This is a genomic window from Brevibacillus sp. HD3.3A, from assembly GCF_013284375.2.
Lineage (GTDB): Bacteria > Bacillota > Bacilli > Brevibacillales > Brevibacillaceae > Brevibacillus > Brevibacillus parabrevis.
In genome coordinates this window covers 2,941,746-2,999,416 of sequence record NZ_CP085874.1, presented here as the reverse complement: position 1 = coordinate 2,999,416, position 57,671 = coordinate 2,941,746, and the positions used below count along the sequence as shown (strand labels likewise).

At 56.5% G+C, this 57,671-nt stretch carries 9 protein-coding genes and 2 pseudogenes (2 of these 11 cut by a window edge); all 11 read right to left on the bottom strand.

The genetic code is table 11. From position 1 onward, the window contains the following. Positions 1-7,159, bottom strand: the 5' portion of a protein-coding gene (locus HP435_RS14470; RefSeq protein ID WP_229049913.1) for an Ig-like domain-containing protein. Its footprint begins 4,712 nt before the window's first position; 7,159 of the gene's 11,871 nt are visible here — the first part of the coding sequence; its start codon is at positions 7,157-7,159; its stop codon lies beyond the left edge, outside the window. Between the two features lie 341 nt (positions 7,160-7,500). Then, the gene (locus HP435_RS14465) at positions 7,501-7,725 is read right to left on the bottom strand and encodes a hypothetical protein (RefSeq protein WP_063230999.1); all 225 of its coding nucleotides are present in this window, start codon (positions 7,723-7,725) and stop codon (positions 7,501-7,503) included. A 3-nt stretch (positions 7,726-7,728) separates the two neighbouring features. Next, positions 7,729-8,046 (bottom strand): heavy metal-binding domain-containing protein, encoded by a 318-nt coding sequence (locus HP435_RS14460; protein WP_122963277.1) that lies wholly within the window; start codon positions 8,044-8,046, stop codon positions 7,729-7,731. 8 nt (positions 8,047-8,054) lie between these two features. Continuing rightward, positions 8,055-8,819 (bottom strand): CPBP family intramembrane glutamic endopeptidase, encoded by a 765-nt coding sequence (locus HP435_RS14455; RefSeq protein ID WP_173598777.1) that lies wholly within the window; start codon positions 8,817-8,819, stop codon positions 8,055-8,057. Positions 8,820-8,834: 15 nt separating this feature from the next. Then, positions 8,835-9,620 (bottom strand): ABC transporter permease, encoded by a 786-nt coding sequence (locus tag HP435_RS14450; protein WP_173598776.1) that lies wholly within the window; start codon positions 9,618-9,620, stop codon positions 8,835-8,837. Then, positions 9,617-10,537: an ABC transporter ATP-binding protein gene (locus HP435_RS14445; protein ID WP_122963280.1), complete on the bottom strand. Its 921-nt coding sequence runs from the start codon at positions 10,535-10,537 to the stop codon at positions 9,617-9,619. Before HP435_RS14445 ends, HP435_RS14450 begins: the two co-directional genes overlap by 4 nt. 30 nt (positions 10,538-10,567) lie before the next feature. Continuing rightward, entirely contained in the window at positions 10,568-10,762 is a 195-nt protein-coding gene (locus HP435_RS14440; RefSeq protein ID WP_063231004.1) for a PLD nuclease N-terminal domain-containing protein, read from the bottom strand. A gap of 102 nt (positions 10,763-10,864) precedes the next feature. Continuing rightward, positions 10,865-26,122 (bottom strand): linear gramicidin non-ribosomal peptide synthetase LgrD, encoded by a 15,258-nt coding sequence (lgrD, locus tag HP435_RS14435; RefSeq protein ID WP_173598775.1) that lies wholly within the window; start codon positions 26,120-26,122, stop codon positions 10,865-10,867. Positions 26,123-26,293: 171 nt separating this feature from the next. Continuing rightward, a pseudogene (locus tag HP435_RS29070) lies at positions 26,294-47,986 on the bottom strand (non-ribosomal peptide synthase/polyketide synthase); the annotation flags it as partial. Between the two features lie 39 nt (positions 47,987-48,025). After that, positions 48,026-49,408: pseudogene (locus HP435_RS29270) on the bottom strand (condensation domain-containing protein); the annotation flags it as partial. A gap of 31 nt (positions 49,409-49,439) precedes the next feature. Continuing rightward, positions 49,440-57,671: the 3' portion of a non-ribosomal peptide synthetase gene (locus HP435_RS29065; RefSeq protein WP_304502710.1), read on the bottom strand. It continues 7,257 nt past the right edge of the window; only the last 8,232 of its 15,489 coding nucleotides appear in the window; the start codon falls outside the window, past its right edge; it ends in the stop codon at positions 49,440-49,442.

Here is a 57,671-nt window from a genome sequence, read left to right as displayed (position 1 = left end):
TGGACAGCTCGACCGATTGCCCGGCTGGAATCGTGAGTTCCTTGGCCTGGTTGAACACAATCGCTTCTCCGCTCGCCTTGGCCAGGAGCGTCGCGTACAAGGAGCTGCGGGACTGGACGGACAGATAGTACGTTTTGCCTGCGACCAGTGCCGCGCTGACACTCCCGTTTTCACCGGAAGCGATTTGGTCCGGCGTTTGCAGAGACGCACTGCGGAACACCGCGATTTTCCCTGCGGCGAGGGAACTGGAATCGTTGGTCAACGTAAACTGGTACGTGCCGCTCGTCTTGGCGGTGAGCTTGAAATATTTCGCTTGATCCGCCGGGTAGTACATGCGAATCGGGCTGTTTTCCTGCAACAACGTGAAGTTTTCCTCCGCAGGCAGCGTCTCGACGGAGATCGAAGCCGGGTAGCTGCTGATTCCGGATGGGCTGTAGGCCCACAGCATGATCGTATAGGCGCGGCCTGGCTGGAGGCCGGAGAACGTGTAGCTAGTGACGTTCCCTACATCTCGCGCCAGAGGATGGTTATCCAGGCGGATCTGGTAGGTGCTGGCGCCAGGACTTGGGTTCCAGTACACCGTGATGGCGTTCTTGGTCGGCTCGGTCTTGACAATGACCGGCGCTCCCGGTTTCCGTTCGACGACCAGGACTCCGCTGTAAGAAGCGGCTCGACCGCTTGCGCTGCGTACATCCGTATTCGTATACGTACCTTCACCCAGCTCCTGGCCCAGCCAGCTCATACTCCAATAACCAGCTGAGCCAGTCGTGGTCGTCGTTTTCCTGGCATACGTCGCCGGGTAAATCGTTCCTGTGAGCGTGTCTCCTGCCTGCAAGCGGCTGTACGTGCCGTCCAGGGTAAACGTCTCCTTCAAGTCGATAATGCGCTTCTCTGTAGGGGTGTAGACCGCCAGATAAGGGAGGTGATCCACCAGACGAGCCGAGTAGACTTGCGGCTCCGACCAGGCTCCGCGGTTATCTTGGGCCTGCGCGGTCCAATAGATGGTCCGAAACAGCATGTCTTTGGTGATGGGAAATTGGTAGCGACTCGAGGTTCGCTTGGCCTGATTATCCTCGGGGAGGTTCTCCATTGTCTCTCCCACCTCATTCCCACCCGGCGTCCAGCCGACCCGAAGTTTCCGTGCCACCAGCTTGTCTGTAGCATCCTTTTCCACAATCGAGTAGGTGATAAGTCCGGTGTTTCCTGAGTAAATGACATCAAATTCCGTGCTCTCCATGATGGGCGCCGTATTGCCGTACAAAATCTTGAAATTCCGTTTGATCGTGGAGCCTTCCACGTACGACGGCACACCGCTAATGTTCAAAACGGTACGCAGCCGCGCTTCCACCGTAGCGTTTTTGGTAATCATGGATGTGTCCATCTCATACGAACGGGTTTTGGTAGACAGCTTCTCCTTGATCGTCGGCGTGAGTTGTCCCGATTGCGTAATATAAATCGTCAATTCCTGACTCGTTATTTTGTCCCCATACACACTGAATGGATAGTCTGGCGAGTAATCCCAGGTGAATACGATGCGATCTCCCAAATGAAACTCGGCGTTGTTCGCGGGGCTCTTCCAGGTTGCCTCGATATAGACCGGGTCTTTTTCCTTGGCCTGTGCGCGCATATCCAGGGTGAAGTCCACCTGCTGTACAGGAGACAGGCCCTGCTTCTGATCGGTGGCCCAGACTTTCAGGGAGTATACGTCGTCTGGCTGCAGGTCTTGCACCGGAGCATGGTACAAAAAGGCGGAGGCGTTTTCTGACGCCAGGAACGAAGCGATCTGGTGCACTTCCCCTTCGTCGATTTGATACCAGAGGCTGACGCGATCCCCCAGATTCGGGTCCATGACCCAACCGGAAAGGGGAATCACATCCTGTCCGTTCACCTGATCGATGACTTTTCCCGTAACGGGGGTGGTGACGTACACACGCGGCGCGGCGTTATCCGGGATGTTCGTGGAGAGATAGTCAATCTCCGGGGTCCATTTGAATGAATCCCCCACCTCGGTTTCTTTTGCCTGCGCCTGGAAATACAGCTTGTCTCCCGCCTCGACTTCCAGCTCTTGCGCTAGCTCCACCCCAACCTGATCGTTGAACGCAATGGACTGCCAGCCCGCAGACGGCCAGATTTGGGTATCGTTTTTCAAAAGGCGGAGGTTAACGCCGTCTCCTTCGTTTCCTTCGAGCATGGAAGCCCAGCCGCCGACGTGAATCTTCCCGGAACGCGGCGCTTCCCAGCGAATGACCGGATCGGAGCCGCCGATTTTCATCCACGTATTCCCGATGATCGTCTCGCCTTGCGGGCTTTTCCATTGCTCGCTTTCCTGGTTCCACACCAGTTCGGTGTAGCGCTCTTCCTTGGCCTCCAAATAGGACCAGTTGTGTTTGCCCTGTTCCTTGGAAAATTGCAGCCAGTAGCGATTTTCTTCGGTGATCGCCTCGACAATCGTTACCATTCTCTCCAAGTTGGTCTGTTTTCCGTCTTTTTCGGTAATCCGTACGGTCAGCTTGTGCGTTCCCTTTGGTTGCTCCTCTGCACGCAGCCCGTAGGAAAAGCCTGGCTTCGCGCCTTGGCTGCCCGGGTACGTGCGCAGCACATCGGGGCGCTCGGTGCCGTACAGCGCCTCGCCCAAAACGGTTTCGTCCAGCAGCACCTCGATTTTGTCCAACTCGCCCTCAGGGAGGAACCAACCCGTGACGAGGTAGTTTCCGCTGATGACTTCGTTGTCTGACGGCGTGTCGATTTCTCCACCGTGGCTCGGTCCGTCTCCTTGGACCTGCACCGGATACGTCTGCACGATTCCGGCATACGATACGCGCAGATGCGTGTTTCCTGGCATCAGGCCCGTGATCAAGCCTGTCGACGCCTCGATTTTGGTGAGGGCCGGGTTCTCAAACGCGTACGTCGCTTCGGCGGTGACGTCTTTTGTGCTGTTGTCACGATGGGTGGCGGTCAGTTGGAAGGTCACGGTCTTGTCTTTTTCCAGCGCGATCGAGGTGAGATTGGCGGTCAGTTTGGCAACGGGACCAATGACCACGTCTCTTTCCAGCACAAGGCTTTCCTGTCCCGTCTGATTCGTGGCGCGGATGGTCAGCTTGTGCGTGCCTTCGGCGAACGGAAGCGTGTCCCATTGGTAGCGGAACCCGGCGTTTGCCTGGCGGTAATGCGGATACAGCGCCGCAATATCCGGGCGAGGTTCGCCGTATTCGGCGGTGCCCACAGCTTGTCCATCCACGAGTACCTCGACTTTGGCGATGCCAGACGGGTCGAGCAGCCAGCCTTGGACGGTGGTCACGCCACCGATGACAGCGCGGTCAAATGGCAGCTCTAATTGCCCTTTTGGCTGCGTGGACCCGGCTTCTGTCTCTGTCACGGTGATCGGGATGGTAACGGATTGCCCGCCGTAGCTTGCGACTACGTTGGTCTGGCCGACTTGCAGCCCCGTTACCACACCGAGAGGGCTGATGTGGATGATCTCAGCCTTTTCTGCCGTGTACTGTGCTTCTCCTGTGATCTCTTTGGTCGTTTGCTCCGTCAGTAGCGCGGAGATGGTCAGCTTTTTGCTGGAATCTTTCGGCAAGGTGACGGTTGGCTCTTGTGGCTGCAAACGAAGGATCGGGGGTTGTTTCCCGATGACGAAGCGTTTTTCTGGCAACGGATGCGACTTGCCTTCCGGGTCAATGGCCACCACGGTAACGGTATGCTCCCCGGCTGACAGGTCGGATCCCTCCAGCGTCAGGCTGAAACCGGCGTGGCTGTTTGCATAATCCGGGTGCAGCAAGGCGATATCCGGGCGGGCGATGCCTGCTTTTGCTTCGCCTTTCTTCGTTCCGTCTACGAGAACGTCGTAACGCGTAATAGGAGTCGCTGCTAAAAACCATCCGGCGATCGTGCTTGTGCCCTCGATGACAGCTCCCTGGACGGGCGTCTCGATTTCGCCCATTGCGGACAGTGGTCCGGCTTCCGTAACGGTGATGGGGATAAGGAGGCTCTGCTGTCCGTAGGTAATGGTCAAGTTTGCCGTGCCAGGTGTAATGGCGGTGACGAGGCCATCTGTGTTTACTTTCGCTACTAACGCATTATCCACTATATAGCGAGCTAACTTGGTGACGTCATGCTCACTCTGATCTTCCAAGATCGCCTTGATCACGAGTAGATGCGTTTTTCCCTCTGCGAGGCTCAGTTCAGTGCGGTCTGCCCGCAAGCTTTTCGCTGGCAAAAGCGGAACGACGTGGATCTTTCTTTCTCCAAGCATCGTCTGCGTCCCGTCTTGACCCGTTCCGCGTACGGAAAGCGTATGCGTTCCTTCCTGGAGCTTGCCCGTATCGAGATCGAATTGATAGCCGATATCGTGATTCGGCGAGGAGACATCCGTGATCTCTACTTCTGGACGTGGTATGCCATAGGCGGCTTCTCCTTGGAGGGCACCGTCTACCAGCACTTCCACCTTGGCGACTCCGCCCGAGTGGAAATACCAGCCCGTAATCGGGTACACGCCGCTAATGGTCGCGTTGTCCGGTGGGGTATCGATGCCGCCTTGGATCAAGCCTGCCGCTTCCCGCACCGTTACGGGAACGGTCAGCACATGTTCCTGGTAGTGGACGGTGATGGTCGTTTGTCCGGCTTCTAATCCCGTGACCATTCCGCTTGGCGAAATACTGGCCACATGCGGATGTTCTGCGGTATAGGTCGCTCCTGCTGAGACCTCTTTGGTTGTTTGGTCTGCTAAAACAGCCACAACATGGATTTGCTGCGTTTTCCCGCGAGCCACCTCTACTTTTTCAGGCGCAGCCGAGATGCTTGTCGTTGGCTGTTCTTGTTCAACTAGGATAGCTCGCTCCGCCAGCACATGTTCCGTGCCGTCGTTGCTGACAGCCGTTACTTTCAATACATGCGCTCCTTCTTGCCCAGCGCTTGTCTGGAAAAGGAACTGAAAACCTGCCGCCGGATTGCGGTAGTCCGGGTAAGCTGTTTCGATGTCGCGACGGGCAAGCCCGTACTGCGCATCCCCCAGTCGTGTCCCATCCAGTTGCACTTCGATCTTCGCCACGCCTGCCGGGTCCAGATACCAGCCTTCCACCAGCACTTGACCCGCTACGGTGGCGTTGTTTGCCGGGCGCTCCACTTCCCCGCGCGCAGGGAGCGGCGTTTCTTCCTTGACTTGAACCTGTACCGGGATGACCAGCGTCTTATCTTCGTAGGTAACGGTAAGGTTTGCACTGCCGACTCCAACCGCTTGCACGACTCCCGTCTCACTCACGGTAGCGACTCCCGGGTCAGAGGAAGTATAGGTCGCCTGCTGCGTCACATCTTGGACCGAGCGATCCTCCAAAATGACGGATATCTTCAACGGGTGGCTGTCGCCCGGAGCCAGCTCCAGCTTCTGGACATCCGCCTGCAAGCCCTCCGGCAACGGCGTTTCCCCGACATAAAAAGCTCGGCCCGCGATGGTCGTTTTCTCGCCAGCCGTATTCTCAATCACAACGGCCAGTGTATGCGCTCCGCTCGCTAGTGTTTGCGTGTCCAGTTGGAACGTAAACCCTGCGTTTGGATTGCCATACGCCGGATATTTCGCGGCGATATCCGGGCGTGGCTGACCGTACTGCGCTTCTCCTGCTTCGGCTCCATCGACTAACACATGAATGCTCGCCACTCCCGCAGGGTCAAGATACCACCCTTTTCCATTCAACAGGCCGCTCGTCCATTCGCCATTTTCCGGACTATCCAGCCCTGCCAATGGACGCAGCGGTTCCGGCGGGGTCACCGTAACGGAAATCTCGAAGTGATGTCCTTCCAACTCTCCGGTTACTTTGGTTTCGCCCGGCCCGACGCCGCTTACCACGCCCGCAGCACTTACCTTGGCAATGGCCTCATCCTGCACGGCATAGCTGACCCGCTTGGTCACGTCTTGCTCCGAACCATCTGTGCGCTTGGCTGTGACTTTGAGCGGCTGGCTTTCCCCTTGTGCCAGCTTGAGTTCTGAAACAGAAGGCAAAAACGCTTCGATTTCCGCAGAACTTTCCCCTTGCCCCAGCGCCTTTTCCAAATGCACCAGCCCTTTGCCATAAAAACGGGACTCGCCCAGCGGCGTAGCGCTTTTCGTCAACAGATCGCGCAGCTCAGCGCTAGAAATGTTTCCTTTCGCCGACCAAATCACGGCCGCCGCCCCCGCTACGTGCGGAGCAGCGAGCGAAGTGCCTGATCTCGTCTGAAAATCTCCACCAGGCGCGGTACTCCGGATATCCACCCCTGGCGCCATGAGGTCCAGCTCTTTTCCGACACTGGAAAAATCGGCGCGCTGATCTTCCTGGTCAACCGCACCGACCGAAATCGTTTCCGCATACTGGGCTGGAAACAGCTCGGTTTCTTCGCCCAAGCCCCGGTTGCCCGCCGCCGCAATGACCAAAATACCGTGCTCGTTCGCCCGTTTGATCTGGTCGTGCAAGGCGCGGCTGTTCACATAACCGCCCGCGCTGATCGAGAGGATGTTCATCCGGTTTTGAATCGCCCATTCGATCCCCTGGATCATGCTGGAGTAGGTCCCGTGGCCTTTTTTGTCCAACACTTTAATCGCGTACAATTCCGCTTCCGGCGCGACGCCGACGATACCAAAATCGTTATCCCGGGCGGCGATGACTCCCGCTACAGCCGTACCGTGGCCGTGCTGGTCGCCAAAATCGTCCTCTCCTTCGATGTAGGACACACCGCCCTTGATCTCCAAGTCTGGATGAGCGGAAATTCCCGTATCCAGCACCCCGATTTTGATGCGTTGCCCTTTGTACTGCTGACTGTGCGCAGCGGCGGCACCGATATGCTCGACGCCCCACGGCACTTGCTGGCTTTGGCTCGGCGAGAGACTTGCTTCCGCCAGCTCGGTTTCGCTGTCTTCTTCGATGTAGGCGACATTTTCGTCTTCCAGCATCGCCTGTTTCTCGCTTTCGGTCAGTTCGGCGACCACGATTTGTCCGGTGAGTGGCTCCACCGATGACCGCTGGATCGCTCGGACCTTGGCGCGTTCCTGTTTTTTGAAGCCAATCAGGTACGTCTTGCTGTCCGCACTCGCCGCCGCATGCGCGGGAACGAGCTGCAAAAGCAGGAGCGACACCAGGAGGAACGCTTGGAACATACTGAATAAACGGATGAAGGCCTGGTTCATTCACGTGACTCCTTATCTAGGTTTGGTTTGTTGGTTGCGCTTGTGCATCAGCAGTCCAATGGCTCCCACTCCTTTTCGCCAATAGTTGGTTTAAATTGATAAAAAAGCAAATATAGGAAAATATTCCTGTTGCATTCAGGCGAATTATATTATTTTTAAAAATTTGGTTCAACAGGAATTTACTTAAAAGTCGTTTTTTCGACATTAATAGAATTTTTTCGACAAAAACGACTTGTAGAAAATAACCCATAAAAAAAGAAACCCCGTTTACCCACGGGGTTCCTCAACAAACCAGCCTGCAAAAAGACCGCTCTTTCCAACCGGAAATCTATCCAAACCAATCATTTCTCAATCCGGTAATACCGATCCCCTGTCTTCGGATTGTAGTAGACGCGGCGCTTTTCCTGCGAGACGGGGTCGATATTCACTTCGTTCGTCCACTCAAATCCGGGCGGGATTTCTTCTCCATGGTCTTCGTGCAGCCGCTTGTCCTTGATTTTCGACAAGATCAACAGAACGAGCAGGAGCACGACCTGAAAAATGAGGTAATAGACGAAAAAAATCATCCACTACACCTTTTCAACGACGACCGCTGTGCCGTACGCGACGACTTCGCCCATGTTCCCCATGCTTCCCGAGTCGTAGCGGAACATGACGACAGCGTTTGCTCCCATCGCGTTGGCGTTTTTGATCATGCGATCGAGCGCCTGTTTGCGCGCATCTTCCAACAGAACGGTATATTCCTTGATTTCTCCGCCGACGACAGAACGCAGCCCAGCCATGATGTCTCCGCCGATTCCTCGCGCGCGAACGATCAGGCCGAATGTCGTTCCTTTCACTTCAACGATGCGATAACCTGGAATGTTTTCGGTTGTTACTACGAGCATTTGCTTCCCTACTTTCTGCTTTTTTTGAAAATCACATGCAGCACGATATCTGCGCTGAAATGACTGATGATGGCAGCTTCCAAGCCGTATTGCCAGAACAGGCAGCCAAACAGGATGCCCATGATGCCGTTCAAAAGCAGTGTCCACAGCGTGACGACTTTGCCTTTTCCGTACGTCATGAAATTCGCCGGGAGGTGGGCGCAAGCAAAAGCGAGAGCCGCAACCCCAATGCCCAGCCAGTAGGCGGTGTCTGCAAGACCGAGCTTCTGTGCCAAAAATACGACAACCGTCATGACGCCGAGCCGCATGAGCACTTCTTCGCAGAACCCTCCGTAAAAAGACGAGAGGACACCGAGCAGCCGCGACGAGATCGGCTCCTTGCCTCTTTTCGCCATCATGTGCGGCTGGAAAAAGCAGTGGTCCAGCCATTTGACCACGAGTCCTACTGCGATGCCCGATCCAAGCGACACCGCCCAAAAGCTTTGCATGGAAAAAGGCAGCGCCGCCCCGGACGACCAGTGATCGAGCACAAACAGCCGAAGCTCAGTTGCAGGCAGGAGCCACAAGCCTGCAGCAGTCGCGATAGCGAGAATGACGCAGGTCTGAATCATCGTCAGCGCAACCATGACAGGCACTGGCGGAACCTTGCTGTTGCTGGCAGGATGCATCTCTGCTTGCAGCTGCACTTGCTGGCGAATCGTTCTGAACTGAATCGGGATGATCCCTAGAGCGCACAAGACGCTGATCACCCAGATTAGCCAAAAGTGTTCCACAGCGATGCCCCCCACCTAGATTTCAGATCGTTCCAGCAAGTACCAGCCCATGAAGAAAAAGACGAAGTTGAGCGTCAAGACGCCTGCAAGCCCCGGCACAGCTGTAATGGCGGCTTCGGCAATTGTCGAGTTTTCCTGGATCATCATGATCGCGGCGTTTGTCAGTCCGCCCGGTGACACCATGTCCAAAAACTTGCCGAGAAACTGCGGCACGGTAAAAATCACGATGTTGAAAAGCAGCGAGGCCCCGCCAGCGCCGACAGCGTTGTTGAAAAAGCTGGAGGCGCAAATTGTCGTCGTTACGACAAGCAATAAGTTCGGTATGTAAAGGAGCGTACCGAGCCACACGTGCGCCCAATCGAGTTGGCCGAAAAGCAGCTGCGTGTAGTATGCGGTGATCCCGATTCCGATCAGCATGCTGCCGATGGTCAAGGCGTAATAAGTGACGGCTTTGGCGAGGTAATACTTGGCCCGGCTGACTGGCTTGACGAATACCATGGAGGCGACGCCGGACGCTTTTTCTCCGGCAATCGTTCCCATCGCGACGAGAATCAGCACGAACGTGCCCAGCGAGCTGAATTTGCTGATCGCCGTCGAGAGCACTTCCGGAGCAGACGGGGTGGGGATATTGATGACCGTCCCTTTTGGCAGTCCCGTAGAATTGGCCAAAATTTCCGGCAGCATTTTCATCGTGATCGGCTGCGTGATCATCAAAGCGATAAACACGATCGGGACGATGAGAATTTTGTAGGTCTTCATCAATTCATGAAATTCTTTGCGGATCATCGGGTAGGAAGTCATCCGTTGTTCACCACCTTGAGGAAAATATCCTGAAGGGTCAATGCCGACAGGCGATAATACGCAAGCGTCCCGCCAGATTCCAGAACGATGTGCGGCAGACGAGCCTTGGCTTGCGGCATGTCATTGGCGAAAACCTTGTAAACGCCGCCATCCTGACTCCACTCTTTCACCCAGGCAAGCCCGTCCAGCACGTCCGCCAAATCGATGTCCTCCTGATCCAGCTTGAACTCGATCAACGGCTCTACATGGCTGGCCCGCAGCTCCTCCAGACTGGATGACAAAAGCACCGTGCCGTCCTTGATGATCACGATATGATCGGCGATTCTCTCGACGTCATCCAGGATGTGTGTCGACATGAAGACCGTCATGTGCCGTTTCAGCTTTTCGATCAGGAGCAAGACGTCATGCCGCCCCATGGGGTCGAGAGCGGAAACGGGTTCGTCGAGGACGAGCAGCTTCGGGTTGTGGATCAGCGCCTGGGCAATTCCCAGACGCTGCTTCATTCCCCCGCTGTAGCCGCTGATCGGACGATTGCGCGCTTCATTAATTCCGCACAGTTCCAGCAGTTCATCCGTGCGCTGCGCAATCGTATGCTTGTCCAATCCGTACAGTTTGCCAACCCAGTGCATCCACTCCACTGCTGTCATGTAGTTGTAAAAGGCAGGAATTTGCGGGCAGTAGCCTACTTCACTGGTAACTTTGTTGCGTTCGGTTACGACGTCGTAGCCGACCACTTTCACTTTTCCGGCTGTCGGTGCGGCCAGGCCAGTCAAAACGCGAATCGTCGTCGTTTTCCCCGCGCCATTTCCCCCGAGGAACCCGATGCAGCCGATATTGTCGATGGAAAAAGTAACGTTCTTGAGCGCTTTATGGTCCTTGTATTCCTTGGTGAGGCCGTCGCATTCGATTACTCGCAAAGAAGGTCAACCCTTTCTTCGTTTCTTGGGCTAGTCTTTTCGGCCGACAAAGAAATACACAATAGGCCCCAACGTATTGATAAAGATGATGCCGAGCGCCCACGGCCATTTTTTTCCGCCCGCCACTCTCCCTGCATCGCGGCGAACAAGATCAATCAGGGCGATCACCATCAGGAGCAATTGAATCCCAATCAGCGGAGCGAGGAGCTGCATATCTACTTCCATGGATAAAACCTCCAAATTTTATAGTTATTTAAAGTTTACCATTAATTTCATTTTTTTCCACCCAACATCCTGTATTGAGATGTCGGGTGGACTGTTTTTGTGTCAGTTCCGTGTATTTTGTGTCACACGCAATTGACCGGTTCTGGCAAAGTAATCGAGAACTTTCGCAAACACTTCTTCGTCGATTTCCGGGCACTCGATGTCAGCCTGGCGCAACAGACGAGTCGTTTTATTGCCGACGTAAACGACGCTGCCCCTGCTGCTGTGACCGTCCGAGAACAGATTGCCGAGCGGTGCGGCCGAGTTGGCGTCCATGCCTTTGTCCTTCGCGTCTTCCTGCACGGCTTCGATCCATTCGTCCATCGTGACTCGTTCCAGCTCAAAGCCTTTGTTCTCGATGGCTGCGATCAAGTCGTCGTAATCGGTTGCGTTCGGATTGAGCAGGTGGAAGTTGCTGTTCACGCTGTGCTCGGTCATGGAGAGGTGAACGATTCCTTTACTTGCAAAATCGACTGGCATCATGTCCAAATCGCCGCTCATGTCAGGAGCTTTGCCCAAATCGATGATTCCGGCGGCAATTCTCCACATCAGGTCGTCTTTTTGGCATGCCCCTGTTTCGCTGTCGCCCGTCATCCGGCCGCAACGGTAGATCGCTGTCGGAATACCGCGCTGGCGAGCCAGGTTGACGATGTGCTCGGCGACCCATTTGCTCTGCGTATAGCCGGAAGTGAGGATGCGGCTGTTCTCCGGCATGTCTTCCTCGCGAACCGCGACGGATTCCTCGCCTTCCTCCGAGGCAAAGGTGAAAATCGTCGAGACGAAGTGGACAGGCTTGGTCTTTTTGGCCGCAGCCAGGCGAATAATTTCCTCCGTGCCGATGACGTTTGCCTTTTTCAAGGCGGCGTACGGATAAACGAAGTTGACCAAGGCGCCGTTGTGGTAGATGACATCGACTGTTGCGGCCAGCGCGTCAAACTGCCCGGCAGACAGCCCGAGTCGCGGCTGAGCCAAATCGCCGATTACCGGAATGATTCTGTGTGCCTGAGCTTCATCCCACAGCTCGTACAGCTGCAACGTTTTGCGCAGGCGGGCCAGTCCTTCTTCTTCGCCAGAAGCGCGAACGAGGCAGTAAATGTCTGCATCTGTCATCTGCAACAGGTCGCGCAGCAGGAAGGCTCCGAGGAAGCCTGTAGCTCCTGTCAATAACGCCGCCTGGAACTGGCTCGGGTCGCCTTCGTACGGCTGTTCGGCCAAAATCGCCGGATCGAGCGCGACTTCATCCTGAAGACCTTTGGCGTCGATCTCCTGGGAAACGGACGTCAAACCGTGTTTGATAATTTCCTCGATCGTCTTGGCCATCCCCGCGATCGTCGGCGTCTCGAACAAGATGCGCAACGGCACTTCCAGTTGCAGCTCTTCGCGCACTTTAAAAATCAGTTGCGTAGCGAGCAGCGAGTGTCCGCCGATCTCAAAGAAATTGTCGTGCACGCCGATCGTTTCCATTTCCAGCACCGCAGCCCAATGCGCGTGCAGCATGATTTCCACTGGCGTTTGCGGCGCGACGTATTCGACTCCCGCTTCCGAGCGGTCGTATTCCGGCTTCGGCAGCGCTTTGCGATCGAGCTTGCCATTTGGCGTCTTCGGCAAGCTGTCCAAAATCATGTAATGCTGCGGAATCATGTACGCTGGCAGCTTGTCGGCCAAAAAGTGATTCAGATCGTGAATCTTGCTTGTGCAATCGGCCTCGAACACGATGTACGCAACCAGGCACTTGTCGCCTTCCCGGTCTTCGCGGGCGAGCAGCACGACCTCTTTGACGCCCGGGAAGCGGTTCAGCACGGACTCGATTTCGCCCAGCTCGATGCGATAGCCACGGATTTTCACCTGGTAATCGACGCGGCCGACAAACTGGAGATTTCCGTCCGGCAAGTAGCGCACGAGGTCGCCAGTCCGGTACATTCTCGCTCCCGGTTCGCGGAACGGATTTTGCACAAAACGTTCTGCGGTCAGATCGGGACGGTGCAAGTAGCCGCGCGCCAAGCCGGAACCGCTGAGGTACAATTCCCCCGGCACCCCTACTGGCACAGGCTTGCGGTGGCTGTCCAGCACGAAGACGTGCGTATTGAACTGTGGTCTGCCGATTAGCGGTTCGTTCGTCGCTCCTTTTGTCACGATCGCGTGTGTGGAGTAAACGGTATCCTCCGTCGGCCCGTACAGATTGAACACTTTTTCCACGTGCGGGAAGGCGTACAGCTCTTGTGCCAGCCTGTTGGAAAGCGGCTCGCCGCACAAGTTGATGACTCGCACCGAAGCGGGTATGCCCTTCATGCGGACAAGCTCTGTCGCGGCCGATGGCACTGTATTGACGAGCGTCACCTGATCGGCTGCTGGCAAGGCTGGCAGTTGCAAGGCATTTTCCGCCATGATCACTTTGCCGCCCATGGTCAAGGTGGCAAACATCTCGTACACAGACAAGTCGAAGCAGATCGATGTGGAGAACAGGACGCCGCTCATCTCCTCAGGCGTATAAGTGTCATGCGCCCAAGAGAGGAAGTAAATCACGCTGCGGTGTTCCAGTGCTACCCCTTTTGGATTGCCGGTAGAGCCTGATGTGTAAATGACGTAGATCAAATTGTCGGAGGTCGCAAGCTTGCCTGGATTTTCCTCGGACTCAACCGCTACCGTTGCCCAATCGCGATCCAGGCAAATGACGTTGGCCTGGTGCTCAGGCAGCGTCGGCAGCAGATGTTCTTGCGTAAGCAGAACCGGAATTTGCGAATGCCCGATGATGTAGGCAATCCGCTCTGCCGGATACGCCGGATCGATAGGCACATAAGCGCCGCCAGCCTTGAGGATCGCCAAAAGTCCGATCATCATTTCGACTGTCCGCTCTGCGCATATGCCGACGAGCACTTCCGGGCCAACTCCTTGCTTGCGCAAATAGTGCGCCAGTTGGTTCGCCTGCCTGTTCAACTCGCCGTACGTTACGCGCTGCTCACCCACGATCAGGGCGATGCTGTCCGGTGCTTTGCTCACCATTTCCTCGATCATTTCATGGACGCATTTTTCCCGCGAATACGGTACTTCCGTGCGGTTCCACTCGGTGATCAGCAACTGCTCCTCTTCCTCGCGCATAAGCGGAAGCAACGTAATCGACTGATCCGGGTTCGCTACGATCTCTTCCATCAGCTTGTGGAAGTGCTCGACCATGCGAGTGATCGTGCTGCTGTCAAACAGAGCCTTGTTGTACTCTAGCGTGGCAAGCAATCCGTCCGGTGTTTCCACCATCGTCACCGTCATGTCGAACTTCGAGGTGACAGCGCCCAGCTCAAGGTCAAAGCTGCTCAGTTGAATGTCGCCAGCAGGTTCAGCCTGTACCGGGATGTTTTGCAAAATAAACATCACCTGGAACAGCGGAGAGTAGCTCATGCTGCGCTCCAGTTGCAGCTCGTCCAGCAGTTTTTCAAACGGAACATCCTGATGCGCATAAGCTTCCAGCGCGGTTTCGCGAACGCGCGCAAGCAACTCGCGGAAGCTCGGGTGGCCGGACATGTCCGTGCGCAGGACGAGTGTATTGATGAAGTAGCCGATCAACTGCTCCGTCTCTTGCTTGTTGCGTCCGGCAATCGGCGTTCCGACGAGAATGTCGTCCTGGTTGGTGTAGCGGTACAGCAAAGTTTGGAACGCGGCAAAGAGCGTCATGAACAAGGTTGCCCCTTCTTTTCGGCTCAGGCTTTGCAATTGTTCCAAAAGCTCCGCTCCAAACTGGACGGACATTTTCTCCCCTTCGTACGTCTGGACGGGCGGGCGCGGGCGGTCTGTCGGCAGTTGCAAAAGCGGCTCGCTGCCCTTCAATTTTTCTCGCCAGTAGCCGAGCTGTTCAGCGAGAACTTCTCCGCTCAGCCATTCCCGTTGCCAGACGGCGAAATCCGCGTACTGGATCGGCAATTCCCCAAGCGGTGACGCTTCTCCCTGACGAAAAGCCTTGTAGTTGGTCATAAGCTCACTCAGCAAAATTCCCATCGACCATCCGTCTGACGCAATGTGGTGCATGACGAACAGGAAAACGAAGTCGTTGGCATCGAGCTGAACCAGACTCGCCCGGAGCAGCGGCCCTTTGGTCAAGTCAAATGGCTGGACAATCGCCTGTTCTGCCAGGCGCTTGATTTCCGCTTCCCGTTCGGCAGGCTCCAGCGCACGCAGATCGATCCGGGTCATTGCCCAATCGCCATGCGGCTGAATGACCTGCACAGGTCGGCCGTCCCGAACCTCGAAGCTGGTTCGCAAGCTTTCGTGGCGCAAAATGATCGCGGAAAAGCTCGCTTCCCAAGCGGCCACGTCGAGCTCGCCCTGGATGCGCAGGAAAGACGGAATGTTGTTGATCGAGCTGTTTTGCGTAAATTGCTCCAGGAACCACAAGCGCTGCTGCGTAAAGGACAAAGGCAGCGGCTCCTTGCGGGATACTTTTCCAATCGGTGGCGCGAGCTTGCGGGATGACTGCTTCGTGAGCAGCTCCAGCTGTTCGCCAAGCCCGGCGACTGTCGGGTGTTCAAACAACGTGCGCAGTTGCAGTTCCACGCCAACGATTTCCCGCAGGCGAGAAACCGTCTGCGTCGCAAGCAAGGAGTGACCGCCCAGCTCGAAAAAGTTGTCGTCGATCCCGACTTTTTCCACGGCGAGCACTTCTGCGAAGACGTTGGCGATCATTTCTTCCAGCGGGTTGCGCGGAGCGACGTACGCAGCCGTGATTTGCCCCCAATCAGGAGCTGGCAACGCTTTGCGATCGACTTTTCCGTTCACGTTCAGCGGAATGGCCGGAAGCCACGTGTAGCTCGCCGGAACCATGTAGTCTGGCAGCTTTTCCTTGAGCCATTGCTTGATCTCGTCCACGGACAATTCTTGCTCGGCGGCGCTGGTCAAATAGGCAGCCAAACGCTTGTCACCCGGTCGCACTTCTCGCGCAAGCACGACTGCTTCACGGATCGCTGCGTGCTGTCTGAGCGCCTCTGCGATTTCGCCCAGCTCGATGCGATAGCCGCGAATTTTTACCTGATCGTCGAAACGGCCGAGGTAGTCGACGTTGCCATCCGGCAGGTAGCGCACGAGGTCGCCAGTCCGGTAAAGCCGTTCGCCCGGTTGTCCGAATGGATTGGCGACAAAACGCTCCGCTGTAAGCTCGGGGCGGTTCCAATATCCGCGCGCCAGGCACTCGCCGCCGATGTACAGCTCTCCCGGTACGCCGACAGGAACGGGCTTGCGGTTTTGATCCAGCACGTACAGCTTGGTGTTCGGGAACGGGCGGCCGATTGTCGGGGTATCGTCGTCAAGCGTCAACTGTTTGATCACGGTACCGACCGTCGCTTCGGTCGGGCCGTAGCAGTTGAAAAATTTTCGTCCTGTTGCATAACGGGCAACCAGTTCGCGGCTGCAAGCATCTCCCCCTACTTCCAGCACGGCGAGATCCGGGTATTCCGCCACAGGTAGCGAAGCCAGCAAGGAGGATGCCATCGATACTTTGCTGATGCGGCGCTCGCGCAACGTGCGGACGAGGTCCGGCCCTGGCAACAGCGACTCGCGATCTTCAATGACTAGCGTCCCGCCTGAAAGCAGCGCCTGCCAAATTTCCGAAACGGAGACGTCGAAGCTGAATGAGGTGAATTGCAGGACGCGACTGGATTCGTCCAATCCGAAATAGGCGATGTACGCCTGCACCATGTTCATCGCACTGCGATGCTCGACAGCTACCCCTTTTGGCAGCCCGGTCGTACCTGATGTGTAGATGACATAAGCGAGATTCGTGGACGCAACATCCGTCTGAATGTTGTCCACGTCTACATGCGCACGATCCGCGAACAGCTTCTCGCCCAGGCAAATGACCGGAGCTGCCGCTTGCGTGAACTTGTCCGCAAGTCCCGCTTGGGTCAGCACGACGACCGCTTGCGAGTCATCCAGCATGTAGGCGATCCGTTCTTCGGGATGCGCAGGATCAATCGGGACATAGGCAGCTCCCGCTTTCAGCACACCGAGAATGCCGATGATCATTTCCATGGAGCGCTCCACGCAAATCGCTACAGTCGTGTCAGGCTTAACGCCTTGGGCAATCAGCAGATGAGCCAGCTGGTTTGCTCGCTCGTTCAGTCCGGCGTAGCTCAAGCTTTGCTCTTTGTATTCAAGCGCAATGTTGTCGGGCGTTTTCGCCGCTTGCTGTTCAAAGGCGTGATGGAGGCAAAGCTCGCGCGGATACTCTTTTTCCGTGCGGTTCCAGTCGATCAGTACCTGCTTGCGCTCGTCTTCATCCATCAACGCGACGTCATTCAGACGCAGCTCCGGCGATTTGCTCATATAGACCATCAGACGGGTCATCTGATTCAACACGCGCTCGATCATGGCGTCATCGAAGCGATCCTGGTCATACTTCAACTTGAACGCCACTTGTTTGCCTGGCGCTGCGACCAACGTCAGCGGATAGTTCGTTTGCTCCACAGCTGCTACATCGTGAATTTCCAGAGAAACGCCGGATGTCGCAGATGCAGCCTCGTCTTCGCCTTTTTTGGCTGCTTGCACAGTCGGATAGTTCTCAAACACGAGAATCGATTCAAACAGCGCAGACCCGCGCGGCAGTTCACTCCAGCCCTGGATGTCGAACAGCGGCGTGTATTCGTACTCGCGAATTTCCAACTGTCGTCGCTGCAAGTCTTTCAGCCAGGCAAGCAAGGTCGCATCTGTCTGCAACGGAACCCGCACAGGCAGCGTATTGATGAACGAACCGACCATCGTCTCGACACCGGGAAGGTCAGCCGGACGCCCTGAACCTGTCGCCCCGAAAAGCACTTCCTCTTCCCCGCTGTAGCTTCCCAAAATCCAGCCCCATGCCCCTTGCACGAGTGTATTGAGCGTCAGCTGATGCTCGCGCGTGAAGCTTTGCAAATGCTCGGTCGCTTCCTCTGACAAAAGGACGCTTTGCTCCTTGTACTGCTTCTGCTGCGAAGCGGCAACATTTTTGCCCATTCCCAAAGAAGTCGGCTCGTGGAAGCCTTTTAGCTGATCTGTCCAGAATGGCTTCGCTTTTTCCCTATCCTGGCGCTTCAGCCAGGCAATGTACTGGGAGAACGGCTGCGAAGGCACAAGCTTTCCTTCTCGCCCCTCGCTGATTGCAGCATAGTGGGCAAGCAGTTCGTTCAACACGATCGGAACGCTCCAACCGTCAAGCAAAACGTGATGGAAGCTCCAGACGAAGCGATACTCCTCGTCTTTGGTCTGGAAGACGACCCAGCGAGACAATGGCGCTTGCGCAATATCGAAGCTGCGTCTGCGGTCTTCTTCCAGAAAAGCTGCCAGCATCTCGTCCTGCACATCTGCTTGCAGGTGGCGCCAGTCTTCCTTGGTGAGCGTGACTTTCACGTCTTTTCGCACGACCTGGTGCGGCTCGCTCAGTCCTTCCCAAACGAAGTGCGTCCGCAAAATGGAGTGGCGATCCAGCACGTTTTGCCACGCTTTTTCCAGGACAGACACGTCCAGGTTTTGGAACGTGACCGCAAATTGCACGACGTAATCGCCGCTGTCCTGGCTGTACAAGGAATGGAACAGCATCCCTTGCTGAAGCGGAGACAACGTGTACACATCCTCGATTTGCCGGTCGAAACCGATGTGTTTGTCGATCTGCTTTTGTTCCAAGACAGCCAACGGGAAGTCGGACGGGGAGTACCCTCCTGCTTCCGGCAGTGTGCAATGGGCGACAATCTCGCGCAAGGCAGCCATGAAGCTCTCCGCTACTGCCGCAATCGTACTCTCTCGATGAAGCTTCTCGCTGTACCGCCAAGTCACGTGGAGCTGTTCCCCTGCCACTACGCTGTTTACGTCGAGCAGGTGATGCCTTTGCGCGCTCGGGCAAAGATTCGCTCCGCTGGACTCAGGTGCCGAGCCAAACAAGGAATCGCTGCCGACGATCTGATCGATTTTGCCCATGTAGTTGAACAATACGTCGGCTTGTATGCGGGATATGGCATCGACGATCTCCGGTTCCGCATGGAGGTAGCGGAGCACGCCGTAGCCAAGTCCTTTGTTCGGGATGGCGCGCAGTTCTTCTTTCGTTGTCAAAAGCGCCCGTCTCACCGAAAATGTCTCGTCCCATTGCAGGTGTACCGGATACATGCTGGTGAACCAGCCGACGGTGCGGGACAAATCCAGATGTTCCGCCAGTTCTTCGCGTCCGTGTCCTTCGACGTTGACGAACACCGAACGTTTGCCCGTCCACTGACCGAGCGCCTTGGCCAAAGCGGCCAGCAAGACGTCGTTGATCTGGGTACGGTACGCTTGCGGCACCTGCTGCAAAAGTGCTTTCGTCTCTTCGACGGTCAAGGAAAAATGAACGGACTTGACTGTCGCTTCCGTATTTTCCGCACTATCTGGCATGTCTACGGGCAGTTCAGCCGAATGGACGGAGGACTTGGACAGCCAATAGCTTTTTTCATGCTTGAACGCTTCGGAATGCGCGTAGCGCTCCAGTTCTTGCGCCCACTCTTTGTAGGACGTAGTTTTCGCTGGCAGCTTCACCTCTTGACCTGCGGCAATTTGCTGATAGGCATGCTGCAAGTCTTCGAGGATGATCCGCCACGACACGCCGTCTACAACCAGGTGATGGGCGACGATCAGGAGGCGGCCCGGCACCTCTTTTCCGAGATGGAAGTAGATGGTTTGCACGACTTGCCCGGCACGCAAATTCAGTTGCGTCTGCGTCTCGTTGGCAATCGCTTCGATGGCACTGGATTGTTCCTCTGGTGCCAGCTGGGACAAATCTTCCACGCGAAACGGAATCGTCTCGCTTGGCGCATCCATCGCTTGCAGCCAGCCGCTTTCGCTTTGTGTATAGCGCATGCGGAAAGCATCGTGCTGGAACATCAACTGTCCGACCGCTTGTTTCAGCGCCGCAGGATCGATGCCAGCCTGAATGGAAAGCAGCACGGACTGGTTCCAATGATCGCGGTTTGCCAAAGGAAGCTGGAAGAACCACTTCTGGATCGGCAAAAGCGGCAGCTCGCCTGTGACGGCTCCTTGTTCCGCTTGCACCGCTGCTTTTTCCTCCACGATCTCCGCCAGTTCCGCGATCGTCTGGTATTCGAACAGCTGCTTCGGCGCAAGCGACAACCCTGCCTGATTCGCGCGGGACACGATCTGGATGCTGAGAATCGAGTCGCCGCCCAGCTCGAAGAAATTGTCGTGTATCCCGATTTGTTCGATCCCGAGCACGTCTTTCCAGATGGCCGCCAAGCGCCGTTCTTTTTCTGTCGAAGGCGAGACGAACTCTCCTTCCAGCTCCGGACGCTGGAAATCCGGCGCGGGCAAATTTTTACGGTCTACCTTGCCGTTTGGCGTGAGCGGCAAGTACGCCAGCTGGGTGAAAAATGCCGGAACCATGTAATCCGGCAATGTTTCCTTGAGCGCTTTGCGAATATCGCCTGTCGCAAGCGCCGCCCCTTCCTCCAAAACGAGGTAGGCAGCCAGGCGCTTCGTCCCTTGCTTGTCGGTGCAAACGGTGACGACCGCTTCTTTTACCGCTGGCAAGGCAACAATTGCCGTCTCCACTTCTCCCAGCTCCACACGGAATCCGCGAATGCTCGTCTGATCGTCGGCACGACCGATGAACTCGATACTGCCGTCCGGCAAGTAACGCACCAAATCCCCTGTGCGATAGAGACGTGCCCCTGCTTTCTCCGTGAACGGATGAGCGACAAAGCGCTCTTGCGTCAAATCGGGACGATTCAGGTAACCGCGCGCAAGGGAACTTCCGCCGATGTACAGTTCACCGGAAACGCCTACAGGAACAGGCTGCCTATGGGCATCGAGAATGTACACCTGAACGTTGTCGATCGGACGGCCAATCGTGGGAGCGGCCGTTTGCCCTGCCTCTTTCGGAACGATGCCCGCCGTCGCCACGACCGTATTTTCAGTAGGGCCGTATTGGTTTACGAGAGTGAACGGAATCTTCTCTGACGGGTAGTGATGCAGCTTGTCTCCGCCTGTCAGCATGTAGCGAAGCGCAGTATCGCCCGGCCACTCCAAAGCGAGCATGCTCTCCGTCAGCGGCGTCGGCAAAAAGCTTACGGTAATGTTCGAAGCGACGAGCCAGTCACGCAGTTTTTCCGGGACAAGCCGGATTTCCTCCTCCGGCAAATACAAGGTGGCTCCTTTTGTTACATAAGGCCAAATTTCCCAGACGGATGCGTCAAAAGCTGTCCCTGCAATTTGCGATGCCCGGTCTGTCGCCGTAACATCATACGCCCGCTGATGCCAGAAAATCAGATTCAAGAGAGCGGCGTGCTCGATCTCGACTCCTTTTGGCGTGCCTGTCGAACCGGATGTGTAGATGACGTAGGCCAGGTCGCTTGCGGCAGTTGTGTTGACCAGAGCTGCTGTAGGCTCTTGCGCAATCGTCTCCCAATCGGCGTCCAGGCAAATCAGCCGACTCGTGTCTGCGGGCAGTTTTTGCCTGAGTTTTGCTTGCGTAAGCACAATCGCCATGCTCGCATCGTGCATCATGAAGGCGAGACGCTCTTTCGGATACGCCGGGTCCATCGGAATGTAGGCAGCTCCCGCTTTCATGATCGCCAGCTGCCCGATGACCATCTCGACAGAACGCTCGACGCAAATGCCGACCAGACTGCCTCGACCCACGCCTTGCTTTTGCAAATAGTGCGCCAACTGGTTCGCTTTGGCTTCCAGTTGTCCGTACGTCAGGAGTTGATCACGCGTGACGACAGCAGGCTGGTCTGGCATGTCGCGGGCCACTTGTGCCACCAGCTCATGGACAAGCTGCTCCGTGGAGTAGGCCACAGCCGTATCGTTCCATTCCAGGACCAGTTGCTGCTCCTCCACTTCGCTCATCAGCGGCAAAGCAGTGATCGCCTGGTTCGCATTGGCAGCAACGGCTTTCAGCAACGAGCTAAAGTGCCCGATCATCCGCTCCACCGTACTTCGCTCAAACAGCGCCGTGTTGTACTCGAACGTCGCCGCCAAACCGTTTGCCGCTTCTGCCATCGTCAAGGTGAGATCGAACTTGGTCGTCTCCACCTGCTGGCTGCCTTCCAGCGGCAAAATGCGGATTCCATCCAGCGCGTCTGCCTGAACCGGAATGTTTTGCAGGACAAACATCACCTGGAACAGCGGCGAGTAGCTCAGGCTGCGCTCCACGTTCAACTCGTCGACCAGCTTTTCAAAAGGCAAGTCTTGATGGGCATACGCGCCCAAAGCCGTCTCCCGCACGCGGGCAAGCACTTCTTTGAAGCTCGGCTCGCCTGACAAGTCGGTTCGCATGACGAGTGTGTTGATGAAAAAGCCGATCAATCCTTCTGTCTCCTGGCGACTGCGGCCCGCTTCCGGCGTGCCGACGAGAATGTCGTCCTGGCCTGTATAGCGGTACAGGAACACTTGGAAGGCTGCGAGCAGCGTCATGAACAGCGTCGTTCCTTCCCTTTTGCTCAAGGCAAGGAGATTCGCTCTCAGCTCGTCATCGAACAGCAACGAGATGCTGCTGCCTGCATAAGACTGCACAGCGGGACGAGGACGATCTGTCGGCAAGGCAAGCAGCGGTTCTGCTCCCCCAAGCTTCGCCCGCCAGTACGACAGTTGCTCGTCCAAAACATCGCTTGTGAGCCATTCGCGCTGCCAGTAAGCATAATCGGCGTATTGAATCGGCAATTCAGCCAGTTGCGGAGCTTCCGCCTTGGCAAACGCCTGATAGCAATGGAACAATTCACGGATCAAAATGCCTGCCGACCAGCCATCGGCGATGATATGATGCACATTTAACAGGAAGATGAAATCACGCTCGTCTGTCTGGATGATCGTCGCGCGCATGAGCGGGCCTGTGACGAGGTCAAACGGCCTGTTCGCCTCCTCTTTCGCCAAGCGCAGTCCTGCTTCATTGCGCATTTCCTCCGACCGTTCGCGCAGATCGATCCGTTCCAGCTTCCAGTCGATCTCGGGGTGAATCACCGACACGGCTTCTCCGTTATGGTCCGTGAACGTCGTGCGCAAGCTTTCGTGACGCTGGATGATCGTCTGCAAGCTTTGCTCCAGAGCGTCCATATCCAGCTCCCCTTGCAAGCGTACGGCTGTCGGGATGTTGTAGAGCGCACTGTTTGGCATCAACCGATCAAAGAACCACAAGCGCTGTTGGGCAAAAGAAAGCGGCAAATGCCGATCGCGGGAAACGGGAACGAGCGGGATGCGCGACAGCCCAGATTTGTCTTCGCCAGCAGCCGCGATCCATTCGCTCAGCTTGTTCACTGTCGAGCATTCAAACAGCACACGCAGCGGCAAATCGACGCCAAACGCTTCTTTCAGACGGGAAACGGTTTGCGTAGCCAACAGCGAATGCCCGCCAAGCTCGAAAAAGTCGTCGAAGCTGCCGACCCGCTCTACCGAAAGCACTTGCGACCAGATGTTGGCTACCATTTCCTCTGTAGGCGTGCGCGGCGCCACATACTCCCGCTTCGTGGAAAGCTGGCCCCAATCCGGGACGGGCAGCGCGCGGCGATCTACTTTTCCGTTGACGGTGAGCGGAATGGCATCGAGCCAAACAACACCAGCCGGAACCATGTATTCAGGCAGCGTCTCTTTCAGAAAAAGCGCGATCTCCTCTGCGGGCGGCTGTGCTTTTCCCGCTGCCACCAGATAGGCGGCCAGACGCTTGTCTCCCGCTTTTTCTTCGCGGGCGATGACGACAGCCTCCTGTACGGCAGGGTGCTGCCGGATTGCATTTTCAATCTCGCCCAATTCGATGCGGTAGCCGCGAATTTTCACCTGATGGTCGATGCGATCCAAAAATTCGAGATTGCCGTCTTGCCGGTAGCGAACGAGGTCGCCTGTCCGGTAAAGCCGCTCGCCTGCTGCGCCAAAAGGATGCGGGATAAAGCTCTCGGCTGTAAGCTCGGGGCGGTTCCAGTAGCCGCGAGCCAAGCCTTTGCCTCCGATGTACAGCTCCCCTGGCACGCCGACGGGAACGGGATTGAGGTTGGCATCCAACACGTACACGGTCGCGTTGGCAATCGGGCGGCCAATCGGCGGGTTGTTCATCCCGGCCTGGCAGAGCATCATCGTGGAGCAAACGGTTGCTTCTGTCGGCCCGTAGCAATTGAAAAACTGACGGCCTGGCGCATAGCGTGCCACAAGCTCGCGGCTCGGCGCTTCTCCGCCGACAATCAAGGTGTGCAGGTCAGGCAGATCAGCATCAGGCAAAGCCGCCAGAACGGAAGACACCATGGAGACGGTTGTAATGCGTTGCTCTTGCAAAACCTGAATCAGTTCAGGGCCTGGCAAAAGCGACTCCCGATCCTCGATGACAAGTGTCGCACCCGCGAGCAGAGCCATTACAACTTCGGAAACTGACACGTCAAAGCTGAACGAGGTGAATTGCAAAACGCGGCTGGTCGGCTGAATGTCAAAAGCGTCGATCAGCGCATAAGCCAAATTGACCGCACTGTGGTGCTCGATCATGACCCCTTTTGGCAATCCGGTAGAGCCGGACGTGTAGATCACGTAAGCAAGGTTTTGCTCCGTCACCTCGGAAGCCGCGTTGTCAACAGGTTCATCCGCCAAAAGATCGCTGTCGAGGCAAATCACGTGTGCGGCTGTCACTGGCAAAATCTCCAGCAGCGACTGCTGGGTCAGCAATACGCTCGCTTGTGAGTCGGCAACCATATAGGCGATGCGTTCCTGCGGATGGGCCGGGTCAATCGGCACGTAGGCGGCTCCCGCTTTCATGACCCCGAGTATTCCGATAATCATTTCCGGGGAACGCTCCAGGCAAATGCCGACGAGCGTATCCGGTTTGACCCCTTTGCGGATAAGCCGATGCGCCAGTTGGTTTGCCCGCTCGTTCAGCTGCGCGTAGGTCAGCTCTCTGTTTTTATAGGCGACCGCTACTGCATCGGGCGTCTTTTCTGCTTGCTGTTCAAAAGCTTGGTGAATGCAAAATCCGCTCGGGTAATCCTCTGCCGTCTGGTTCCACTCGACCAAAACTTGTTGGCGCTCGCTCTCGCTGATCAGGGACAGATCGCCAATCCGCTGCTTCGCGTTTTTCGCAATCGAGCTCAAGAGCGAATGAAGCTGGTCGACTACCCGCTCAATCGCCGCAAGCTCAAACTGGCTTTCATCGAATTTGACTTTGATGTCGATCGTTTTGCCTGAAGCCGCAACCAGCGTAAACGGATAGTTGGTCTGCTCCTCGGAATAGACGTCCACAATCGAGATGGCGCTTTCCCCGCCTCCCGATTTTCCGACAGGCATGTTTTCAAAAACGAGAATACTTTCAAACAACGACTGGCCGCGCGGGACGTCGCTCCACCCCTGGATTTCCACAAGCGGCGTATATTCATACTGGCGAAAATCCGCTTGCTGCTGTTGCAGCGTTTTGAGCCAGTTGATGACGCTCTCTTCCGCGTTGACTTGCACGCGGACTGGCAATGTATTGATAAACAAGCCGATCATCGTCTCGACTCCGGGCAAGTCAGCCGGGCGTCCAGAGACAGTGGCTCCAAATACGATGTCATCCTGGCCGCTGTAGCGATTCAACAACAGCGCCCACGCGCCTTGCACGATCGTATTGACCGTCAGGCGGTGCTGGCGAGCCAATGTTTGCAGCGCTTTGGAAGTTTGCTCGCTGACGGTCAAATCCAGCTCCCGATACTGTTTTTGATCGAGGTACGGATTTTTGTAGGCTCGTCCGAACGAAAGCGGCGTGGCTTCGGTAAAACCTTGCATATACGTGCGCCAAAACGCTTCCGCCTGCTGCAAATCCTGCTTTTTCAGCCAGACAATGTAATCGCGGTAAGCTCTGACCGGAGGGAGGCTCAGCGGCTGCCCTTTGCTGAGCATCTCGTACGCCGCAAACACTTCCCCGAAAACAAGCGGCATACTCCATCCGTCGATCAATACATGGTGCAATGTCCACAAAAAATGAACCGTTTCGCTGTTCAAATGAAACACATTCAGCCGCATCAACGGCGCTTGCTCGATATCGAAACCGCGTTTGCGGTCTTCTTTGGCAAAATGGTGCAGAAACGCTTCTTGTTCAGAGGAAGAAAGATGAATAAGATCGTGTTCGACCAGGGAAATTTTCAAATCCTTCAAGACGACCTGGACGTATTCTTTTACTTTTCCGCCAACGAATCTGGTGCGAAAAATCGCGTGCCTGTCAACGAGGCACTGCCACGCTTGTTCAAACAGCGGAATATTCAGAGGACCTTGCAGCTTCAACCCCATCTGCACGATGTAGGCTCCGGACTCCGGCTCCAGCAAACTGTGAAAAATGAGGCCCTGCTGCAAAGGAGTAACGGGATAATACGTTTCAATGTTATTCATCTTCTCCTGCTCACTCCCATAAAAATTTGCCAAAGGAGGCGCCGGCGTTTGACGCCTCCTGGCAGGTTGTATGCCTTACTTGTCTTGGATGAGATCAAGCAAGTCGGCAATCTCTTCGTCATCCCAGCCAAATTCGGACAAGTTGCTCGCAGCCGATTGGGCTGGTGCGGCGGCTTTGTCTGTCTTTGCGTGTGCAAGCAATTGGCGCAAGGCAGTGATGTAGTAATCTGCCAGCGCTTCGATCGTTTCCTTGCGGTAAATTTCTTTGCTGAAGGCGATGCTCACCACCAGTTGACCACCGACGACCGAGCACCCGAAATCGAGCAGGTGTTGGCGATCCGAGTTGCGGTTGAAGTTGTCGCCTCTCGCTTCGCTGGCAAAGCCGAACAGGGAGTCCGTGTCACGAACCGCCTGATCCAGCTGGCCGAGGTAGTTGAAGCTGATCTGCGCTTTGGGCAAAGACTTGAACTTCTCCGCCGTTTCCTTGTTCAAGTAACGGAGGATGCCGTAGCCGATTCCTTTGTGCGGAATGCTGCGCAACTGTTCTTTCGTCATTTGCAGCGCTTCTGTAAGCGAGCTTGTTCCCCGCGTATCCAGCAAAATCGTGTACATGCTCGTGAACCAGCCGACTGTCCGGGACAGATCGACATCGTCAAAAATGTCTTCGCGTCCGTGCCCTTCCAGATGCACCAAAGTGGTCTGATTGCCCGTCCAGACGAAGACCGCTTCTGCCAAGGCAGTCAGCAAGACGTCGTTGATCTGGGTTTGGTAGACGGCTGGCAGCTCTTGCAACAGCACTTTCGTCTCTTCCTGCGTCAAGGCGACGGAAACGGTTCTGGCTGCAAGCTCGCGGTTTTGACCGTGCTCGTAATCTTTTGGCAGAGCAGCCACCTCTGTATCGAGACGGCTCAGCCAGTAGTCGGCCTCTTCCGTGAGACTGTCGGACGCGGCGTACTCGACCAGTTTTTCCGCCCAATATTTGTAGGAGCTTGTCTTCGGCGGCAGTTGTACCTGCTTGCCTTGCAAAAGCTGGTTGCACGCCTTGTTCAAGTCTTCCGTGATGATTCGCCATGACACCCCGTCGACTGCCAGGTGGTGAATGACGATCAGCAAACGGCCTTCCTGCCCGGCGCCCATGTCGAAGTAAACGGCGCGGAGCAACGGGCCATCTGCCAGGTGCAAGCTTGCCTGCGCTTCCCCGGACAGCTTCTCGATCTGCTCCACTTGCTGGTTCGCTGGCAAATCTCCCAACTCCACCACATAAAACGGAATGATATCGGTCCACTCAGCGCCCGCCTGCTTCCACGCTCCATTTTGATGGTAGAAACGGAGACGCAAGGCATCATGGTGACCGAGCAAGTGATAAAAGGCTTGTTTCAAAATCTCCGGATCGATCGGCTGAACGGTGAGCAGGACGGATTGGTTCCAATGGTTGCGATCCGCCAGTTTTTGCTCGAAGAACCAGTGCTGAATCGGCAGGAGCGGCACTTCGCCTGTGACAAGACCTTGTTCCGCGCAAATGTTGACCGAATCTCCCACAGCATGCGACAGCTCGGCAATCGTCTGATTTTCGAATAAAAGCTTGGGCGACAGGCGGATGCCGGACTGCCCTGCTCTGGCCACAATCTGAATGCTCAGGATCGAATCTCCGCCGAGTTCAAAGAAGTTGTCGTGAATCCCGACTTCCTCGACTCCGAGCACTTCCTTCCATATTTGCGCCAAAACTTTTTCGACGAACGTCTCTGGAGCTACATATTCACCATCAGCAGCTGTGTACTCCGGTACAGGCAAGGCCCGGCGGTCTACTTTGCCGTTTAGCGTGAGCGGCAGAGCTTTCAGCGTGACAAAGGCCGCTGGCACCATGTATTCCGGCAGTTTCTCCTTGAGGTAGCCGCGCAAATCGTCAGCCTGTTCCGCATCGTCTTCTGCCACCACGACATAGGCGGCCAGTCGTTTCACGCCCGGCATATCTTCGCGGGCAAGAACGATCGCCTCTTTGACCGCTGAGTGCTGATACAGCACACTCTCAATCTCGCCCAACTCGACGCGGAAACCGCGGATGCTCACCTGGTCGTCGGAGCGGCCGATAAATTCGATCTGGCCGTCTGGCAAGTAGCGCACGAGATCCCCCGTCCGGTACATTTTCGCCCCGCGATTCGCTGTGAACGGATTGTCGACGAAGCGTTCCTGCGTCAGATCAGGACGCTTGTAGTAACCGCGAGCCAAGCTGCTGCCGGCAATGTACAACTCGCCTGTCACACCAATCGGCACTGGCTGGCGCTGTTCGTCCAAAATGTACACTTGCACATTGTCAATCGGTCGCCCGATCGAAGGCGGAGTGACCTGACCAGCTTGAACCGCGACGATGCCTGCTGTGGCGACGACCGCATTTTCCGTAGGGCCGTACTGGTTGACCAGCGTAAACGGCACATGCTCCGCCGGGTAATGATGCAGCTTGTCGCCGCCTGTCAGCACGTAACGCAAGGCAGCATGGGACGGCCAGTCAACAGACAGCATGCTCTCTGCCAATGGCGTCGGCAGGAAGCTGATCGTGATTCCTTCGGCAACGAGCCAGTCGCGCAGTTTTTCCGGGATGAGACGAATCTCTTCCTGCGGCAAGTACAGCGTGGCTCCTGCCGTCATGTACGGCCAAATTTCCCAGACAGCGGCGTCAAAAGCTGTTCCCGCGATTTGCGATGCCCGATCATCTGGCGTGATGGTGTAGGCATGTTGGTGCCAATAAATGAGGTTCAACAGAGCGCGGTGCTCGATCTCTACCCCTTTTGGCGTTCCCGTTGAGCCGGACGTGTAGATCACGTAGGCGAGCTGGTCGGTTGTCACTGCCAATTCCGGCGCTTGCGTGCTCTCTTCGGCAATGACCTCCCAGTCCGCATCGAGGCAAATGAACGCGGCATCGCCCGCAGGCAATGTTTCCAGCAAGCGTTCTTGCGTCAGCACAAACGGCATGCCTGTGTCTGCCATCATGAAAGCCAGACGCTCTTGCGGATAGGCTGGGTCCATCGGAACAAACGCGCCGCCCGCCTTGAGAATGCCCAGTTGTCCAACGATCATCTCGCTGGAGCGTTCGACGCAAATCCCGACGAGCGTCTCTGGTGTAATCCCTTGCTGTTTCAGGTAGTTCGCCAGCTGGTTCGCTTTTGCATCCAGTTGTGCGTACGTGAGCGAGCCTTCGGCGGAGACGACCGCCAGTTGCTCCGGCATTTTTTCGGCCATAGCGGCAACCAGCTCGTGCACGGTTTGCTCGTACGTGTAAGCGGCAGCCGTGTTGTTCCAAGCGGATACAAGCTGCTCGCGCTCATCTGTCGCAAGCAGCGGCAACGCCTGAATCGAGCTGTCCGGTCGGGCGACGATGCCCTCCAGCAGCTGATGGAAATGATTGACCATGCGCACGATCGTGCTGTGGTCGAACAAATCGGTGTTGTAGTCAAACGTAGCGACCAAGCCGTTTTGCGTTTCCGCCATCGTCAGGCTGATGTCGTACTTGGACATGACGGCTTCGTTCTTGCTTTCAAACGGTACGATCTCGATGCCCTCAAATTCACGGGTCAGCATCTGGAAGTTTTGCAGGGCGAACATGACTTGGAAAAGCGGCGAGTAGCTCAGGCTGCGCTCCAGCTCCAGTTCGTCTATTAACTTTTCAAAGGGCAGGTCTTGATGGGTGTAGGCTTCCAGCGCCGTATCGCGTACTCTCGACAGCAGTTCGCGGAAAGTAGGTACGCCGGACATGTCCGTTCTCATCGCCAAGGTGTTGATGAAAAAGCCGATCATCGACTCGGTTTCCTGTTTGTTGCGTCCGGCGACCGGGCTGCCGACGATGATGTCGTCTTGACCGCTGTAGCGATAGAGCAAAGTCTGGAACGCCGCAAGCAACGTCATGAACAGCGTCGCGCCTTCTTGGCGGCTTAAAGCGTGCAGCTTTTCTGTCAACGCCAGCGGGAACGCCGTCGTGTACAAGGCTCCGTGATGCGTTTGCACAGCCGGGCGCGGACGATCTGTCGGCAAAGCCAGCATCGGCTCGGCGGCACCGAGTTTTTCTTTCCAGTAAGCCAGCTGCTGTTCGAGCACCTCGCCTTGCAGCCAATCGCGCTGCCACGCGGCAAAATCGGCGTATTGCAGCGGCATTTCGGCGAGCTGCGGCGTATCTCCCTTGGAGAGCGCTTCGTAAATCGTCGCAAGCTCTCCCATGAAAATGCTCATCGACCAACCGTCAGAGACGATATGGTGCATGTTGAGCAGGAAGACGAAATCTTCTTCGCCCGTCTGAATCAGCGTAGCTCGCAGCAACGGCCCTGTACGCAAGTTGAACGGCTGGCTGGCCTCTGCCTTTTCCAGACGCTGTACCGCAGCTTCGCGCTCTTCGTCCGGCAAATCGCGCAGGTCGATTTCAACGAGACGCCATTCCATCATCTCGTGAATGACTTGCACCGCTTCTCCGCCGATGTCGGTGAAAGTCGTGCGCAAGCTTTCGTGCCGCTCGATGATCGTTTGCAGACTGCGCTCCCATGCCCGGATGTTGAGCTGCCCTTGAATCCGTACGGCAGACGGGATGTTGTACAAGGCGCTGTCCGGCATCAGGCGATCCAGGAACCACAGCCTTTGCTGGGCGAAAGACAGCGGCAACTGTTTGTCCCGCGGTACAGGGACGAGCGGAATGCTGGTGACGCCTGATTGCTCCTCTAGCAGCCCGGCAAGCTTTTCGCTCATTCCGGCCACATCAGGATGTTCGAACAGCGTGCGCAGCGGGACATTGACGCCAAATGCTTCTTTTAAACGGGAGACGGCTTGCGTAGCCAAAAGCGAATGTCCGCCCAGTTCAAAGAAATCATCGTAAACGCCGACGCGCTCTACAGAAAGCACTTGTGCCCAAATGTTCGCCACGATTTCTTCGATCGGCTTGCGCGGCGCCACGTACGCTTTGCCTGTCTCGGCATGTCCGTAGTCAGGAGCTGGAAGGGCGCGGCGATCCACTTTTCCGTTGACCGTGAGCGGAATTTTTTCCAGCCAGACGTAGCCTGCTGGCACCATGTATTCCGGCAAGGTCGACTTCAAGTAGCGGACAAGCTCTGCTTCATCCGGCTGCTGCCCGGTCGCGGCGACCAGATAAGCCGCCAGACGTTTGTCTCCCGCTCCCTCCTGCCGTGCGATCACGACGACATTTTGCACCGCTGGATGCTGTCTGAGCGCATTTTCGATTTCCCCCAGCTCGATGCGGTAGCCGCGGATTTTCACCTGGTCGTCGATCCGGCCGAGAAATTCCAGCTCGCCGTTTTCCAAGTAACGCACCAGGTCGCCCGTCCGGTACAGTCGCTCGCCTGCTTGGCCGAACGGGTTCGCGATAAAGCGCTCTGCTGTAAGCTCGGGACGGTTCCAGTAACCTCTCGCCACCCCTTTTCCGCCGATGTACAGCTCACCTGGCACGCCGATTGGCACAGGTTGCAGATGAGCGTCCAGCACGTAGACCGTCGTATTGGCGATCGGGCGGCCGATTGGCGGATTTTTTCCGTCGTCCTGGCAATGCTTGAGCGTAGCCGTGACGGTCGTTTCGGTCGGTCCGTAGCAGTTGATGAATTGACGGCCTGTAGCGTAGCGGGCGACAAGCTCCCGGCTCGGCGCTTCCCCGCCGACAATGATCGTCCGCAAGTCTGGCAAATCTGCTTCTGGCAAGGCAGCCAGCACAGAGGAAACCATCGCGAAAGTCGTAATTCGTTGCTCCTGGAGCACCCGGATCAGCTCTGGCCCCGGCAAAAGCGACTCGCGATCCTCGATCACGAGTGTCGCTCCGGCAAGCAAACTCATGACGATCTCCGAGACCGACACGTCGAAACTGAACGAGATGAATTGCAGGACGCGGCTGGTCGCATCGATCTGGAAATGGCGGATCAAGTCATAGGCCAAATTGATCACGCTGCGATGCTCGATCATTACGCCTTTTGGCAATCCGGTCGAGCCGGACGTATAGATCACGTAAGCGAGATTGTGCTCGCCGACGCTCGTTTCCGCGTTTGTGACAGGCTCGTTCGCCAATTCGTCGCTGTCCAGGCAAATGACCTGACGGGACGAAGCTGGCAGTCTGTCTGTAAGTGAAGCCTGCGTCAACAAAACGCTCGCCTGCGAATCCTCGATCATGTAGGCAATCCGTTCTTGCGGGTGCGCCGGGTCGAGCGGAACGTAAGCTGCCCCTGCTTTCATCACGCCGAGGAAAGCGACGATCATTTCCGGAGAACGCTCGACGCAAATCCCTACCAGTTCATCCGGTTTTACCCCTTCAGCAAGCAATCGGTGGGCCAACTGGTTTGCCCGTTCGTTCAACTCGGTATAGGTCAGTTCCACGTCCTTGTAGACGAGAGCAACGGCATCCGGCGTCTTTTCCACTTGCTGTTCAAACGCCTGATGGACGCATAGCTGCTGCGGGTAGGCCACGCTCGTCTCGTTCCAGTCGACCAAAACTTGCTGGCACTCGCGCTCACTGATCATCGACACGTCCTGGAGACGTTGTTCCGGCTTTGCTGTCATGTCCTGAAGCAACTGAGACATCTGCTGCAACACGCGCTCGATTTGCTCAGGCGCAAATCGGTTTTGCTCGTACTTGATTTTTACAATCAACTCTTCGCCCGGGCCGCAGACGACCGTAAGCGGATAGTTCGTCTGCTCGATCGTCTCCACGTCAGACAAGCGCAGCTGGTGCTGTTCGTCTTTCACCGACTCCCCGATCGGGTAATTTTCAAAAATGAAAATGCTTTCGAACAAGGCGGTGTTGCGCGTCATTTCACTCCAGCCCTGGATGTCGACCAATGGCGTGTACTCATACTGGCGAAGCTCCACTTGCTGCTCCTGCATGCCGCGCAGCCATTCCCGAACGGATTGGTTCGCATCCAAAGCAACGCGAATCGGCAAAGTGTTGATGAAAAGTCCCACCATGCTCTCTACGCCAGGCAGATCGGCGGGACGCCCGGACCCTGTCGCACCGAAGACGACGTCATCCGTTCCGCCGTAGCGGCCAAGCATCAGCGCCCACGCCCCTTGCACCAACGTATTCAGCGTCAACTGGTGCGTACGGACAAAAGCTTGCAAGCGGGCGGTCGCGTCTTTCGCCAGACGAATTTCTTGCTCCTCGTACCCTTTTGGCAAATCAGCCCGGCCGCCAGTGCTGTTGCCCATCGCCAGTGGAGTTGGCTCGTAAAAGCCTGCAAGCTGCTCACGCCAAAATTGTTCGGCGGCTTGCAAGTCTTGCCGCTGTACCCACTCTAGGTAATGAGCGAACGGTTGAACAAAGCTGTGCGCGACTTCTTTTCCTTCTGCCAGAGACAAATAAGCGCTAAACCAGTCTTTCAGCACAATCGGGATGCTCCAGCCATCGAGCAAGACGTGGTGGAAGCTCCATGTGAAGCGATACGCACTCTCGCTCAACCGGAACAGCGTCCAGCGCATGAGTGGTGCCACAGCGATCTCGAAGCTGCGTCGGCGGTCAGCCGCCAAGTATTCGCTCAGCTCCGCTTTTTGCTGGTCAGGCGTCAGATGGCGCAGGTCGATTTTTTCCACGCACGCCTTCACTTGCTTGCGGACGACTTGATGCGGTTCCGTCAAGCCTTCCCATATAAACGAGGTGCGCAAAATCGAATGGCGATCCACAACCTTTTGCCACGCCTGCTCAAACGCTTCGACATCCAGTCCTTCCACCGTCATCGCCAGTTGAACGACGTAGTCTCCTCCCTCCTGCTCGTACAGAGAGTGGAACAACATGCCGCCTTGCAACGGGCTTAGCGGATAGACGTTTTCGATCGAGCGATTTTGTCCCAAATACTTGTCGAGCGCGCGCTGATCCATCCGTGCAAGCGGGAAGTCAGATGGCGTATAGCCGCCTGCCGCTTCGGACTGGGCATGCGCAATGATTTCACGCAGCGCTTCCAAATAGTTGCGGGCAAGCTGCTGGATCGTGGCTTCCTCGTGAATGTTTTCGCTGTACATCCACGTGACGTGGAGCTGCTCCCCTGCAATCACGCTGTTTACGTCGAGCAGGTGCTGGCGAATCGCCTGCTGCCCCACATTGGCGCCTCTCGCTTCTTGCGCCATCCCGAATTTCGACTCGGGTACAACTGCCTGATCAAATTGTCCGAGGTAGTTGAAGCTGATTTCTGCCTGCGCCTTTTCTGCCAGACGCTTTTGCAGCTCCTCATCCTCGCTCAAATAGCGCAAAATGCCGTAACCGACGCCTTTGTTCGGAATGCTGCGCAGTTGTTCCTTGACCGCTTTCAGCGTGTCTCCCCACGGCTTCGTCGGGTCGACCGAAAGCTGTACCGGGTACAGGCTCGTAAACCAGCCAACCGTCCGGGACAAGTCTGCGCCCTCGATCAACTCCTCGCGCCCATGCCCTTCCAGATGAATCGCGACTGTCTGCTCGCCTGTCCAGCGATGGAGCGCTTTGGTCAAAGCGGCAAGCAGCACGTCATTGATTTGCAGACGATATGGCGAGAGCGTATCTTGCAGCAAGGCGCGAGTCTCTTCCGCGTTCAAGGAAAGCATGACTTGTTTAACGGTCGCTTCCGTGTTTTCGCTTGGCTCGAAGGTGCGGTCAATCGGCAGCGGTTTTACCTCGTCCATTTGTTCCAGCCAAAATGCTTTTTCCTGATCAAGCGCTTCGGACGTCGCGTACAATCGCAATTGCTCGGCCCACGTCTTGAACGAGGTCGTCTTCGCCGCAAGCTGCACCGCTTGTCCTTTTGCCAATTGCTCGTAAGCGGTTTGCAAGTCCTCGAGCAAAATGCGCCAAGATACACCGTCTACCACAAGATGGTGAGCGACGATCAACAGACGGCCCGGCTGTTCGGCCCCTAGCTGGAAGTAAACCGCTTGGACAACAGGCCCCTCAGTCAGATCGAGGCTCGCTTGCACTTCGCTGGATATTTCCTCCAGTCGCATCTCTTGCTCCGCCGTCGTCGGGAAGGCGGAAAGGTCGACGCTGCGGAAAGGAATTGTCTCGGGAAGTCCTTCGATCCGCTGTGTCCAGCCTTGCTCTGTCCGGCTATAGCGCATGCGCAATGCGTCATGATGAGCGAGCAGGCACTCGACGGTGCGCTCCAAAACAGCCAAATCTACAGGCTGCTGCACCGTCAAAAGCAAGGATTGATTCCAATGGTGCACAGACGGCTGTTCGGAGGCGAAGAACCACGTTTGAATCGGCGTGAGCGGCACGTCACCTGTCACGATGCCCTGTTCATTCGGCAGTTTTGTTGCTTCGCTTTCGTCCGTCACTGTAGCGACGCTTGCCAATTCCGCAATCGTCTGGTTTGCCAAAAGCTGTTTCGGCGTCAGGCGAATCCCCGCCTGGTTGGCCCGGGACACGATCTGGATGCTCAGGATCGAGTCGCCACCCAGTTCGAAAAAGTTATCGCGTATCCCAACATCCGCTAATCCAAGAACATTTTTCCATATATGCGCAAGCTTGAGCTCCAGCTCGTTTCTCGGTGCTACATAAGTGCCGTCCGCCTCGCTATTGAACAGATCAGGCGCTGGCAATGCGCGGCGATCCACTTTGCCGTTCGGAGTCAGCGGCAGGTCAGCCATGAAGACAAAAGCCGCTGGCACCATGTACTCAGGCAACATTTCCTTCAAGTAGCTGCGGAAGTCGCCTGCTTGAACGGCTTGTCCTTCCTGCCCTTCTCGCTGCACGATATAGGCGACAAGCCGCTTCATCCCCGGCATGTCTTCGCGAACGAGGACAATCGTTTCTTTGACCGCCGGGTGGCTGTACAGAACCGTTTCGATTTCACCGAGTTCGACGCGGAAGCCGCGAATGCTCACCTGGTCGTCAGCGCGTCCGATGAACTCGATGTTTCCATCCGGCAAGTAGCGGACAAGGTCCCCGGTCTTGTACATGCGCGCGCCCGCTTTTTGCCCGTACGGATTCGCGATGAAGCGTTCTCTGGTCAAGTCAGGGCGATGCAAATAACCGCGCGCCAGGCTGTCTCCGGCGATGTACAGCTCTCCCGCTACGCCAATCGGCACGGGTTGCAGCTTTTCATCGAGCACGTACACCTGCACATTGTCGATCGGACGGCCGATTGATGGCGCGGATACTTGGCCAGCTGCTGCCGGAACGATGCCTGCCGTGGCGACGACGGCGTTTTCCGTCGGCCCGTATTGGTTCGCCAAAACAAACGGCAGCGTTGCCGGCGGGTAGTCGTGCAGCTTGTCTCCTCCTGTCAGCATGTAGCGCAGCTTGGCATCGCTCGGCCACTCCAAGGTCAGCAACCGTTCCGCCAATGGCGTCGGCAAAAAGCTGATGGTGATGCCTGATGCGACGAGCCAATCTCGCAGCTGCTCCGGCACGAGACGAATTTCTTCGGACGGGAGGTATAGCGTCGCTCCCTTTGTCAAATACGGCCAGATTTCCCAGACAGAAGCGTCAAAAGCTGTCCCGGCAATTTGCGTCGCCCGGTCTTCTGCGCCCACCTCGTACGCGCGCTGGTGCCAAGAGACGAGATTTAACAAGGCAGCATGCTCGATCTCTACCCCTTTTGGCGTTCCGGTCGAACCAGACGTGTAAATGACGTAAGCCAAATTGTCGCGGTTTGTAGCGATCACCGGAGCCACGTCGCTCTCTTCTGCAATGAGACTCCAATCGCGATCCAGGCAAAGGAACGTCGCTCTCGCCTCTGGCAATTGCGCAAGCAGATGCTCCTGGGTCAATACGACTGGCATCTCGGCATCTTGCATCATGAACGCGAGCCGCTCTTGCGGATACGCCGGGTCCATCGGGACATAGGCACCGCCCGCCTTGAGTATCCCCAACTGGGCGACGAGCATGTCGATGGAGCGATCCAGGCAAACTCCGACAAGCGTTTCAGAGATAATTCCCTGCTTGTGCAAGTAATTCGCTACTTGATTCGCTTTGGCATCCAGCTCGGCATAGGTGATCTGTCCTTCGTCCGAGACGACTGCCAGTTGATTCGGCAGCTGCTGCGCGATTCGGGCAACCTGCTCATGCACGCACGTATCGCGTTCTGACGGCACGCTCGTATCGTTCCATTGGAAAAGCACTTGCTTACGCTCTTGGTCGCTGACAAGCGGAATGGCAGTGATCGGTTGCAGCGGATTGACCGAAACAGCTGCAAGCAGGTTGGCGTAATGGCCCGCCATGCGCTCAATCGTCGCCGGATCAAACAGATCGGTATTGTATTCGAAGGTCGCCATCAGCCCTGCAGGCAATTCGACCGTGGTCAAGGTGATGTCAAACTTCGCGCTGACTCCCTCTTGACCGATGTGGAACGGCTCAAGGCGAATGTGCGACAGCGCTTGGGCGTCCATCGGGATGTTTTGCAAAACGAACATCACCTGGAACAGCGGCGAGTAGCTAAGGCTTCGTTCCAGCTCCAGTTCATCGATCAGCTTTTCAAACGGCAGGTCTTGATGGGCGTACGCTTCCAGCGCCGTCTCGCGCACTTTTCCGAGCAAATCGCGGAAGGTCGGTTCACCGGACAGGTCCGTGCGCATCGCCAGTGTATTAATGAAGAAGCCGATCAGCGACTCGGTTTCCTGTCTGTTGCGTCCCGCGACCGGACTGCCGACGACGATGTCGCTTTGGCCGCTGTAGCGATAAAGCAAGGTCTGGAAGGCAGCGAGCAAGGTCATGAACAAAGTCGAGCCTTCTTCCCGGCTGAGTGTTTTCAAAGCCGCAAGCCGTTCTGCCGGAAGCGTGATCGTATGCATGGCTCCTTTGTGGCTTTGCACGGCCGGACGCGGACGGTCTGTCGGCAGGGCAAGCAGCGGTTCTGCGCCACCGACTTTTGCTTTCCAATACGCAAGCTGCTGCTCCAGCACGTCGCCTTGCAGCCAATCGCGCTGCCATGCGGCATAGTCAGCGTATTGCAGCGGCAGTTCGGCAAGCTGCGGCGTTTTCCCGGCAGACAATGCTTCGTATATGGTCACAAGCTCTTCCATGAATACGTTCATCGACCAGCCATCCGCAACGATATGGTGCAGGTTGAGCAAAAAGACGTACTCTTGCTGAGCCATGACGAGCAAGCTCGCCCGCAGCAACGGGCCGCGCTCCAGGTCAAACGGTCGCTTGGCATCTTCTATCGCGAGCTGCAATGCCTTCGCTTCGCGCTCAGCTTCGGCCCATTCGCGCAAATCCACTCGGCCCAGGCTCCACTCGATTGCCGGGTGAATGATTTGCACCGCTTCCCCGTCTCGATCCGAAAAAGTCGTCCGCAAGCTCTCGTGACGCTGGATCAGCAGCTTGAGACTGCGTTCCCACGCCTCGACATCCAGTTCCCCGTGCAAACGGGCAGCGGACGGGATGTTGTACAGGAAGCTGTTCGGGATCAGCCTGTCCAGGAACCACAACCGTTGTTGCGCAAACGAAAGCGGTACATGCTGGTCGCGCGCCACTGGCACGATTGGCTGGCTGCGAAGAGCGGTTTCCCCTTGCAAAAGGGACGCAATCTGTGTACTGATCGCCGCCGTCGTCGGGTGATCGAACAGCATGCGCAGCGGCAATTCTACGCCAAATGCTTGCCGCAAGCGGGAAATCGCTTGTGTCGCCAGGAGCGAATGTCCGCCCCGCTCAAAGAAATCGTCATGCACGCCGATTTTCTCGACGGAAAGCAGCTGCGCCCATATATTCGCCACCATTTCCTCCGTCGGCGTCCGCGGCGCGACATACTCTTGACGTGTCGCCAAAATCCCCCAATCCGGTGCGGGCAATGCTCTGCGGTCGACTTTTCCGTTCACCGTGAGCGGAATCGCGTCCATAAAGACAAAGCCTGCCGGGATCATGTAGTCGGGCAATGTCTCTTTCAAATAACGGGCAAGCTCCTCTGCGGCTGGTTGTGCTTCGCCCGCTGCCACCATATACGCGGCCAGACGCTGCTCCCATGCGATGACAACCGCTTCCTGAATCGCCGGGTGCTGGCTGAGCGCACTTTCGATTTCGCCCAGCTCGATACGGTACCCGCGAATTTTCACTTGGGTATCGATGCGTCCGAGGAACTCAAGGTTGCCGTCTGGCAAATAGCGAACGAGGTCGCCCGTGCGATACAGACGCTCTCCTTTTGCTCCGAACGGATGCGCGATAAAGCGCTCTGCGGTAAGCTCCGGGCGGTTCCAGTAGCCGCGCGCCAGTCCTTTTCCACCGATGTACAGCTCGCCGGGCACCCCTACAGGTACAGGCTTTTGATTCGCATCCAGCACGTACAAGGTCGCGTTGGCGAGCGGACGACCGATCGGCGCGCTCTTCATCCCCGCGTTGCAAAGCATCATCGTGGAGCAAACCGTTGCCTCTGTCGGCCCGTAGCAGTTGAAAAACTGACGACGATCCGCATAGCGGGCGACAAGCTCGCGGCTCGGTGCTTCTCCGCCCACGATCAGCGTCTGCAAATCAGGCAGATCGGCGGCGGGCAGTGCCGCCAGAACCGAAGACACCATCGAGACTGTCGTGATGCGCTTTTGTTGCAAAACCGAGATTAATTCCGGGCCAGGCAAAAGCACTTCGCGATCCTCGATCACCAAGGCCGCACCTGCGAGCAACGCCATGACGATCTCGGACACAGACACGTCAAAACTGAACGACGTAAACTGCAAGACGCGGCTGGATGGCTGAATCCGGAACGCCTCGATCAAGGCATGAGCCAGATTCACCACGCTGTGATGCTCCACCATGACCCCTTTTGGCAATCCGGTTGAACCAGATGTGTACATGACATAAGCCAGATTTTGCTCCGTTACCTCGCTTGCCGGATTGGCAACAGGCTCATTTGCCAGCGAATCACCGTCCAGGCAAATCACGCGAGCCTTTGTTTCCGGCAAAAGTTCAGCCAAAGATTGCTGTGTCAGCAAAATGCTCGCCTGCGAATCCTCGACCATGTAGGCGATGCGCTCTTGCGGCAGGGCCGGGTCGATTGGCACGTAGGCAGCTCCTGCTTTCATCACCCCGAAAATTCCGATGATCATTTCCGGGGAGCGTTCGACGCAGATGCCGACCAAGGTGTCCGGCTTCACTTCTTGCGCAAGCAGCCGATGCGCCAGTTGGTTTGCCCGCTGGTTCAGCTCGGCGTACGTCAGCTCCACGTCTTTGTAGATGAGCGCCACGGCATCCGGCGTCTTTTCCACTTGCTGTTCAAAGGCTTGCTGCACGCAAAGCCCGGTCGGATAGTCCACCTTCGTCTCGTTCCACTCGATCAAAACCTGCTTTTGTTCACTCTGACTAATCATGTTCACGTCAGCCAACAGCTGATCCGGGTTGGCGGTCATCGATTGGAGCAAAAGCGTCATTTGCTCCAGCACGCGTTCGATGCGTCCACCGTCAAATCGGCTTTGGTCGAACTTGATTTTCACGAGAAACTCGGCGCCAGGGCCGCAAACAACCGTAAGCGGGTAGTTCGTCTGCTCGACCGAGTCCACATCCGCGATCTGGAAGCTGTGATCGACTTCTTTGACCGACTCGTCAATCGGGTAGTTCTCGAAGATGAAAATGCTCTCGAACAGCGGAGCGTTGCGGGCCATTTCACTCCAGCCGTGGATGTCGACCAGCGGCGTGTATTCGTACTGGCGCAGCTCCACTTGCAGCTCTTGCAGTTCGCGCAGCCACTCCCGGACTTTTTTGCCGGGGTCCAGCGTCACGCGAATCGGCAACGTATTGATGAACAGCCCCACCATGTTTTCTACGCCAGGCAAATCGGCAGGACGACCTGATCCGGTTGCTCCGAATACGACATCTGCTTCTTTGCTGTACGTGCCGAGGATCATCGCCCAGGCACTTTGCACCAATGTGTTCAGCGTCACCTGATGCTGGCGGGCAAAAGCTTGCAGCTCTCGCGTCCGCTCTGCGGAGAAGCGGATGCTGCGCTCGTCGTAGCTTTTCGTCTCCCCGACAGCTTGCACGGTCTGCCCGAAGTTCACTTGCGTCGGTGCGTAGATCCCTTTCAGATGGTTGCGCCAGAAGCGTTCAGCCGCTTGCAAGTCCTGGCGCTGAATCCACGCGACATACTGGGAAAACGGATGGACAGCGCCGAGCTGAATGTCTTTTCCGTCAGCCAGAGCCATATAGGCAGCGAACCAGTCTTTCATGACCAGCGGCACGCTCCAGCCGTCAAGCAAGACGTGGTGGAAGCTCCAAATAAACCGATAGGCTGTATCGCTGATGCGAAGCATTGTCCAGCGCATGAGCGGCGGTTCTGTAATCGCGAAGCTGCGCTTGCGATCCTCCTCCAAAAAGGCGTCCCACTCCGCTTTCTGCTGATCGGCGGGCACATGCCGCCAATCTTGTTCATCCACGACAACCTGGACGTGCTTGCGAACGATCTGATGCGGCGTGGACACCCCGTCCCAAATAAACGATGTACGCAAAATGGAGTGGCGATCCACGACTTTTTGCCACGCCTGCCGGAAGACGTCGACCTCGACATGGTGCATCGTCATGGAAAACTGAACCACGTAGTCTCCGCCCGCATGTTCGTACAAGGAATGGAAAAGCATTCCTTCCTGCAATGGCGTCAGCGGATAGACGTTCTCGATCGAGCGATCCCGGCCCACATAGTTGTCGATGGCGCGCTGATCCAGTCGCGCTAACGGGAAATCGGATGGGGTGTAGCCCCCTGCCTCTTCTGATCGGCAATGTTCCATAATCTCGCGCAAAGACTCCATGTAATCACGGGCAAGCGCTTCGATTGTTTCTTGGTTATGGATGTTCGCGTTGTACATCCAGGTGATATGCAATTGCTCCCCGGAAATGGCGCTGTTTACATCAATCAAATGAGCGCGGATCGCGTCTGCGGCGATATTCGCCCCTCGCGACTCCTCGGCCATGGCGAACTTCGCGCCAGCCGATACCACCTGGTCAAACTGCCCGAGGTAGTTGAAGCTGATCTCCGGCTTCGTATAGGCTTGCAGCTGCTCTTTCCACTCGTCATCATTGCTGAGGTATTGCAGGATGCCGTAGCCGATGCCTTTTTGCGGAATGTGGCGCAGCTGCTCCTTGACTGCTTTCAGCACATGCCCCCATGGCTTCGACTGGTCAAAGTCAAGCTGTACCGGATACATGCTCGTGAACCAGCCAACCGTCCGGGACAAATCCGCGCCTTCGATGATTTCCTCGCGTCCGTGCCCTTCCAGATGGACATGCAACGTCTTTTGCCCTGTCCAACGCTGCATCGCTTTCGCCAAAGCGGCCAGCAATACATCGTTGATTTGCAGGCGGTAAGCGGTAAGCGTCTCATGCAGCAAGGCGCGCGTCTCGTCTGCCCGAAGCGAAAGCGTCACTTGCTTCGCAGCCGCTTCTGTATTCTCGTTCGGCTCGTACGGATGATCGACCGGAAGCGGGCTTCCGCCGCTGCTTTGTTGCAGCCAGTACGCTTTTTCCTGCTCTAGCGCATCCGAGTCGGCATAGTCAGCCAATTTTTCCGCCCACATTTTGAACGAAGTCGTTTTCGCCGGGAACGACACGTCTGCATGGTTCGCCAATTGCTCGTAGGCATGCTGCAAATCTTCGAGCAAAATGCGCCACGAGACGCCGTCGACGACCAGGTGGTGAACGACGAGCAGCAATCGGCCCGCTTTCTGTTCACCCAGATTGAAATACACGGCTTGAACGACATTGCCTTCCGCAATATTCAGGCTCGCTTGCACCTCGCTGGCGATTTCCTCCAGGCGGGCTGCCTGCTCTTGTTCTTGTGTCGAAAGGTCGGACAAATCCACGCAACGGAACGGGGTGTGGTCGCCAAGTCCGTTCATTTGCTGCGTCCACGCGCCATCCACGAAAGAAAAGCTCATGCGCAACGCATCGTGGTGGGACAGCAAGCTTGCGATGGCACGCTCCAGCACGGATACGTCAACCGGTTGCTGAACGGTCAGCAGCAAAGATTGATTCCAATGGTGCAACGACGGTTGGTCGGCTGCAAAAAACCACTTCTGAATCGGGGTAAGCGGCACATTTCCCGTCACGATGCCCTGTTCGTTTTCCCATTTCGTATGGGGCAACTGGCTGGAATCCGCCACGACGCGCAGCAATTCGGCAATCGTCTGGTTTTCGAACAGTTGCTTTGGCGTGAGCCGAATCCCGAGCTGGTTGGCCCGGGCCACGATCTGGATGCTGAGAATCGAATCGCCGCCCAGTTCAAAAAAGTTGTCGTGGATGCCCACATCAGCGACACCCAGCACCGTTTTCCATATATCCGCAAGCTTCACTTCCAGCTCCGTTGCAGGAGCGACATAACCGCTGGCGGCTTCGCTGCGCGCATACTCGGGAGTCGGCAGCGCCCGGCGATCCACTTTTCCGTTCGGAGTCAACGGGAAGCTGTCCATCTGCACGAAAGCGGACGGGATCATGTACTCAGGCAGCTTATCTTTCAAATACGAACGCATCTCGACAGGCTCGACGGTTTGGCCGCCTGCAAAAACGAGGTAAGCGGCAAGCCGTTTGTCGCCAGGGGCATCCTCGCGCACCATGAGAAACGCTTCTTGCACAGCCGGATGGCGAAGCAGTGCCGTCTCGATCTCGCCCAATTCGATGCGGAAACCGCGGATTTTCACCTGGCTGTCGATCCGCCCGATAAACTCGATCGCGCCGTCTGGCAAATAACGCACCAGATCGCCCGTCCGGTACAGACGCGAAGCTTTTTGCGGGTCGAACGGATTGTCGACGAACCGCTCTGCGGTCAGCTCCGGGTTGTTCAAGTAACCGCTGGCAAGCCCATCGCCGCCTATATACAATTCGCCAGCCACGCCCAGCGGAACGGGCTGTCTGTTTTTGTCCAAGACGTACACGGTTGTGTTGCTGATCGGTCGGCCAATCGGGAAGGAAGTAATCTCTTCCGCCAGCTCTGTGACAGGATAGCAGCACGTAAAAGTCGTGTTTTCCGTCGGGCCGTAGCCGTTGATCACCGTCACTCCGTCCAGCGCCAGCACTTTGCGCACGTGCGGAACAGAGACGACATCGCCGCCGACGAGCAGTTGGCGCACCCCGCGCAAATAGTCTGCGTTATGGTCGACCATGATCGAGAACAAACCTGCCGTCAGCCAAAGCGTCGTTACTTTGTGCTGCACAATCGCTTCGCCCAGTTCATCGAGGGATGGCAAATCCGGCGGCATCAGCACCAGCTTGGCTCCGTTCAACAATGCGCCCCAGATTTCAAAAGTAGCCGCGTCAAACGAAACCGTAGACGCTTGCAGGAATACATCCTCTTCGGTGATCGTGACGTAGTTTGTGTTTTTGACCAGGCGGACGATGCCGCGATGAGCGACGAGAACCCCTTTTGGCGTGCCTGTCGAACCGGACGTGTAAATGACGTAGGCGAGACTGTCTTTTGTCGCATCCACGGCAGGCGCAAGCGGACTTTCCGCTGTCCACTTTTTCGCATCGCGGTCGAGATAGACCGTGCGGCGCTTGCGTCCTTTCCATTGCTTGCCTAAATGTTTTTGCGTCAGCAAAATCGATACGTTGGCATCTGCCAGCATGAAGGCGAGGCGCTCTTCGGGATAAGCCGGATCAAGCGGCACATACGCTCCGCCTGCTTTCAAAATCGCAAGCAGACCGACGAGCATGTCCAGCGAACGGTCGACGCACAGCCCGACGAGAGTGCCTGCTTCCACGCCTTGCTTTTGCAAGTAGTTGGCGAGCTGATTCGCTTTTGTATCCAGTTCGGCGTAGGTCAATTGCTGGTCACCCGCAACTGCGGCGATGCGCTCCGGGTACCGGGCTGCCGTTTCCGCAAACAGTTGGTGCGCCGTTTTGTCGCGCGGATAGTCGGTGGCTGTATCGTTTTGCTCCACCACCAGCCTATTCCATTCGCTCTCGCCGAGGAGGGCAAGCTGATCGAGCGACGCTTCCGGTTGCGTGACGATCGACGCCAACAAATGTTGCAAATGCTCAGCCATTCGCTCAATCGTCGTGCGGTCGAACAAGTCCGTGCTGTACTCAAATGCAGCGACGAGGGTGTCTTCCTTCTCTCGCATCGTCAAAGTCAGGTCGAACTTGGAAGTCGTCAGATGGCTCTCGGTATCCACTGGCGCAACGTGAAGACCTGCTGTCTCGACGTCCTCCAGCGGGAAGTTTTGCAGAACGAACATGACCTGGAACAGCTGCGAGTAGCTGAGGCTGCGCTCCAGTTGCAGTTCATCGACCAGCTTTTCAAACGGCACATCTTGATGCGCATAAGCTGCCAGCGCTGTTTCGCGTACTCGTGCCAGCAATTCGGTAAAGGGCAAATCTCCTGACAAGTTCGTGCGCAAAGCAAGCGTGTTGACGAAGAAGCCGATCAATTTCTCGGTTTCCTGACGATTGCGTCCAGCTACCGGACTGCCCACGACGATGTCTTCCTGACCGCTGTAGCGATACAGCAACGTTTGGAAAGCGGCGAGCAATGTCATGAACAAGGTCGTGTTGGCTTCCTTGCTGAGCTTTTTCAATTTAGCGAGCAAATCGTGCGAAAAGCTCGTCGTGTAAGTCGCCCCTTCGTAGCTTTGCAAGGCAGGACGCGGTCGGTCTGTCGGCAAAGCGAGCAGCGGTTCCGCCCCGCCGAGCTTCTCTTTCCAGTAGGCGACTTGCTGCTCCAATACTTCGCCCTCCAGCCACTCGCGCTGCCAGGCGGCAAAATCGGCATACTGAATCGGCATTGGCGCGAGCTGCGGCACTTCGCCTTTGCTGTACGCTTCGTAATGGGCAAACAACTCGCGCAGGAAGACACCCACTGACCAGCCGTCAGAAACAATGTGATGCATGTTGATCAAAAAGACGTGCGCTTGCTCCTCTGTCCGGATCATCGTCGCGCGCATCAACGGACCTTGGCGCAGATCGAACGGCCGGGCGGCATCGTCAGCAGCCAGACGCGCGCTTGCTTGCTGCTTTTCCTCGCTGGAACGGTCGCGCAAGTCCACGGTATCCAGTTTCCAGTCCAGCTGCGGATGAATCACCTGTACGGCTTGTCCGTCTATGTCAGTGAACGTCGTACGCAAGCTTTCGTGACGGGCGATAATCGCTTGCAAGCTTTTCTCCCATGCTGCGACGTCGAGTTCCCCCTGCAAACGCAGCGCAAACGGAATGTTGTACATCGGGTTGTCCGGCATCAACTGATCGAAGAACCACAAGCGTTGCTGGGCAAAAGACAGCGGCAAAGCGCCATCTCTTGGCACAGGCTGAATCTGAGTCGAGCTGCCATCCGTGCCCGGCCCTCCCAGCTGAAGAGCGGCCGTTTGTTCACTCCACGCGTCAATCGTCGGGTGCTCAAAAATCGAGCGCACAGACTGCTCGACTCCAAACACTTCGCGCAGCCGGGAAATGACCCGTGTCGCCAAAAGGGAGTGACCGCCAAGCTCGAAAAAGTTATCGTGAATCCCCACTTTTTCGACTCCAAGCACCTGCGACCATATGCTTGCGATCAGCTCTTCCGCCTGATTGCGCGGCTCTGTGTATGCTTTTGTCTCTGAACGGTTCCCCCACTCCGGCTCCGGCAAGCGCCTGCGGTCGATCTTGCCGTTTGCTGTCAGCGGCATCGCGTCTAGGAACACATAAGCAGAAGGCACCATGTATTCAGGCAGTTTCGTTTTGAGCCATGCCTGCAAATCGGCAACTTCTGGCGCATCGTCTTTGGCAACCGTCACATACGCTGTCAAATGCTTCTCGCCACGGTCGTTTTCCCGCGCCATCACGACCGTTTCACTCACTTCCGGGTGCAAGGCAAGCGCTGCTTCCACTTCCCCCAATTCGATGCGGAAACCGCGGATTTTCACCTGGTTGTCGATCCGCCCGATAAATTCAATCGTGCCGTTCGGCAAGTAGCGCACCAGATCGCCCGTCCGGTACAGACGCGATCCTTTTTGCGGATCGAACGGATTCTCCACGAACCGCTCTGCGGTCAGCTCCGGATTGTTCAAGTAACCAAGAGCAAGGCCGTCTCCCCCTATGTATAACTCGCCTGCTACTCCATACGGGACAGGCTGCTTGTGTTTGTCCAAGACGTACACGGTCGTGTTGCTGATCGGTCGGCCAATCGGGAAGGAAGTAATATCTTCGGACAACTCCGTGACAGGATAGCAGCACGTAAAAGTCGTATTCTCCGTCGGGCCATAGCCGTTGATCACCGTCACTCCGCCTAATGCCAGCACTTTGCGCACGTGCGGAACAGAGACGACATCGCCGCCGACGAGCAGTTGGCGCACCCCGCGCAAATAGTCCGCATTATGATCGACCATGATCGAGAACAACCCTGCCGTCAGCCAAAGCGTCGTTACTTTGTGCTGCACAATCGCCTCTCCGAGTTCATCGAGGGATGGCAAATCCGGCGGCATCAGCACCAGCTTGGCTCCGTTCAACAACGCGCCCCAGATTTCAAAAGTAGCCGCGTCAAACGAAACCGTAGACGCTTGCAGGAATACGTCCGCTTCGCTAATCGTGACGTAGTTCGTGTTTTTGACCAGGCGAACGACGCCGCGATGCACGGCGAGAACTCCTTTTGGCGTACCTGTCGAACCGGACGTGTAAATGACGTAGGCGAGACTGTCTTTTGTCGTATCTACATCAGGCGCAAGCGGGCTTTCCGCTGCCCACTTTTTCGCGTCGCGGTCGAGATAGACGATACGGCGCTTGCGTCCTTTCCATTGCTTGCCTAGATGTTTTTGCGTCAGCAAAATGGAAATTTTCGCATCTGCCAGCATGAAGGCAAGACGCTCTTCGGGATAAGCCGGATCGAGCGGCACATACGCTCCGCCTGCTTTCAAAATGCCGAGCAGACCGACGAGCATATCCAGCGAACGGTCGACGCACAGCCCGACGAGAGTGCCTGCTTCCACGCCTTGCTTTTGCAAGTAGTTGGCAAGCTGATTCGCTCTCGCTTCCAGCTCGGCATAGGTCAATTGCTGATCACCTGCAACTGCGGCGATGCGCTCCGGGTGCCGGGCTGCCGTTTCCGCAAACAACTGGTGCACCGTTTTGTCGCTCGGATAGTTGGTTGCCGTGTCGTTCAACCCGACAAGCAGATGCTGTCTTTCTTCGGGACGGAGCAATGACAGCGCAGACAGGGACTGCTCCGGATTGTCGACGATAGCTTCCAAAATAAGCGCCAGCTGGTCGAGTGTTCGTTCGATCGCCGCTTGTTCAAAGCGGTCTGTCGCATACATCATTTTGATGCTGAACGAATCACCCGGAATCCCGACAACCGTAAGCGGATTATCCACCTCCTGGAAGTGCTGCACAGCGGAGATGGTAAAGCCGACTTCTTTCTCGTCCTCTTCGCCAAGCGGATAGTTCTCGAATACGAAAATGCTCTCGAACAGCGGTGTCCCGCGCGGAACGTCCGTCCAGCCCTGAATGTCGACCAACGACGTGTATTCATACTGGCGCACTTTGGATTGCTGTTCCTGCAAAGCTTTGAACCAGTCAGCCAATGATTGCTCCGGTTCGATCTTCGCTTTCATCGGCAACGTGTTGATAAACATCCCGACCATTTGCTCGACGCCAGGCAGGTCGCTCGGACGGCCGGAGCCGGTTACTCCGTACACGACGTTTTCCTCGCCGCTCAAACGGCTGAGCAAAATCGCCCATGCCCCTTGCACGATCGTGTTGACCGTGACTTTATTCGTTCGCGCCAGTTTGGCAAGCGCTTTGGTCACTTGTGGAGTCAGAGCGCGGGTCGCTTCCCCGATCTGCTTTTCCAGTCCCTCATGGCCCGCGGTGCGCTTGGCGTGCGATTCGAACGGAATCGGCGTAGGATTTTCCATCGGCCCCAAAAACTCGCGCCAAAACTGCTCGGACGCCGTCTTGTCCTGACGGCGGAGCCAGGAGACGTAGTCTTTGAATGGCCTTGCCTGCGGCAGTCGCAAGTCTTTGCCTTGGCGGTACGCTTCATAAAAATCGAGAACTTCCTGAAACACGATCGGGCTGCTCCAACCGTCCAGCAGCAGGTGGTGGAAGCTCCAGATCAGTCGGTGTACGGCTTCGCCCAGCTTGATGATCGTCACGCGCATGAGCGGGGCTTCGCTCAAGTCGAAGCCCGCCGCTTTTTCATTTTGCAAAAACGCCGCCAGCATGCTCTCCTGCTCGTCACTTCCGTATGACGACCAGTCTTTTTGCCGGATGGAAAAAGGAACGCTTTCGAAGACCGCCTGCAGCGGCTTCTCCGTCTCTTCCCAGATGAATCCGGTACGCAAGATCGAGTGGCGCTGAATCACTTTCTTCCACGCTTTTTCAAAGGGAACGATGTCAAGCTCGCCTGTAAGAATCGCCGTAGTTTGAATCATGTAAGCCGATCCTTCCGAGTACAGCGAGTGGAACAGCATGCCTTCTTGCAGTGGGGTTAGCGTATATAGATCAGTGAGATCCCCCATGGAGTTCATTCCCCTTTCTATTTTTTAACCTTGCGAGCACCTTGTTCAAAGCGCTCTGACTCAAGTCTGCATCCTCGAAGTCTTCCGCTCTGTAGCTTTGTTTCTCCGCCTGGATCAATGATTGCAAAGCGTCCGTGTAGTGACGGGCAAATGTTTCGATATGCGATTCGCTGTACAGTCTTCCGTTGTAGAGGAAGCTGAGGCCGAGCTTGCCTTCGGTGACGGCCCCCACGACATCGATCAAGTGAGTCCGTCTGTTGTCCGGGCTGCTGTTTGCGCCTCGCTCGCCTTCCGCGTATGCCAGAAGCGCTTTCGCATCTGCTGCCTGGTGGAATTGTCCCAAATAGTTGAAGCTGAGCGGCGCTTGCGGAATCGCCTTTAGCTTTTCGACCAGTTCAGGGTCTTGCGCCACGTAGCGCAGCAGGCCGTAGCCGAGACCTTTGTGCGGAATTTGTTGCAGCTTTTCTTTGACTCGCGCAAGCGCATCCTCGGAAGACGTGTTTGGCTCCAGTTGAATCAGGAGCGGGTACATCGACGTAAACCAGCCGACGGTGCGGGAAAGGTCGACGTCCTCGAACAACTCTTCGCGACCGTGCCCTTCGAGATTGACCAAAAGCGCGGACTCGCCCGTCCATTTGCCGTGTGCCAACGCCAGCGCCGTCAACAAAATATCGTTGATTTGCACGCGGTAGCGGGATGGAACTTTTTGCAGCAGGGCGTCCGTCTCTTCTTCTTCCAGGTGGATCGTCCACATCCGGCCGTTTGCTTCTGTGTTTTCCGCCCAGTCATGCACGGGCAGTTGGTGACCCGCCAGTTCGTCTGCCGCCTTGAGCCAGTAATCCTGATCAACCAGCATCCGCTCAGAGGACGCGTATTTATGCAATTTTTCTGCCCATGCCTTGTAAGAGGTCGTTTTCGGCGGCAGTTGAATCTTGTTGCCTTTTTCCGCTTGCCCGTACGCTGTTTGCAAGTCTTCGATCAGGATGCGCCACGAGACACCGTCGACTGCCAGGTGATGAATGACCATCAAAAGACGGCCTGGTCGGTCGTACCCGAGATCGAAGTAGACGACTTTGAGCAGCGGCCCGTTCTGCAAATCCAGGCTTGCTTGGGCCTGCTGTGCGAGCTTTTCGATCTTCCGCGCCTGCTGGGCTGGCGGACTCATGGACAAATCCTCCACTTGCAGCGGCACTTCCGAATCGACGTCGGCATACGTCTGCTTCCACTGTCCGTCTGCGAAGGTGTAGCGCAAGCGGAGCGCGTCGTGATGAGCAAGCAGTTGGGCAACGGCTTGGCTCAAATACTCTTCCTCCAACGGCTCGTTCACTTGCAGCAGCATGGATTGGTTCCAATGGTGCGGCGTCGGTTGCTCTTGCTCGAAAAACCATGTCTGGATCGGCAAAAGCGGCACCTCGCCCGTCACGTTCCCTTGTTCTGCGTCCACCTTTGTACTTTGGCCTGCAACTTTTGCCAGCTCGGCAATGGTTTGCTGATCGAACAATTGCTTGGGAGTCAAATGGATGCCGGCCTTGTTCGCGCGGGCGACGATTTGAATGCTGAGAATCGAGTCTCCTCCAAGCTCAAAAAAGTTATCATGAATGCCGATGCGGTCCATGCGCAGTACAGCGCACCAAATGTCTGCCAGCGTTTGTTCGACATGGCTTGTAGCCGCTGCAAATGCGTCCTCTTCCCGGCTGCGTTCCAAAACAGGGGCTGGCAGCGCTTTGCGGTCCACTTTTCCGTTCGGAGTAAGCGGCAAAGCATCCAGCATGACAAAGGCGGCAGGCACCATGTAGTCCGGTACGTGTGCTTTGAAGTGCTGGCGCAGCTCGGCTGTCCCAAGCTCTTGCTCGGCGTCCTTGACTGCGTAGGCGACGAGCTGCTTCATGCCCGCCTCATTTTCGTGGACGATCACCACCGAGGCCGTAATTGCCGGGTGTTTGGCCAAGACCGCTTCCACTTCGCTCAACTCGATTCGGAACCCGCGAATTTTTACCTGGTTGTCGAGCCGCCCGATGAACTCGATCAGACCGTCCGGCAGGTAGCGCACCAGGTCGCCTGTGCGATAAAGACGTGCCGCCTGATCAGTTGCAAACGGATTGGGCACAAACCGCTCTGCCGTCAAATCTGGGCGGTTCAAGTAGCCTTCCGCCAGACCGTCGCCGCCGATGTACAGCTCGCCAGTCACGCCAATCGGAACGGGCTGCATGTGACGATCGAGCACGTATGCCGTCGTGTTTTTGATCGGACGGCCGATCGGGAAAGTGTGGGCCGATTCGGGCATGACCGTGACCGGATTGCAGCAGGTGAATGTCGTGTTTTCGGTCGGGCCGTATCCGTTGATCACCGTCAGCCCTGCGATTTCCAGCGCTTTTTTCACATGCGGAACGGATACGATATCTCCGCCGACGAGCAGTTGGCGAACCCCGGACAAATATTCCTTGTGATGGTCGACCATCAGCGTGAACAGCCCGGCTGTCAGCCAAAGTGTCGTCACGTGGTGCGACTGGATCGCCTGCCCGATTTCTGCGAGCGACGGCAGTTCTGGCGGCAGCAGGACGAGCTTCGCCCCGTTCAAAAGGCTGCCCCATATCTCGAAAGTCGCCGCATCGAACGACACGGTGGACGCTTGCAGGAACACGTCTTGCTCCGTGATCGTCACATAATCCGTTTCCTTGACGAGGCGGACGATGCCGCGATGAACGACAAGCGTTCCTTTTGGCAGTCCGGTCGAGCCGGATGTGTAGATGACGTAAGCGAGACTTTCCGCTGTCGTGTCCACGTCAGGCGCCTGCTCGCTCTCCTTGGCAATCAGCGGCCAATCGCGATCCAGGGCAATCGTAGTCCGTTCCCCTGACGGCAAGCCGGGCATGAGCTGCTCCTGCGTCAGCAAGACCGTGATTCCGGCGTCGCCCATCATGTAGGCCAGACGCTCCTCTGGATAATCAGGATCGAGCGGCACATAGGCTCCACCAGCCTTGAGTATGCCGAGCATCCCGATCAGCATTTCCGGCGAACGTTTGACGCAGAGGCCGACGAGCGCACCCGGCCGCACTCCTTTTTGTTGCAAGTAGTTGGCTGTCTGGTTGGCCCGGCGCTCCAATTCCGCGTACGTAAGCGTCTGATTTCCCGCAACGACCGCCAGTCGCTCAGGATAAAGCAGCGCCGTTTCCCGGAACAATTGATCCACCCGTTTGTTTCGCGGATAAGCGGTCGTCGTGTCGTTCCACTCCACCAGCAATTGCGCTCGCTCGCTCTGGTTCAGCAGCGGCAATCGGGCAATACCCTGATCCGGCATATGAACGATAGCTTCCAGCAGCTGAACAAAATGCTGCGACAGTCGCTCCATCGTCGCCTCATGGAACAGCGCTGTGTTGTATTCAAACGTGGCGAACAGTCCGTTTTGTTTTTCCGCCATCGTCAGCGTCAGATCGTATTTGGAAGTGACCAGATGCTTGTCCATCTCAAAATCAGCCACACGGATACCAGCTTTTTCGTCCAAGTTCAGCTGGAAGTTTTGCAGGACAAACATCACCTGGAACAGCGGCGAGTAGCTGAGACTGCGCTCCAGCTCCAACTCGTCGACCAACTTTTCAAACGGCAAATCTTGATGGGCGTATGCTTCGAACGCCGTCTCCCGCACTCGTGCCAGCAACTCGCGGAAGGTCGGTTCTCCTGACAAGTCCGTCCGCAGCACCAATGTGTTGATGAAAAAGCCGATCAGCGGCTCCGTCTCTTGTCTGTTCCGTCCCGCGACAGGGCTGCCGACGAGGATGTCCTCCTGCCCGCTATAGCGGTAGAGCAAGACTTGGAAGGCAGCGAGCAAGGTCATGAACAAGGTCGCGCCTTCTTCCTGGCTGAGCTTGTTCAGCTTTGCGTACAGCTCGCCTGAAAGCTTGATCGTATGCATCGCGCCATCATGCGTCTGGACGGCAGGACGCGGCTGATCTGTCGGCAAAGCCAGCAGCGGTTCGGCTCCGCTCAGCTTTTCTTTCCAGTACGCAAGCTGCTCGGCAAGCACTTCCCCTTCCAGCCACTTCCGCTGCCAGACGGCGTAATCTGCGTATTGCACCGTAATCTCGGCCAATTCAGGCGCTTCTTCCCGCACAAACGCTTCGTACAGCGCCCGCATTTCTTTGAGGAAAATGCCGATCGACCAGCCGTCGAAAATGATATGGTGCAGGTTGAATAAGAAGACGCACTCTTGCTCCGCCAGACGAATCAGGGTGGTGCGCAGCAAAGGACCTTGGCTCAGGTCAAACGGCGTCGCCGCTTCCAATCCGGCCAAGCGATGAGCTTCCGCTTCCCGCTCGTCTGCTGGCATCCCGCGCAAGTCGATCACGTTCAGCTTTCCATCCAGCCGGGAGTGAATCACTTGCACCGCTTCCCCATCCACATCGCCAAAAGTCGTCCGCAAGCTTTCGTGGCGCTGGATCAGCACTTGCAGGCTCTTTTCCCAAGCGGCGATATCCAAATCTCCCAACAAGCGCACGGCTGACGGAATGTTGTACAACGTGCTGTCCGGCATCAGGCGATCCAGAAACCAGAGGCGCTGTTGCGCGAACGACAGCGGCAAATGAGCTTCCCGTGAGACAGGCAGCATCTGCGCTTCCGTTTCGTTCTGCCCAATCGCTCCAAGTGTCTCGGACAGCTCTGCAACAGTCGGCCGCTCAAAAATCGCGCGGATCGGCACTTCTTTCGCAAACGTTTCGCGCAGACGGGAAGCTACTCGTGTCGCCAGGAGAGAATGTCCGCCCAGTTCGAAAAAGTTGTCGTGCACCCCTACTTGCTCGATTCCGAGCACATCCGCCCAGATGCTGGCGACCAACACTTCCGTCTGATTGCGCGGCGCTACGTAGCCAGCGGCAGAAGCGACTTGCCCCCACTCCGGTTCCGGCAGTTGCTTGCGGTCGATCTTGCCGTTCGGTGTCAGCGGCATCGCGTCCAGCCAGACAAAGAAGGAGGGAACCATAAACTCGGGCAATTTTGCCTTGGCCCAGCTCGTCAAGACGGCACGATCGCCGCACTCCCCGTCTTTTGTCGTGATGTAGGCAACGAGACGCTTTTCGCCCAGCTTGTCTTCTTTGGCCACGACCACTGCTTCCTTGATCTGTGGATGGCTGCGCAGGACAGCCTCCAGCTCGCCCAATTCGATCCGGTAGCCGCGAATTTTGACCTGGTGGTCGATGCGGCCCAAATACTCCAGCTGTCCGTCGGGCAAGTAACGAACGAGATCGCCTGTGCTGTACATCCGCGCATGCGGGTCGGGGTGGAACGGATTGGGCAAAAAGCGTTCTGCCGTCATTTTCGGACGCTTCAAGTAACCGCGCGCCAAGCCGTCACCGCCCAAATACAGCTCCCCAGGCAAGCCCAACGGCACGGGCTGCAGCTTGGCATCGAGAACATACGCTTGCGTGTTGGACAGAGGACGGCCAATCGTCGGCTCTGTCTTTGCCCCTTTTGTCACCTGGACATAGGTGGAGTACGTCGTATCTTCCGATGGGCCGTACAGGTTGAAAACTTTTTGCACATGCCCAAGCGCGTACAGACTTTGCGCCAGCGTGTTCGGCAGCGGCTCTCCGGCGAGATTGACGACCCGCACGTTCGGCGGTATCGCGTTCATCCGCACCAGTTCCTTGGCCGCAGATGGCACGGTATTGATCAAAGTCACCTCTTTTGCCGCTGGCAGGCTTGGCAAATGCAAGGCGTTGTCCGCCAAAATCACTTTGCCGCCGCAACTCAAGGTCACGAATATTTCATACACGGACAAGTCGAAGCAAATCGAAGTGGACGCGAGCACGCCGCTCATTTCTTCAGCCGAGAAGACGGTTTTCGCCCAGAAAATGAAGGCAATGACGCTGCTGTGCTGAATCGCCACCCCTTTTGGCAGACCTGTCGAGCCAGATGTGTAAATCACGTAAGAAAGGTTGGTTGGCGCAGCCAGATTCGGCACATTTGCTTCCGGCTGGGCCGCCATGCACGCCCAGTCGCGATCCAGGCAAATCACTTGTGCTGTATGCTCAGGCAACATCGGAAGCAAGCGTTCTTGCGTCAGCACGATCGCCGCCTGCGAATCATCCAGCGTGTAGCCAATCCTGTCTTGTGGATAGGCAGGATCAATCGGCACGTACGCACCGCCAGCCTTGATAATTCCCAGCAAGGCGACAATCATCTCGGTCGTCCGCTCCATCAGGACAGCGACCAATACTTCCGGCCCGACGCCCTGCGACCGCAAATAATGAGCAAGCTGGTTCGCCCGTTTGTTCAGTTCCGCATATGTCAAACGCTCAGTTCCGACGACCAGAGCTTGCGCGTCCGGCGTTGCCTCCACTTGCGCCTCGAACAGCTGGTGCATCACCAGGTTGCGCTCGTACGGCATGTCGGTCGCATTCCATTCCACCAACAGCTTGTGGCGCTCCGCTTCCGTGATGATGGACAAGTCTGCGAGCTGTTCGTGCGGCTCACGCATGATTGCTTCCAGCACACTGCTCAACTGGGCCAGCACCTTGTCCATGGCTGGCTGCTCGAATCGGCCCGTTTCATAAATCAGTTTGAGCATCAGTTCTTCGCCGGGCGCTACCACGAGCGTCAGCGGATAGCTCGTCTGCTCGACCGCTTTGACTTCCCCGAGCAACATGCCGGATTCGGAATCCACACTTGTGCCGGACAAGTAGTTCTCAAAGACGAAAATGCTGTCAAACAACGACTGGCCGCGCGGCACCTCGCTCCAGCTCTGGATGTCCACGAGCGGCGTAAACTCGTACTGGCGCATCTCGCTTTGGGCCTGCTGCAAGCTTTGCAGCCAGTCGATGACCGTCGTCTGTTCCGGGAAAAGCACACGGACAGGCAACGTGTTGATAAACAGCCCCACCATCGCTTCTGCGTCAGGCAAGTCGGTTGGCCGTCCCAGATTGGTCGTGCCAAAAACGACTTCCGCTTCGCCTGCATAACGCGCCAGGATCAGCGCCCAAGCCCCTTGCACAACCGTATTCAGCGTCAACTGGTGCTTGCGGGCAAAAGCGAGCAAGTTCGCTGTCGCCCGTTCGGACAAAAGCAGCTTGTGGTCTGCGTATTCTTTTGGCTGACCCGCGCTGCCACCCGATTTCCCCATGCCAAGCGGCGTCGGCACGCCAAAGCCCTGCAAATAGTCGCGCCAATACTGCTGCGCTTCTTCCAGGTTTTGTCGTTTCAGCCAGGCAATATAGGCTGAAAACGGAGGAATGGCGGGCAAGCTCGCTTCCTTGCCATGCGAGGCTGCGGCATAAAACGCCTGCCAGTCCTGGAACACGATCGGCGTGCTCCAGCCATCGAGCAACATGTGATGGAAGCTCCATACAAACTGGAACGTGCTCGCATCCAGGCGAATCAACGTCCAGCGCATCAGCGGCGGACGGGCGAGATCAAAACCCCGCTTGCGATCTTGTTCCAAATACGTCTGCAAGCCTGCTTCCTGCTCAGCCGCTGTCAGATGGCGCCAGTCCAGTCGCTCGACAAACGTTTTGACTTTCGCGTGCACGACCTGATGCGGCTTCTCCAATCCGCTCCACAGGAAGGACGTTCGCAAAATCGCGTGGCGCTCGACGACTTTTTGCCAGGCTGCCGAAAATGCCTCTACATTCACATGCTCCAGTTTCAAAGCGAGCTGCACCACGTAATCCCCGCCTGCTTGCTCATACAAGGAATGGAACAGCATCCCTTCCTGCAACGGCGTAAGCGTATAAACGTTCTCGATCAGGCGATTGTGACCGATAAACTTGTCGAGACTGTTTTGATCCAGTTCCGCGAGCGGGAAGTCGGAAGGCGTATAGCCCCCTGCTTGCTCCGTGCGGCAATGGGCAATAATCGCTCGCAACGCTTGCACATAGTCATGGGCGAGCTTTTCAATCGTGCCCGGCTCGTACAGATCGCGGCTGAATGTCCAGCTCATCTCCAGCTGGTCTTGCGCCACCATGCTCATGACATCGAGTTTGTAAAGACGCGTCTCATCCTCGCTCACATTGGATGCCGACCAGTTCGGAATGATTTGGAACAACGCCGCGTCAGTCGTTTGGCCTTGGCCGAATTGTCCCAAGTAGTTGAAGCTGATCTCCGGCTGCGGCTTGGCTCGCAACATTTCGGCCGTTTGCCCATCCCGGCTCAAATAGCGGTGAATACCGTAGCCAATCCCTTTGTCCGGGATCGCCCGCACTTGTTCTTTGATCGACTTCAGCACGTC

Excerpts from the sequence above, each read along its gene's own strand:
- HP435_RS14440 (WP_063231004.1), bottom strand. The coding sequence starts at position 10,762 with ATGGAAGTAGATATGCAGCTCCTCGCTCCGCTGATTGGGATTCAATTG.
- HP435_RS14450 (WP_173598776.1), bottom strand. The coding sequence starts at position 9,620 with ATGACTTCCTACCCGATGATCCGCAAAGAATTTCATGAATTGATGAAG.
- lgrD (WP_173598775.1), bottom strand. The coding sequence starts at position 26,122 with ATGAATAACATTGAAACGTATTATCCCGTTACTCCTTTGCAGCAGGGC.
- HP435_RS14465 (WP_063230999.1), bottom strand. The coding sequence starts at position 7,725 with ATGATTTTTTTCGTCTATTACCTCATTTTTCAGGTCGTGCTCCTGCTC.
- HP435_RS14460 (WP_122963277.1), bottom strand. The coding sequence starts at position 8,046 with ATGCTCGTAGTAACAACCGAAAACATTCCAGGTTATCGCATCGTTGAA.